Below are 54755 nucleotides of genomic sequence, written 5' to 3' on the forward strand. Positions count from 1 at the left end.
CGCCAGCACGCACTTGTCCGGGTTTCGGTGGTATTTGCAATGGAGGATAGTGGAGCGATCGCAAGGTATGATTTTGTTGATTATGTCTGATAGTAAAAAAATCTTTTGGCAATTCCAACGCCGATGCATAAGCTTGTAATATCGTGTTGGCAAGTTCTGTGCAACTATCATAAAAGGCGACAATAGAAACATCTATCCCTACAGCCGTTTGTTTGTTTAGATTAAGCGCCTCTTTCAAGTCGCCTGGTTTATTGGGATCAAGATGTTCTCTCTCCATTCCAACGTAACCCGTATTACTAAACTCATCACTCCAAGCTTGCTTTTGCTTAACTTCTAAAGGTAAATTGAAGAAAGATTTGCTGTGAGTGAATACTTCTTTGATTAGGTCTTTTGATATTCCCGAATTTTGCAAGTATATGAAACCAATTTCATGACAAGCTTGATAAATTTGTTTGACAACAGCTTGCCGAGTTGCTGCGTTGCCATTGATGAAAGCAGTTAAATCAATTACTGGAATGATGACCATTGATATTTGGAGATTTTTTATTTTGTTTAATTATTTAGCGTTGCTGATTGCGGTATGAAAAATAATTTTGCGTTATTTCAAAATCCTTGTAGAGACGTAGCAGTGCTACGTCTCTACATCCAAATTCATACCTCCATTCAGCAACACCAATTATTTAATGTGAGTTCGACGAACCTCTCCCTCCCAACCTGCCTCTGGAAAACGGAAAGGGAGAAGCAACGATAAATCAAGATTTTTGCTCCCCTCTCCGTGTCGGAGAGGGGTTGGGGGAGAGGTCAAATAAAACTTGTCGAATTCACGTTTATTTATCGGAGGCAAAAACTTTGCTTAAAATTATTCAGATAGAGACTGACGAACATAAATCTCATGTACAGGATGTGTTTTGGGAATATTTTAACGAGACTAAGTTGATAGCCAGCGAACAATTCGGCATCAATTTAGATGTTAATACATTCTTTGAGGAATATATGGCTCAAATTCACGAATTTTTCCCGCCTTCAGGACGCTTACTTCTGGGACAATACGAGGCAAAAATAGCTGGCTGTGCTTGCTTGCGAAAGATTGATGAAGATATTTGCGAAATTAAAAGAATGTATGTCAAACCAGAATTTCGCAGAAAAGGAATTGGTCGGTCTTTATTAGAAGCTATCATCAATGAAGCTGTCTATATTGGTTACTCAATGATCCGTTTAGACAGCGCCCCTCATGCCAAGGAAGCACAGACACTTTATCGGGTATTTGGCTTTCGAGATATCGAGCCGTACTTGGAAAAAATAGAGATTCCTCTAGAACATCGAGCCAACTGGGTTTTTATGGAATTAGTTTTAAAATGATCAATATTCGTTGTGAAACTCTGGCAGACTACACAGTAATAGCTGAGGTGAATATGTTAGCCTTTGGGCAGGAGAACGAGGCTAAACTTGTAGAGAAAATTCGCGGTTCTGACCGCTATATTTCAGAACTTTCTCTAGTTGCAGAGGTTGAAAATGTTGTAGTAGGTCATATTTTATTTAGCTATATTGACCTAGTGGGTGAAGAAAGATTACAGGTGCTTAGTTTAGCGCCTTTGGCAGTTCTTCCACAGTTTCAAAGACGAGGAATTGGTAGTGCATTAATCAAAGCAGGGTTAGAGATAGCAGAGACTAAGAAAGAAGCCATAGTAATTGTACTAGGTCATCCCGAATTTTATACTCGCTTTGGCTTTAAAAGTTCTGTTGTTTATGGAATCGAGTCTCCTTTTCCAGTACCAGAGCAATTCTTCATGGTTAAACCACTGCAAAGTTATCAAGAAAATTACAAAGGAAAAGTTCTTTATCCACCTGCTTTTGATGAAGTCTAATTTCTAAATCTCTCTCCTAAAAGGCTACGGTGTAAACACAAATGTTGGTGCAGTGTATCTATCCAGCCTCGGAATAAATTCCGAGTCTCATAACCAAAGTCCTCTAAAAGAGGACTAAACAAGAAATTTAGTTTAGTCCTCTTTTAGAGGACTTTGGCTTATCAGCCCGGAACTTTAGTTCTGGGCGGGATATTTGCTCAGTGTCGGACTTTCACTTGAACAGAAATATTGAGTGGGTAGGATTTTTAGAGATGTGTGTACACCGTAGTCTAAAAGGAGAGACTTTGAATTTACCCCTTCTCAATGCGGGAAGGGGGTTATATTATGTCCGCTTGATTACTTATTAAATCCGAAGAACTCCACCCCCAACCCCTCCCCGCACGCGGGGAACTCGGGGCCCCCTCTGGGGATTAGGGGCAGGGAGACAAAGCACAGCTTTGGCGGGGTGGGGTTCTTTTATTATGGGTAATTTGGTGGACATGATATTAGGGCTTTACAGAGGATTGGTATTAACTAGGAACTACCAATTAATTAAACGCCCTGATTTGATGCTTTTTTGGCAACAGTTCTTAGGCGAGTCGCTCTGCTTTTACGGAGACTCTCACTTCTACGAATTCCACCAGCCATCTCATATTCGCGGCTGTCTTTGCCGTATTTAAAAGCAATTCCTGTGAGCATTTTCTCAGAGAAAGCGCCCAAAGTTTTTTCTAGCTCTTCAAGTTCTAATTTGGAAGAGTCAACCATGCTGAGATTGGTATTATGACTTTCTAACTTGGTGCGTACCTGTTCAATTAATTGTGTCAGATTTGTTAAGTTGTAAGCATCCCCAAGATCCAAATTAGGATTTATTGTTTTGAGTCCAGTGAATCTCAACTCAGCATTTTCTAGAACGCGGGATGTGCGTTTTCTCTGAGGCATAAATTTACTTCCTTGTAAGGTTTATAAATTTACTATCTTCTATTGCAATTACATTTTGGTTCAGCAAAATCCACAAATTAATTCACCGGATATGATAAAAATTATTTGTTATTTTAAAATTACTTATACGTTTTTATACTTTTAAAGGATGCGATCGCCTGCGGACTAACTGAAAATTAAGGTTTTGAAACCTGCTCGCCCCTGGTGTTGTTGCAGGCTAAACAGCTTTTGTTTGTGTAGATGGGGTTTCTAGCCGCCTATTTGGCGTTGCTGATTCCATGTATGATGTAGGATTTTGCATAATACCAAAATCCTTGTAGAGACGTAACAGTGCTACGTCTCTACATCCAAATTCATACTTTAATTCAGCAACGCCCCCTATTTTCTTTTGTAAGAAGAAGCTGGAGTCACTAAAACTTGTTCATTAGTGAGTTCAGAAGAAGCTGGAGTCACTAAAACTCCTAGTTTACTTATTATTTAAGTACTATTTATAATTAACGAAGAAATTTATGACATACAAGTTTAGTTTTACTTATATAATAACAAACATTTGTAACTAAATTGTCTACATATATAAGTACAGCTTAAGTTGTATTAACTCTAGCTTGTAGTTAACTTATTAAAAGATAAATTTTTGTAACTGATTCTCTAAAAACTGGTAGACGGATACAGCGCAGGAAGCTTTGCTATCTTGTCGTGTTTGCAAATTTTGTCGAGCTAGCGCACCGACAAAGATTTTTAGTCAACTTCCAATGCAGTTCAGCTAACAAAGTTATCTGTTAAGGCGAGCAGTTCTTGAGCAGAGAGAGAAGAGAAGCGGGTTCCCACCTTCCCCTTTCCCCCTTAACCGAGCAGTATTGCTTCTGACTCCCTCTAATAGCATTTCACGAAATTCTTGATACAAATCACTTTTCCTGCTTCCCCTGCAAAAATCTATATCAACCTTAAGGCGAAACGGTATAACTCCTCCGATGCCTTGGGGGAGAATCGGACATTTATTCCCCCTTGGTAAATTCTTCTTTTTTTGCTTTTTGTTGTTGGTTAAATTCTGTAGCTAATTTCAGATAATAAAAATATTCATCATTCAGTTCAATATCTTGTGTCCAGTAAGGCTGGAATTGCGTAAAATTTGCCCCAACAAAACAAGCACGTTCTAAATTGGCAAGACCGTCTCAAATCACAATTGTAATGCGGATATCGCCTTTTGTGCGCGTCCAAAGTTCAGATATTCCGGGGATGTTAGTAAGGTCTAGTATAGTGCAGTATTGCTATAATGATGGATAGAAAAAACTAATTTTGAAGTGAATGCCTGCTAAAGATATTTTTCATTATGCCGTTAGGAAAGGATTAGAAAAGCAGGGTTGATTAATTACTAATGACCCTTTGAAGATTGAATTTGGTGATGTTGAAATGTATATTGATTTAGGCGCAGAAGAAATTTTGGCAGCCGAAAAATCCGGAGAAAAAATAGCAGTTGAAATTAAAAGTTTTATTGGTGCATCAAATATTTCTGAATTCCATACAGCAATTGGACAGTTTTTTAATTATCGTGTCGCCTTAGAAGAGCAAGAACCTGAAAGAGTTTTATATTTGGCTGTGCCTTTAGGAATATATAACGCTTTCTTTAAGTTGCAGTTTATTAAAATAGTTATTCAGCGTTCTCAACTAAAATTAATAATTTACGATCCGATTCAGGAGGTAATTGTAGAATGGAAAAACTAGAGCAATATCAAAACTATATTCAACAAGCCATAACAGAATATGCTAATTTAGGTTCATCAAAAGATGAAATAGAACAACAATTAATTTTTGATACAGTTCGCAACCACTATCAATTAATGTATGTTGGCTGGAAAAATAGACGGCGGCAGCATGGCTGTGTTTTGCATATCGATATCAAAAATGACAAGATTTGGATACAGCATGATGGAACTGAGATTGGCATTGCTAATGAGTTAGTAGATTTGGGAGTTCCTAAAGAAGATATTGTGTTAGCATTTCATGAACCTTTGGTGAGGCAATATACAGGTTTTGCAGTTGATTAAGTTCAACATGGATTTTATAGACTTATTGGAAAGAATTTAGGATGAATATCCATTTTTGCGTAAGTCCTAGCTTTGTTGGGTTGCGCTTTGCTTAACCCAACAAAGCCCCAAAAATGTTGGGTTTCGTTCCTCAACCCAACCTACACAACTTAAGATTTTTGACGCGAACTCAAGTGTATTGATTTAATCCTGGATTCTGAATTCTTGCTAAACTATTGGCGCTGCAACTACACCCTTTACCTCTAAAGCAGCTGCAACCCGTAAAATTAAAGCTTCATTATATGGTGCTGCTATTAATTGCACGCCGAGAGGTAAAGCATTTGGGCGTTGAACTGGCACTGATAAAACAGGTAAACCAATAAAAGATAATGGTTGAGTAAATAACCCCAAATGAGGACGGACAAGAATTTCGTCGCCATCTAAAATCATAGTTTGTTGACCAATTAGCGGCGCAGATATTGGTGTAGTTGGGGCCAGAATTACATCGACATTTTGAAAGACTTCTCGAATGCGATCGCGATACCAGCTTCTAAACCGTTGTGCTTGCAGATACCAACTACTAGGAATTAACGCGCCAGCCAAAAAGCGATCGCGTGTGGCTGGATCGAAATCTTCAGGACGATATCGCAACTTTTCCCAATGCAGATTTGCACCCTCGCTAGCTGTAATTACAAAAGCTGCTGCACGCGCGCGGTGTGTTTCTGGTATAGTTACATATTCACTGACTTCTATTGCATCAGCTACTTTTTGCACTGCTGCTAAAGCTTCCGGTTCTGCACCTTTGACAAAGTAATCAGCTGCAATGGCAATTCTGATATTAGAAATATCTTGTTTGAGTTGTGGTAAACATAATTCAGGCAGACGCTTTGTACAAATGGGATCGCGATCGTCTTCTCCTTGAAGCAGATCAAACACCGTAGCGATATCTTGAACCGAACGCGCAAAAGGGCCAATGTGGTCAAAACTGCTAGAAAATAAAGCTACCCCAGCACGAGATAACCTTCCGTAAGTCGGCTTGAAACCAAAAACGCCACATAACGCCGCCGGAACGCGAATTGAACCATTAGTATCAGAACCCAGCGTTAGCGGTACTAACCCAGCAGCAACAGCAGCAGCCGAACCACCCGATGAACCACCAGCAACTCGCTGTAAATCATGGGGGTTGTGAGTAGCACCATAATGAAAATTTTCCGTTACAAATCCATAAGCGTACTCATCCATATTCAAAGCGCCAATCAACACAGCACCCGCTTGTTTCAGCTTCGCCACTGCGGTTGCATCAAGGCTTGCGGCGGGATTTTCTGCATTGATTTTTGACCCCGCCAGAGTTGTTAAACCAGCGATATCAAAGAGATTTTTCACCGCAAAAGGAACACCAGCAAGGTTTCCAGGATTATTACCTTGGGCAATCTCTTTGTCAATGAGTGCTGCATCTGTTAAAGCTGTCTCAGCAGTTATAGTCGTAAAACAGTTGAATAGATGATTTTGCGTTGCGATTCGTGCTAAAGCAGCCTTGGTGACATCCACGGCGCTAACCTTGCCTTCACGCACAGCAGCAGCTATTGATACAGCATCATTCATGGTTCAAAAACTGGTGCAACTTCAATATCTTCTGGTAAAGGGAAATCATTTACAAGATTAGCGATCGCTCTAATTCTCTCAAAATTTGCCACCACACCATCACGATACTCATCTCTGATTTCCAAATCCAACAACAACCCCATTTGGTCAACATACTCACCGACATCAAACTCTTGTGTTCTCATCTCTCCTCCTCCGCTCCCTCTGCATTCAGTATATTCTCTGATGCACTTGAACAAGCAGGTAACTGATAGTAGAATTTTTAATTATTGCTATTTAAAAAACTAGTAAAAAGTATGACTTATATGGTTTGAGATATCCTTTGTAACCAACAACTAAATTACCTAAATACTATGAAAGCTGATGGCATTGATTGGAAAATTTCAGTATTAATTTTTATTGTTATGTTGTGTGGTCAAAATTTATTAAGAAGTTGTGGCAGAACTAAAGTACCAATAAATTACAGTCCTTACAATGCTATACGAGGAAGAGAATATTCTAATCGTTGCGAATGTCCTTATGATATAGCTGAAGATCACAGTATATGCGGAAATCGTTCATCTTATAGTAACTCCGGTGGCAGGGAACCGAACTGTTATGTAGGTGATATTTATGGCTATCCTCCTCAATAATTTATTCTGTTTCTCAATGCCTAATACCCACTGAAAAAGAAAAGCAAATTCCTGAAATTAAACCTTATAAAGCGATGCACTGTATCTAATGTTTGATTTAGGTTTAGGAGAAACGTTTTTCCTAAATTAATTTCAAGGTTTATCCTGTCGCAAGAAAGGCGAGAATCAGAATAGGTTAGTTCAGGAAATGTTACCTTGGTTTAGGGACTATCAGTTAGCCCCTGCCTTTCCTAGTTACAAAAATAGCGATAATATGTAGCTCCATTACTATCTATCACAATATTTGTAGGTATTGGATTTTGGTATGGGGAAGCTTCAATAAGTTCACCACTTAGATTAAAACTTCTTTTGTTAAGCAATGTAATAGTTCTTTCCCCACAACTAATAACAGCATTAGCTTGGCGGATAACTTGCCCATCTTTGTGCATCATCCAGAAATTATAATTGCCATTATTATCAGTAAGAATAGAGTCAGTATCTAACCCTACAACACGACTACCCCCTTCATTTAAATCAACCCAATTCTCGGCCGCAGCAGGTAACACAGTAGACATAGCCAAGACTAGACCTAATAGCAAACTTTTCATAACACACCTAAAAAATTCATCATCTCTTAGGCGTTAGCGCTTAGTCATCAGGAACTTTAGGGATATTATATGAAGTTCTTGTATGGCAACCGTAACTCACTCATAGTAAAAGTAACTGTCCTTGAATTACTGAACCTAAATGTTGTTATATTTTCTTCCACCTTTTAGCTTAAATATTTCAGAAAAACCTATATAAAACAAAAAGCTTTAAGATACCTTAAAGCTTTTTATCTCTTATTATTTATTTAATTTAAAATTTGTCTGTTGGACTAACATAGCGATGTAATTGAGTCCTTGTTCTTTGCTTTTGCAAAATTTACCGAATCCATTTGGTTTAGCACCAAAACAGAAAAAGCGTATAACATTGCGACATACAGCATAAACTCAAAAACAAGGAGTTCTATTTTGACAGAACTTATTTTGACCCTTTCTGCCTTTATCTCAGCATCCAATATATCCGTCCAATTTTCTAGCCACTCTCCATCAACGTCCTTAACAAATTGGTATATGGCATCAACTCCCATAAGCCTTTTAGAGCGTCTTAACTCTCTGGCGCTCTCTAGAGCAACTCTTGCTCTAGTAACTTTCTGTTCTTTGGGAATTTCAACTTGATAGGACATCATGGCTTTAACTCCTTATCTGTCTATATCAATTTTAGAATAACAGTTTTTCGGGATTTGGTCACTACACTGGAATACTTCTTGTCCAATTCTTGACTCAATTTGATGGACTGTTGGGTTATAACTTACAAACAAACCCCGATCAATTCCCCAATATTGTAAAGTATCTAACCATTTTTGCTGCTTTGGTTGAGAAAGTGTACCTTGAATAGTAGTTATTTGAACAGAAAGAGGTAAATTGGTTAGTCCAGAAGCAAATAAATCTGTTGCCATTGATAGATCCGCAATATAAGAATGAAATGTATCACCTCCAAAAAATTCTATTAATTGGCATATTTTCTCAACTAAAGAAGTATCATTTCCTTGGAATTTACCAGCCATTAATTCTTTTTTCCAAGTTTCTTTTTTTGGATCTCTCTCATTAATCCAAAGGGGGAATAAATATTCGTACCAATACATCTCTATTGGTGTCAGTGAGGACAGTTCAGCATCCTTGTCCTCTTTGGGTATTAATTGTAGTTCTAACCAAAATGTTGCATCTTCTATCAACTCTTCCAAAAGAAGCATTACGTGTTTTTTAGATACCAGTTGTCCAGATTTTTTATCAGCAATCCATCTACTCATTTCCCTTAGCCTTGATGCCAAATTTGGATAAGTATCTTGAGAATCTTGAATTAATCTTACTAAGTTAGACCTGATTTCATCTGGAGATTTTTGCACGCTAAATTTACTACCTAAATAATCGATTTGCCCTGGTGACAGCTATGCTAGTTGAGCGCCACTCGTAAGGATTCGGTTTTGATAACCATACCGTAATTGCACAAGCTTGAGCCGAGAATTTTTGCTTGTTCCCATTGTTCGCTTTTGGTGATATATGACTCATATTTGATTTTTGAAATATACGTAGGGTGCGTTATGCCTCTGACTAACGCACCATGCAAAGGCTTTGATACCGTACTCTCGGCGATAACACACTCTACACACACTTAGATTTTTTCATAAATCAAATCGGATTCCTATATGTAGAATAGTGTTCATGGTAATTAATTAACAAATGCGATTAATTTTATACAGTAAACCCGGCTGTCATTTATGTGAAGGCTTGCAAGAAAAGCTAGAACAAATCGAAAATATCAGTTTTGAGTTAGAAGTTAGGGATATTACGACTCGTGAAGATTGGTTCGGTGCATATCAGTATGAAGTGCCGGTACTTTTTTTATCGAACCGCCTTCGCGCAGAAGACGCAGAGGGGAGTGAGAAATTATTGCCACGCCCTTCTCCTCGTGCTAGTGTGCAGCAGTTAGAGCAAATGTTGCGTAAGTATTTAGCCAATTAGAAAAAAATAATGCAGAATAAGCGCAAGATTAAGAATGTGACGAGGTTCACAACATGAAATTGCGGGAATTACTAACGGCGGTAGACAGTGTTGAGCAATTGCCAAACCTTCCGATGGAGGATGTGGAAGTTAAGGGTTTGAAGACGAATTCCCATGCTTGTCGTGTGGGAGATTTGTTTATTGGGATGCCTGGTACGCGAGTCGATGGTGGAGAATTTTGGCAAAGTGCGATCGCATCGGGGGCTGTAGCTGCGATCGTTTCTCCCGAAGCTGCCCAAAAAAATCCTCCCACAAATCAGGCTGTGGTCATTAGTGCAAGTAACATAACTCAAGCTTGTGCCCAGATAGCCAGTGCTTTTTACGGTTATCCGGGGCGAAAACTCAAGCTAGTAGGCGTAACTGGTACAAATGGTAAAACTACAACTACTCATCTCATAGAATTTCTGCTCATCAAAGCTAATTTAGCTACAGCTTTGATGGGAACTCTCTACACTCGTTGGGCAGGTTTTGAGCAAACGGCTGCCCACACTACGCCCTTTGCAGTAGAACTACAACAACAGCTAGCGGAGGCTGTAAAGGCTGGTAGCGAGTTTGGGGTGATGGAAGTAAGTTCTCACGCTTTGGCCCAAGGTAGAGTGTTGGGTTGTGAATTTGAGGTGGCGGTATTTAGTAATCTTACCCAAGACCATCTCGACTATCACAGCGACATGGAAGACTACTTTGCTGCCAAAGCGTTGTTATTTAGCCCTAATTATCTCAAGGGACGGGCAATAATTAATGCTGATGATTCCTACGGAAAGCGGTTAATTGCCTCGTTAGATTCTGAGCGGGTTTGGAGTTACAGTGTCAACGACAACAGTGCCGATTTATGGATGAGCGATTTAAGTTACCAGCCAAATGGTGTTAGTGGGACATTACATACACCAAAAGGTGACGTAGCTTTTCGATCGCCCCTTGTCGGACAATATAATTTAGAAAATCTTCTTGCAGCCGTCGGAGCAGTTTTACACTTAGGGTTAGATTTGCAGTTAGTGGCATCTGTGATACCTGAGTTCCCCGGAGTTCCCGGACGAATGGAACGGGTACAAATTAATGCCGACCAAGATATTAGCGTGATTGTAGATTATGCACACACACCCGATAGCTTAGAAAATTTGCTGAAAGCCGCACGTCCGTTTATACCTGGCAAAGTGATTTGTGTATTTGGTTGTGGAGGCGATCGCGATCGCACCAAGCGCCCAAAAATGGGTAAAATCGCTGCTGAGTTAGCTGATGTGGCAGTGGTGACATCAGATAATCCCCGAACTGAAGACCCAGAAAGGATTTTGCAAGATATTTTAGCGGGAATAGCTGATACAGTGCAGCCAACAGTAATTTGCGATCGGGCGATCGCAATTCGTACCGCTATTTTACAAGCACAACCCGGTGATGGAGTCTTGCTAGCTGGTAAAGGTCACGAAGACTACCAAATTCTCGGCACTGAAAAAATCCATTTCGACGACCGAGAACACGCACGCGACGCTTTACACGAAAGATTCAAAATAGAACGTTAATTTATTTCGGCATCCCTTCTCTGCGAGATGCTTTCCACGTTCACGTAGCGTCCCGTAGGGAAGTGGTACGGCTTACCTCGGCACAAGTCCGCTCAGGGGAAGTGGACATGGGGCATTGGGCATTGGTAACTCTTCCCCATTCCCCATTCCCCATTCCCCATTCCCCATTCCCCAGTTTTTTATAATTCATGTTTATTTCCGTGGGGATTTTGTAAAAAATGCACATATAAAGGTGAAAATCGAAGACAGAATTATTTCTTGCTTCATCCTTTTTGTGCGTGACTCATGAATGTTTCTCTAGCTAAGGATCTGTCTGTTTATCAACTGGTAATGGGAGTGCAAGCGCCTCCCAAGCCATTGTCCCTCAGTCCTGCTACTCTGCTATCACTAGTGAGAGCGCAAATTGACTTACTAATTGAGGAGCAAATTGCAGCTACTTTATGGGTAAAGCTACCACCAGAAAAAATTTGGCAATCAGAATTAGGGCGTTATCAATCCTCGGTAGGTGCGTCTAGTCTCATTTATAGTTGCCAGATTGAAGAGAGCGAGAGAGATGAAGGAGAGGGAAAAGTAAATGCCTCTTCATCTCCTTCATCTCCCTCATCTTTGCATTATGTCCCCGTTCACCTACCACCAGATAGCCAATTGCGACGGGAAAATTTTCTGATGGTGTTATCGCCCCAGTTTTGCAGTTTAATTTTGGCTCATCGACCACTTAAAAAGCGCAAAAATCAAACATTAGGGAAGGTAAATACAAATAAAAACCAGCCGTTGTTGATTATAAATACTGTTGAAGGGAGAGTAATTCAGCAAGTATTAAATGGAATCAAACAAGCAATTACGCCAGAATCATCCCCAATATCTGCTGATTTTATTTGCCCGACTGTGCCCCAAGGCATACTCATGAATCAACTGTTTGCAAAACAACTCCTGCGACAAGATGAAATTAATCGTCAAATCATTAAAGTACGCAGTACTAAATTGCAGCAGCAAAATCAAGAACTGCACAACAAAGAGCAACTCAAAGATGAATACCTGAAGAATGTATGCCAGGAATTGCGTATACCGCTAACCCACATGAAGACAGCACTTTCGTTATTGAATTCTCCTAATCTCAAACCCCCCCAGCGACAACGTTATTTACAGATGTTAAATACCCAGTGCGCCCAGCAAAACTCCCTGATTACTGGTTTGTTGGAACTGGTGCAGCTAGAACGCAATTTGGAGGAGACTACTTTAGAGTCGGTGCGTCTCTCAGAGATTGTACCTGGAGTAGTTAGTACCTACCAACCTGTAGCCCAAGAAAAAGGGATTATGCTAGCCTACACCGTACCCACAGAACTCCCATCTGTTTGGTGCGTGAATGGTGGTCTGAGGCAAATTGTAATTAATTTGCTGCACAACAGCATTAAATTTACTCCTGATGGTGGTCAAGTATGGGTGCGTGCCCGTATTCAAGGCGATTATGTGCAATTAGAATTCCGCGATACAGGTATCGGTATTGCCGAAAGCGAGATTTCCAAAATCTTTGATCGGTTTTATCGTGTGCGTACAGCAGCAACTGAAGATTATGGTGGTGCTGGGTTAGGGTTAACAATAGTACAGCAATTGCTACTGCGCTGTGGCGGATCTATTTCTGTAAAAAGTAAATTATCTGAAGGTTCTACCTTTACAGTGCAACTGGCAAGTGTTGGCACTAACCCAAAAGCGATCGCTACAGAAAATGAGTTATGAGTGAAAAAAACTAAACAAGCCCCAAACCCTGCCTCCCCTGCTCCCCTGCCCCCCTGTCTTATCATTTAGCCATTCTACTTATTTAATGTGGCGAATTACTTCGGCAACTGACCAAGCTTGAGCGATCGCTCCTCTGGGTGTGTGAGGTGAATCACCATCAAAAATCTCAGAAATCGAACCAAAACAAGCGTCAAATTGGAAGTGATCTAGTAGAGGTTGCCAATCAAAAGGTAGCGATTGTTCGGGATAAAAACGTTGCCAAGCCCGAATATATGGCCCAATTAGCCAAGCCCAAACAGTGCCTTGGTGATAAGCGCGATCGCGTTGCTCTTGGTTGCCTTCGTATTTTCCTTTATATTCGGGATCGCCTGGATCGAGACTGCGAAGACCATAGGGGGTGAGCAAGCTAGTAGTTGCCAAATCTAATATCTGACACCCTTGCTGTTCAGAAAAACCGCAATGGTGCAGCGACAGCGCCAAAATTGCATTGGGACGAATTTGAGAATTCCGGCGATCGTCCGGTTCAATAGTATCGTACAGATAACCTAGCTGAGGATTCCAGAACTTTTGTAGCGAGGTTTTTACAAGTTGTGCTTGTTGAGCATAACGCTGTGCTTGTTTACTAAGACGTACTGGCGAGCCATACTCAAGCTGGCTCAAGCGCTCTGCCCACTGACTTAGCCAACACAAAGTAGAATACCACAGCGCATTGATTTCCACCGGCTTCCCGTGACGGGGAGTAACGGCAAGTGACCCAATTATCACATCCATCCAAGTTAGGGCGACACCACGAGTATCCCAACTAACTAGCCCATCAGTAGCATCGACTTGGATATTAAAATGTGTACCACCGACAAATGCTTTGTAAATTTGCTGTACTATCGGAAACTGCTCTGCCAAAAAATCCCAGTCTTGAGTAGCTTCTAAATAAAGTCCTAAAGTTTCAATCCACCACAACGCCGCATCAATACTGTTATAAATTGGTTCGCCATTGACATCAGGAAATGCATTAGGAATCAAACCGTGGCGACAATAATGCCCAAAAGTTCGCAATACTCCTTTAGCCAGGTCAAAGCGCTGGGGAACAAGTGCCAATCCCGGTAAGGCGATTAATGTATCGCGTCCCCAGTCATTAAACCAGTGATAACCAGCAATAATCGTGGGGCCTGCAATTGAAGCTCTATAAACGATAAACTGATCGCTTGCTTTGAGTAGTTTTTGCCAAATTAGGGATTGGGGAAGGTGGGGCCCCCTCTGGGGATAAGGGGTAATGGGGATTGGGGATTGAAAAGAGGCAGAGGGGAGGGGTGCAGGCGGCAGAGGGAAAACCTCTTCTTCCTTGCTCCCTGCTAAGAGCTCCCTTGCTTCTTCCCCAGTCCCCAGCGATGCACTGAGCTTGTCGAAGTGTTCCCAGCGATGTACTGAGCTTGTCGTTCGCGGAGCGTCTCGAAGAGAAGTCTCCCCAGCCTGTCCTTGACTCCATCCAAAAATCTTTGAGAGCCTTTCTTGCTCTGCTTCCACGGCTTCTGCAAAGCTTTTGGGGGTAAGAATACCTGATGCCGAGTCAGGAAAACCTACTCGCGCTTCTAAAGTCACTGTATCTCCTGGTTGCAGTCTGACTATCAAGTAACCAGGGCTGTAGAGGTCTTCCTTGTCGCCTAATCCTCGTTTCGTCTCTTCAGACAATCCATAATGCCAATACCAAACAGCATCTGGTTGATAATTTCCTTGTGTCCAGCGCAAGTGCCAAGGTATACCGAAATACCCAGAATTGATTGCTTGTAGACAGACTTGCTGTTGCCCTAGTAATTGTGAAAACTTTAATTCTTGACTAGCAGTCTGCTGGTGATGAAAGTCACGTTCTGCGATCAATAGTCGCAACCGTAAAATCGCTGCATGGCTTCCCTCGTAGCGATACTGAATTAAAATCCGATGACAAAATTGGGCAGGGGTATTGGGTATTGGGCATTGGGCATGGGGCATAGGGCAGGGGGCAGGGGGCAGAGGGGAAAACTCCTCTCCTTTTCTCCCTGCTAAGAGCTCCCTGCTAAGAGCTCCTTGCTCCCTTATCCCCAGCCCCCAGTCCCCAGTACCCACCAACCCATAGGGCATAACTAATTGTCTAGTTAACTGCCAGGTATCTTGACCCCAAGTCCATTTTGGAACTGGGTTAATATCAAAATGGCGTAGCAGTTCGTAGCCTGTCCGCTCAATCTGACCTTTACCCCAAAAATTTGTCCCCAGTGCGACAACGCTTCCTAATACTTCCAAACTAGCTTCTAGGTGCGAAAACAGCAGAGTCCGCCCAGAAGGTGGGTTGGTCGCGGCAAATAGCCAACCATGATAAGTGCGTGTACGGACATCAGAAACTGTACCACTGGCAAAACTTCCCAAGCCATTGGTAAGCAACCATTCTCTTGTATCTAAATCAGGCATTTGCTACTCAAAATCGTTATGAGTATGATATAGTCGTAACAGATCGTAATTAAACTGTGAGAGCGTGGATGGGTGAATTTTACTTGACCCAAATTCCAACGCTATTAAACCGATAAAGGAGAATTAGGTTAATGTCCCTTACTTACGGAACCGAAGGAAGCCTCCGCGTTGGTCAACAAGCTCCCGATTTCACAGCAACGGCTGTGGTAGATCAGGAATTTAAGACAATTAAACTTTCCGATTATCGCGGGAAGTATGTCGTCCTGTTTTTCTACCCACTAGACTTTACCTTTGTTTGTCCTACTGAAATCACAGCATTTAGCGATCGCTACGAAGAATTCAAAAAAATCAATACTGAAGTCCTTGGGGCTTCTGTTGACAGTGAATTCTCGCACCTCGCCTGGATTCAAACAGATCGTAAGTCTGGTGGCGTCGGCGACCTGAATTATCCTCTAGTCTCCGACATCAAGAAAGAGATTAGCGCCGCTTACAACGTTCTTGACCCAGCAGCAGGCATTGCCTTGCGTGGTCTGTTCATCATCGATAAAGATGGTATCATACAGCACGCCACTATTAACAATCTAGCTTTTGGTCGCAGCGTTGATGAAACCCTGCGGACATTACAAGCAATTCAGTATGTTCAGTCTCACCCAGACGAAGTTTGCCCAGCCGGTTGGCAACCTGGTGACAAGACAATGAATCCTGACCCAGTGAAGTCTAAAGTCTACTTCTCTGCTGTCTAAATTTAGCTAGCAAACTCTAATCCATCCTGCTGGAGTTGAGAGCAAAATAAATGAGAACCACAGATAAATAGAGATACACATTAAACAGTGTCAACCTCCGTTTCTATCTGTGGTTTTCTCATAAAATGGTATTTAAATAATCATCATGATTAATTATTTCTATACCTCACCCATAGAGGAACCGCTATATCCAATAACTCTTTGCCAATCTAAAATCCATAATACTATTAAGTAAAGTGGTGTAAATAATTCAAGGTTTGTAGTAGGGACTTTAGTCCTCTTATGAGGGCTGAAGCCCTCACTACGAACTGATATCAATATTTTTTACATTACTTAATCTAGTTTGATTTATTGCCACCGACTTACTTATGCTTACTTCAACTGATTTTCGTGGCTTATTAAATGAGCGATTCTTCCGCAATTTATTACCAGTTCCAGCTAGCAATAAACTAAGGTTGGCAGTAGGAACACCAGATTTTCAACTGCCAGATATTACCAACGGAAGATTAGTAAAATTGTCTGATTATAAAGGCAAACAACCCGTGTTAATTGCCTTTACTCGCATTTTCACCGAAAAGCAATATTGTCCCTTTTGTTTTCCTCACATCAAAGCTTTAAATGAAAATTACGAGCAATTCAAGAATCGCGGTATAGAAGTTTTAATGATTACTAGTACCGATGAAAGGCAGAGCCAAATAGTTGTGAGAGATTTAAAGTTACAAATGCCATTGTTGAGTGACCCAAGTTGTAGAATATTTCGTACCTATCAAGTAGGACAAGCACTGGGAGCGCCTTTACCAGCCCAGTTTGTATTAGATAAAGAAGGGAAACTCCGCTACTGGCATTTATTTTCTTTTTTGGATCACAATGCTAGTGTTGAGACATTATTAGAACAATTCAATTGAGTACTAAGATGTAAAATTAGCAATGTCCCCCCTACTTATGAAGCTGTGAGATTTTCTCATGCTGACACTTTTCCACGCGCCGATTTCTCCTAACTCGCGTCGCGTCTGGATTACTCTACTGGAAAAAGGACTTGAGTTTGAATTGGTAGAGGTAAAATTGGACGGGGAACAGTTTAAACCAGATTTTTTAGCAATTAGCCCCTTCCATCACATTCCGGCTTTAGTAGATGACGGCTTTAATGTAGTTGAATCTTTAGCAATTTTGGACTATTTAGAGGCAAAATATCCGACACCTGCGCTGCTGCCTAAAGATGCCAAAGATTTAGCGATCGCACGTATGGTACAACTGGTAACTGTAAATGAGCTTTTGCCAGCAACCATAACCTTTCTACCTCAGTATCTCGGCTTGCCTGGAGGAGATCCAGAAAAAATGCAGAAGGCGCAGCAGAAAATTGCCAAAGTGCTGAAATATTTTGAAAATTTATTAGACGATCGCCCTTACTTTGCTAGTGAAAATCTGACTCTTGCGGAAGTTGTGGCTGGAACCGTAGTCAATGCGCTACCAAATACAGGCATATCTTTGAGTGAATATCCAAAATTAAATGCTTGGTGCGATCGCTTGATAGCACGTCCATCCTGGCAAGCTACGCAAGCAACCCCAGAGACAATAGAAGCTTTTAAATCTGTGGTAGCGGCGAGAATGGCGCAGCAGAATCCAAGGTAAATTCATCAGCACCCCATTAGAGACGCGAGGCTTCACGTCTCTACAATCCAAAAGAATATATTCAAAGCCTGACTTGGTTCAAATGACTACGGGGATTGTAAGTACGTATAGCTCGGATTTTTTCATAATATTCCCGCTCTTGTTGGCTCAGGTCTTTTGGTGGAACGATCGCCACTTTCACCAACTGATCGCCGCGTCCACCCTTGGCAAGAGGCCAACCTTTGTTACGTAAACGCAGAGATTGACCAGAACGCACTCCTGCTGGTAGTTTGACATTAACTGAACCATCAGGAGTGGGTACATCAATGGATGCTCCCAGAGTCGCTTCATCTGGTGTGATTGCCACTTCGCACACCAAGTTATCGCCTTCCATTTGGAAGAACGAGTGTGGTTGAAGTTCAACTTTTAAGTATAAATCCCCGCGTTGTTGAGTCATGGGGTTGATTTGACCTTTGCCCCGCACCCGTAAGCGAGTACCAGTTTTAGCCCCAGATGGGATACGGACATCTATTGTTTCGTTGCCTAAACTAAAGCGCTTTTGCACACCATTAAATGCTTCCGCAAAAGTGAGAGTGATTGCAGCTTCACTATCTTGGGCAGTACCTGCACCTGCATCTTGAAACCCAAAATCGTTAAAACCGCCAAAACCACTTGGCGCACCTGTAGAAGTGCGGTAAGAGTAACTTTGTTGCCTACCGCGAGGAGGGGTAGCACCACCAAAGCGTCCTAGCAATTCATTGATAAACTCATCAAAATTGCCGTATTGGCTGAAGTCAAAGTTACCCATATCAGCACCGACACCGCCAGATGGGAAACCTTCACCAGCTTGTTTCCAATATTGACCGAATTGGTCGTACTTTTTGCGTTTATCTGGATCTGACACAACTTCGTAGGCTTCGCTAACTTCTTTGAAGCGTGCCTCTGCCTGTTTGTTGTTTGGGTTGACATCAGGGTGATATTTGCGAGCTAGTTTACGAAAGGCTTGTTTAATTTCGTCTGGACTGGCAGTCTTACTAACTCCCAAAATAGCGTAATAGTCTTTGAAGTCGGTTGCAGCCATCTACCAGCCTCCTATAGAATTTCCCGTTATGTTTTTTTTTAGATGAGAGATGTTTAATTTGCCTGGTATAGCGCCAAACAAAATGAATCTGATTTTAAATTAACAAAAAATATAGAAAATCAAGTGTGGTTCTCGCTCACCGAGCGATCGCAATTTCCGTACTCCGATTTTTCTGATAAGCGGATCAGGTTGTCTAGTCCTTCTTCCAGGCTGGGGGGAGCATCCCGCAGTTGACGGTGCATCCGCAAAATGACTTCTTCTGGAACCTGGCGCGATCGCCTTTTATTTCGTGCCAAACACAGCCAAACTGGCGTATCCGCCCAAATCCCCCTAATGTCAGTAAAACCCAAGTCACGGGCTAAAGCAATGACTTCACGACGATGGCGGCGCTGGGCATTGGTGGCATCGAAAATAGCTATATTAGTTGTGGAAATAGCTTGCTGAAATTGCCGCTCAATTTCGCGCCAAATCAGCAACCACGGCCCCTGAACGACTTGGGAACCAAACAATTGCCCCCGGATGGCATCTGTAGAAATCAGCACCATTTGGGGGCATTCTGCCAGTAATTGTTTTGCCAAAGTTGACTTACCGCTACCTGGAAGACCAATCAACAAAATTAGTTTAGTCATTAGTCCTTTGTCCTTTGTCCTTTGTTATTTGTAACTATTAACCAATGACTAATGACTAATGACCAATGACCAATGACTAATGACTAAATGATGGTTCCATCGGGAATTACAGCATTTTTCAGCACGACAACGATACCACTACGGATGTAGAAACCTTGACTTTCGCGGTCAGCTTCTTGCACGTTATCTTTATTGATGATTTTGACATCGTGACCGATACTGGCGTTTTTATCAATGATCGCACCGCGAATAATCGAGTCAGTACCAATACCTACAGGAATGTCACCTTTTTCTACGTTACATTGGCGTTCTACAAAAGCTTGATAAAAATCTGCACCCATGAGTAGGGACTCTTCGATGACACAACCAGATTCAATTCGCGATCGCACTCCTAACACTGAATGTTGAATGCGGCAATTTTTCAAAATACAACCTTCGCCGATAATTGATTCTGTAACCTGGCATTCTAAAAGTTTACTTGGAGGCAAGTAGCGAGCGCGGGTATAAATTGGTGCGTGTTCATCGTAGAAACTAAAGGGTGGCTGAGGCTGCTGAGTTAGGGCTAAATTCGCATGATAAAATGCTTCAATTGTTCCAATATCTTCCCAGTAGTCATCAAAAAGGTAAGCTTGAACGTTGTAATCTTTAGAGGCATCAGGAATAATTTCTTTGCCGAAATCAGTCCTTTCTGTACCTTCTCTCAACAACTTGAACAAAACCTCTTTTTTAAAGACATAAATCCCCATTGAAGCGATGTAAGGCTGTTGCTGGGCTTGTTCTTTTGATAATCCCAGTACACTTGTATCAACTTGCATTTGGTGTAACGCTTCACCTTTGGGTTTTTCGCTAAAATCGATTACCCTACCAGAATCGTCAATTTTCATCAAGCCAAAATCTGAGGCGCGACGCTCATCGATGGGGATGACTGAGAGAGTAATATCAGCCCCCGTTTCCTTATGGCGCTGGATAAACTGGCGATAATCCATGCGGTAGAGGTGATCGCCTGAGAGAATTAGATATTCTTCTACATCCCATTCTTCCATTAACCACAGGTACTGACGTACAGCATCGGCTGTACCTTGGAACCAGTTGGGGTTTTCTGGTGTTTGTTGTGCAGCGAGAACTTCTACAAACCCTTCATTGAAGCCAGTAAAGTTATAGGTACGGGCGATGTGACGATTCAGGGAAGCTGAGTTGAATTGTGTCAGGACGTAGATTTTGAATATTTCGGAATTTATGCAGTTACTAACAGGGATATCGATTAAGCGATACTTCCCCGCCACTGGTACTGCTGGTTTAGCGCGGAGTTTGGTTAGTGGGTAAAGCCGAGTACCCGCGCCACCACCAAGAATGATTGATAATACTTTCTTCACAAAATTTCTCCTGACTGCCTTTCAACTCTCACTCTCAGTTTAGGACTGTCTGCCACCACAGGTAAGGGGGATCGTCTGATTCTTTGGGATGAATTTTACAGAATCTTACTGGTGATGGATAGTGAGACTGATAAGGAGAAAATATAGAACATTTGTATTAATTGGGATGAAGAAGGGGGTGCGATCGCTAGACTACTCTGACAAACTGTCAACTTTCAAAGATTATAACACTGAACCTTAAATTAATTGAACCTCTAGCGATCGCTTCCCAACTTTTGCTTACATTTGCGTATTTACCTTTATGAGAAGGATTCTCACTTTCTATAGGGGCGCTATTTGTATCAGTCTTCTGAACTATTACCTTTATCTTAACTATCACCCTTAGTAGAAGAACTTGTACTCCCTATAAAACTATGGCTAGTAGTAACAGGTGGTGGACTCACATGACTTTAGTGACCAGGATTATTGCCTCCTTTGTCAGGGCTGTCTACAGGGTCGTTTTTTACTATGTGTTCTGAACTACTATCACCTTCAGTATGAGGATTATTGCTTTCCTCAATATCGTTGCTGGGTTTGGCTACTTTTATTGGAGCAAATTGAGTTTTTTCAGAGGTTGTATCATTGAGCAATTTATCTTTATTCACTTTTAATTTCTCCTTACAGTTAATTACTAGGGTATTGGTGAGTTGTAATCGTTAGAGGATGTTTTAAAAAAGTCTTTTGCTCTCATAAGGAGCACTGCAAAGCATCTTAATACATGACTTAAACCTTGATTTTTCGTCAGAGTTAACCTAAGTCTTTACTGCAAAACTATACTTTCCAGGACTTTTAAAACATTTTCTTACAATTATAAGCTGAAAATTTCTCTTATTAATTCTTGAAATATTAATATTATTTATGACATATTTGTTTGATATCTTGATATCGCTTATGACTATTTTGATTATTATTTAAATAATCAGCAACCCAAGTACAACCTCTCTTGATTAAATCAGAATTGCTACCTGTAGTATTATTTACCTTTTTTTCTAAAAAATCTAAACTCCATATCTTGATAGTTTTATCAGCACTAGCAGTAGCAATTTCTTTGCTATCAGGACTAAAGCTTAAATCAAAAATTTCGTTTGTATGCCGTTCTAAAGTAGCTATTTTATTCCCATTGTTAGCTTGCCAAATATTTATTGTTCCATCTGGATTTGCAGTAGCAAAAATTTTATAATTTGGGCTGAACTTTCCTATGTTAGATTTATCTGCTTTATCAGTAAAAGGTTTTGGTTGGATTTTTTGTGGATCGGTTTCAAACTTCCAAATTATAATAGTTCTATCTTCACTTGTAGAAATAATGGTTTTATTATCACGCCCAAAAGTCACATATCTTACTGCCGCAGTATGCCCTTTGCCACTAAGATTAGTAATCCAAGTACCATCTTTATTCCAAATCTCAATTCCATAATCAGCAGCAGAGGCAATTAACTGACCATTAGGACTAAATTCTGCATACCATATTGTCCTGTTATGTCCATAAAGAGTGATAGGTTTTATCTCTTTTTTTAGATTAACATTTACTATGTTCCAAAGTTTTATTGTTCCATCATCGCTAGCAGAGATAACAGTATTACTATCGGGACTAAAATTTACAGAATTGACTCCTTTTTTGTGACCTTTAAGAGTCCTAACATAAGTACCGTCTTTCTTCCAAAGCTTGATTGTTTTATCAGCACTTGCAGAGGCTATATACTCACCATTAGGACTAAAATTTACACTATAGACTGCATCATCATGTGTCATTGGCTCAGAAGTTTGCACTGGAGTTCCATCAAGTTTCCAAAGTCTTAAAGTTTTGTCTGCACTTGCAGAAACAATCAATGGATCTTTCGGACTATAACTTATACTGTAAACAGTTTTTGTATGTCCCTCTAAGCGATTGCGCTCTTTCACTGAGTCAATTACTACTTTCAGTTGATTGAGTGTTTGAGAATTGTCTCCACCTAAGTGCTGCAACTCCTTGAGTGCTTGGACACTTGCAATCATTGCCTCAAGCTGATTTCCTGTATCAAAAAGTAGCTTAGGTGTTGAAATTAAAGCTCCAGAAGCGATCGCATCCCCTTGTTTCTTCTCTACTGTCTTTTGTTGTAGCAGTAATCCCAATCCCAGAGATAAGACTATAAGTGTTGCAGAAGCGATCGCAAATCTAGTTCTTTGTGATTCCGCTTTGGCTTTGGCTTCTGCTTCGTGTTGGAGTTTTTTTGCTTGCTCTAATTCTGCTCGATTTTGCCGATCGCGTCTCTCCAAACTCTTGTGTAAAAATTCTGCTTCTAATAGCGTAAGTCTTGGCTGAGTCTTATTCACCCACTCAGAAATTACAGCCAAGTTTGCACCAGCCAACAGTGCATCATCCGATTTATTAAATCTTTGTACCCATTCCTGGCAATCTTCCTCTAAAGAACGACTGAGACGAATATTCTCTAGATTTTCAGCAATCCAAGTATTTAATAATTTCCACTCAGATAAAAGTGCTTCATGAGCAACTTCTACAGTATCTCGATCTGTGATAATTAAACGTTGTTGAGAACCTGCCAGTAATCCTACAACCCGTTGTAATTGTTGGGGAGAATCTGCAATTACTTCTAATCTTTCCCAGCTAGCACGCCGCCGCGTCACTTCTCCAGCTTCACCTAACTGCACCAATTCCATAAATAAGCAACGCGCAAAGGCTTGATCTACATCTGTTAAACTTTGATACAAAATTGTCGCTCGTTTGTCTAAAGCTCCTTTAACTCCACCAATTTCCTCATAGCCTTCATGAGTTAAAAGTGGTTTTGGCGATTCAGGTTCTTCAATACAAACTCGCCACAATTCTTTAAGCGCATATTGTAGTATGGGTAATGCACCTGGACGGTTGATTACATGAGCAAAAATTTGTGAAACTAAACCATGCTCAAATGTTACACCATGCAATTTTGCTGGTTTTTCAATTGCTTCTTCTAACTCAGCAAAAGACATTATTGGCACGATGAATGATGTCGGAGGGAAACTATTAATGAGAGTAATAATTTCTACATAGTCAGCACATTTGTTTAAAAAATCACCGCGAATAGTCAAAATTATGCGTGTTTGTCTCTCAGCCGTCTTAACTTCCTGTACTATTAAGCGAATAAAAGCTTTGCGTTCCTCATCGTCTTGGCAAAGGGTAAATATTTCTTCAAATTGATCGATAAACAATAATTGGGGTTGATTTTGCTGCTGTTGTCGATTCAAAATATCAACAAGTTTACCTAAAGGATACTCTCCTGGTGTAAAAGATGCGATCGCCCATTGACTGCTTCCAGGAAGGCGATCGCCTTTCAGTTGCGGTAACAAACCCGCTTTTACTAAGGAAGATTTACCACTACCTGAATAGCCAATTACAGCCAAAAATCGACTCTCTGCTAAACGCAAAATTAGTGTCCGAACTGCTTCATCTCGTCCACAAAAGTATTGCGCTTGTTCTGATTCAAAAGCATAAAGTCCCCGATAAGGATTTTCCTGATTGAAAGCAACTTTTTCGCCTGTGGGAATATCTAATTGAGGATAAGTCACTAAAGTAATCGAACGTCCCCAACCCATGCGAATCGGCTCCTGTACGGAACCTTTCAATTCGTTGCTGACAAAATCAAACAAGCGATCGCCACTAATTCGCCTACTCTTACCTACATTGTCAACCGCCAATCCTTTAACAACTGCACCTGTGAAAATACTATATTCTTCATTTTTAATTACTCCCGCACGTTCAAAGCCACGACAAGCTGTAATTAAGTAATAATCCTTTTGCGAACTGAAAGCGTTCAGACTTCTTTCTATTAACTGTCTTTCTAAAAAATAGCCGCTATGACAGCAATCGAGTAGCATCACTAAACTACTCAATTGCGACTCTTGAATTAAATCGTTGAGGCTATCCAGAGAAATACCATATTTTTGTTCAACATTTTCGTTTTCTTTAAATTCAATCTGACAATCTGAACTTGCCAAATATCCCTTTTGTTGCCCTAAATTGTCAGAAATAGTAAAACCGTGTCCGCTAAAATAAATCAGCGCTTCATTATTAGCAGCTTGCTCTAGTAAAAAAGTTTTTAAATCTTGCCCAAGTTGATCGCCGATAACTTTTTGCGCTGCCATTTCATAGCCATTTTTCTCTTTATTCCAGCGCTGAGGTAGTCTTTTGACAGACTGGAAATCACCATATTGTTCTAGGAGTTGCGCGATCGCCTCTGCATCATTTGTAGTCTTCGACAAACGCGGTAATGATGGGCTGACATACTCGGCGATGCCAATAACAAGCGCGTATCGTGCCATTTAACACACCTTATGTTGGTAAATGCGGGATAATCTTGACAGACACAATCAATGGCTGTGTTACTAGAAACAATACCATCTGTTATTTTTCTGCAAGCAAGCTGAAATTTATTCAGATACGTTACAAAACTTTAATTGAGGTAGCTTATGTCAGAAGTACAGCAATTATTTTTCCAAGCAGACGGGGAGATTGAGCAGATTGAGATTAACGTCACAGCTACCGAAATAACTTCGGAAATTGAGGAGGATGACGATGGCATAGAATACAAAGATGTCCGAACAGATGCGATCGCTCGGATGCAACAAGCTCGCCAAATGATTCGCTCTTATACTATTTATGCTCTTAGTGCTTTTAAAGACTTCAATACTGCGGATATTGAGGAGGTAAGTCTTAAATTTGGCATTAAACTGGGTGGTAAAGCAGGTATTCCTTACATTACCGAAGGCTCTGCTGAAAGTAATCTGGAAATTCAAGTGAAGTGTAAGTTTCCAGAAAAACCAAAACCTGATTCACAGTAACATTAAACGCCCAACTTACCTATATTGATTCTCTTATTAAGCAAACGTAACTGCTGCGATCGCTTCAAATACTTCACCCAAGGTTGCTCTGATAACTGTGAAATGGCATTTGGTGAAAGTGTTGCTGTGAAAATATCTTTGCCACTGGTAACACCACTAACGCCTAAACTTTCTAAAACAGCAGTTGCAGCCGAGTCTAAAATTGGTTCAGTATGGATAAAAACCGCCAAACTAGTTTCTTCTGAATCTTGAACATCACTTAGCGCTGTCGCCAGAGCGGCATCTAGTTTCTGATAATTCATCAGCAACTCCTTGGTAAACAGGGTAGGCAAAAATTGCCTAGCCTAACTTATCAAATTTATAAGTTGTTGTTACCTACCCTTGTACAGAAATAATATCCATTTTTCTCAGTCTAATTACAGATTAGCTGCGTTAATCACTCCATAACCCCATTTCTCATCAAATGTGCCTGCGGGTTTTCTGGGAATAGTACTATTTTTACGTAGCAAGTCTTTTACAGCCGCCGGATCGAGTTGAGGATCTCGTTGTAATAGCAGTGCCACTAATCCACTAACAAACGGTGTCGCCATACTCGTACCAGCCTGAACCACAAACTTGGAATTGATCATCGATGAGCGGTCAAAATTTGCATCGGCGGAAAGAGTGGAAATAATCATTGCTCCAGGTGCTGCTACATCCGGCTTGTGTCCATCATTGCGTAGAGGCCCTTCACTACTGAATTCCGAAATAGTATGTAATTCTAAGCCCATTTCTCGCACTTGGTTATCAATATCTATGTACGTGGCTTTAGTAGTATAAGAAGCAACTGTAATTGCAGAGCTGGCGGCTCCCGGCGAACCAATTTTTAACGTATCTTTGACACTTTTACCAGTGAAAAACACTGATGAACTGTCATCTAGCGTCCACACATCTAAACGGGTGTCAGTTGAAGAAGCATTGCGGACTCGCAGTTGCCAAATACCTCCCATTACTGGCGAGGGATCAAGACCGCGTATTTGCACAAAGAAATTATGGTCGCCGTTGGCTTTATCTGGCGCTGGTGTCGCTAATTGCACCCGTGCATCTGGTAACTGATAATCTTGGGCGGCATTACCGTCAGTAATTATTTTTTGAAAGGGTGTGACAAAACCGTTAGGACTCCGCACAGATACTTCTAATTCGCTATCTTTGGAATACCAAGCATTTAACCAAACTATGCCTACTTGATTCAAAGGAACATTAAAGCGCATACCACGAGTGCGTCCACTGGGTATTGTCGCTTGTCCATGAATGTTATCGTTTCCTTCGTTACCCGCAGCGCAGCAAACAATTCTTCCAGGGCCAGTTTCGGCATCGATCACTTTTGATAAAGAATCACTACCATCATGGGCATCAGCGTGCCCACCCAAGCTAAGATTTACCACTGCTGGGCGTCCCAACTCTTTAGCAACTCGGAAAATGTAACGCACACCATCAGCAATGTGGGCATCCTGTAAATCTGATCTGACGATAACTAATTCCGCTTCTGGTGCTATACCGCCATAGCTAGCATCCGCGCCGGCAGCAATTCCCGCAACGTGAGTACCATGACCGCCAGTATCCTGAGAAATTGTCAGTTGCGCTCCCGTCAATTCAGCCCCATAGCCGCCTTCCGTGACTCCTGGCCCTGGCAGTGTTTGATCCCAAATGTGTAAAATTCGTCCAGCAAAAGCAGGGTGTTTCGGATCGATGCCACTGTCTATAATGCCGATAATTACTCCTTTACCAGTCAGTCCGGTTCGGTTCTTGAACTCCGGTAGTTTGACTGTTTCCATTGCAGTGTCCATCCTCAAATGAAGTTTGCGTGATGGCTTAATCCGGTGAATCACATCTTCTTCAGATAAAACATCTAAACTCTCTATCGGTAAGAAAGCCGTCCGCACACTCCCAGAGTTTTGATTGACTTCAATATTATATTGTGATAAATAACTTAAGTCTGCATCAGGATCGCAGTAGATAAAAACGACGCTCTTAGTGGGTTTAACCGGGCTTTTGTGGGCAATAATACCAAGCGATCGCTTGTGTGTAACTAAAGCTTTATCTCCTTCATTTTGATAGTCTTGAAATGCCAAAAGTAGTCCGGGAGAAAGTTTTTCGTGTCTCATTTTTACCTCAAATTCAATCTATTTGCTGTCAACGAAGTAGTGATTCTGGCAGAATGAGTCGCTTTAGTATTAACGCAGACTATGTAGTTTTTTAGCCTTAATTATTTGATGCGACTATAGTTATCTACTCTTTTCATAGATAACATCAAATAAGCTTAGAATGCGGTAATTTCTTCCTAAGACAATTGCTAATTCATAACTTATATTCCTGAATTACATTTCCCTCATCGTGATTTTATGTGGTTCATGAGACATCTTTGATCAGTCGCATCTAAGAATTACCTAAGACTGGAGTAACAGGTAATTTTGATGAAGCTATAAAACTAATCCATTGTCTGCTTAAATGATTACGGACAAAGTAAAGAAAAGAAAATTAAGAATAATTAAGTAATAAATTTCTTAAAAAAAGAATTCAGGAGCAGAATGAGCTACGCCCCGCCGCGCTAACAGGAATCAGAATGCAGTCAATGGCGAGTTGATCTTGTTGATCTGTTAAAAACTAAAACAAATTATAGTCAAAATAGTCAAGACTGATAACATTTGCGTATAAAACAGCATGAAAAAGGCTAAATCACTAATGAATACTGAGAAATCACAGATTCTCTATCATAAGTAAGAGCCATAAAGAAGCTAATATTTGCAACGATCGCTTCTGAACATACAAAAAGTTATTCATGCAAATTCAAACACCAGACTGGGTGAAGCACGCTGTTTTCTACCAAATCTTCCCAGATCGCTTTGCCAGAAGCAAACAGCCACGCAAACGGTTATTGCAAGAGGCCCGTTGGGAAGATTGGGATTCTATGCCAACCCTCCAGGGCTATAAAGGCGGCGATTTATGGGGCATCATGGAGGGTTTAGACTACATTCAGAATTTGGGAATTAACGCAATTTACTTCACACCCATTTTTCAATCCGCCAGTAATCATCGCTATCATACCCACGATTATTACCAAGTTGACCCGATGTTAGGGGGCAACGAAGCTTTTAAAGAATTACTTGATGCAGCCCATCAACGGAATATCAAAGTTGTTCTGGATGGAGTATTTAACCATTCTAGCCGGGGCTTTTTCTTTTTCCACGACGTTTTAGAAAATGGTCCCCATTCGCCTTGGGTAAATTGGTTCAAAATAGAAGGCTGGCCCCTTTCAGCTTACAATGGCGAGTTTCCTGCCAACTACGTAGGTTGGGCGGGAAATCGTGCTTTGCCAGAATTTAACCACGATAATCCAGAAGTACGAGAATACATTATGGAAATTGCCGAATATTGGATTAAATTCGGCATCGACGGTTGGCGATTGGATGTACCATTTGAAATAAAAACTCCTGGTTTTTGGCAGGAATTTCGCGATCGCGTCAAAGCCATCAATCCCGAAGCTTATATTGTGGGCGAAATCTGGGGAGATTCCCGCGAGTGGTTGGATGGAACGCAATTTGACGGCGTGATGAATTATTTATTTGCCGGGCCGACAATTGCTTTTGCCGCAGGCGATCGCGTAGTCTTAGAACAAGTCCAAAGCCGCGACTATCAACCTTATCCACCCTTATTTGCCGCCGAGTACGCCACCAAAATCCAAGAAGTACTGCAACTTTACCCTTGGGAAATTCAGCTAACTCAACTCAATTTGCTTGCAAGTCACGATACAGCCCGATTGATGACCATTGCAGGCGGCGATCTAGCCAGTATAGAATTGTCAACTCTACTGTTACTCACCTTTCCCGGTGCGCCCAGCATCTACTATGGTGATGAAGTTGGTTTACCCGGTGCTATAGATCCCGACTCACGTCGTGGTTTTCCTTTAGAGAGTAACTGGAATCAAGAAATTTTTAATACTCACCGCCAGTTAATTGCTCTCCGCCACGCTTACCCAGCCTTGCGTACAGGTGATTATCAAGTTTTCTTTGCTCAAGGACAACTTTATATCTTTGCGCGAACTTTGGGGACAGAAGAATTAATAATTGTCATCAACGCTGGCACAAGTTCGGCAACAGCGAATGCAGATATCGCTACTTTGCGTACTCAACCCAACAAGCTTTTATATGGCACTGCTGAAGTTGAGTGGAATAGTAAAGGAGATCAGCAGTTGTCATTGACTATTCCCGCACGCAGTGGGTGCATTCTGGGGACTGGGGGCTAGGAACTGGGGATTGGGGGACAAGGGGCAGGGTAGCAGGGTAGCAGGGGAGCAGGGGAGCAAGAAAGAAGTTGCAGTAAGTCTTTCCCCTCTGCCCTTCTGCCCCTGTGCCCCTCTGCCCTTACTTCCCCGCCACCATTGCAGGCATCAACACTGCATCAATAATATGGATCACGCCATTGTCTGCCAGAATATCTGTTTTCAGGACATTGGCGTTATTTACCTTAAATTTACCGTCGGCAGATTCAATCGCTACAATTGACCCCTCAAGCGTCTCTGCCTCATTAATCTGTACCAAATCATCAGACCTGACATCTCCACTAGCGATATGATACGCCACAATTTTCTGGAGTTTAGGAATATCTTGTAATAACAAATCTAAAGTTCCCTCTGGCAGATTAGCAAAAGCTTCGTCAGTCGGTGCAAAAAGCGTGAAAGAACCAGGACTTTTCAAAGTTTCGATGAAATTTACAGCTTTAGCAGCTTTTATTAGGGTATTGAAATTACCTGCTGCGATCGCAGTTTCCACAAGGTCAGCCATGAGGTGCGTTACTTAATACTACAAGTTACTTATAAAGTGACTAAAATATCTTAGCCTCTATCAATAGAGAGGTTGCTGGCGATTAAACAGACAGCAGCAGACTGATTTACTACTGTTACACTGGAGAATGACCCCAAGAACCACTGATTATGCTAAAGCGTTCTAAGTTCGAGACAACTCAGTCTCAGATTATGCACCGTGCTGAGGATCTGATTAGTGCAGCCTCAAATCGTTACCGCATTACGGTTCAGGTGGCAAATCGTGCTAAACGTCGGCGTTACGAAGACTTTGAAAGTAACGAAGATGTGATGATGAAGCCAGTGCTAAGGGCAATTATCGAAATGTCCGATGAATTGACTCAGCCAGAAATTATCGGCGAACTATAAAAATAGTTCTGAGTTGAGAGTGCTCAGTACTGAGTAAAAATGCAGTCTAATAGCACTCTCATTTCCAAATATCGTTCTATGAAAAAGAAAAAACTTCTACCTAGATCAATCTTCTCAAAACTCGGAACTCAGCACTTACCACTACTGCTTACCTTAACGGTAGTGGGTATAATTATTTTGTCTTCAGGGGCAGATAAGTTAATCCAGAGAAATTTATTTAGTATCCAACCTGCTTCTGCTCAGAGAATCACTCCTAGTGATGTTTGGCAGATAGTATATCAGCAGTTGCCAAATTTCCCACGGGAAAATAAGTATATCAGCAAAGAAAACGGGAAAGTTGCCGAAAACAACACCTTAGCAAATCGCCTAATTAGATATCACATTTATACCAAAGGGCGGGCCCCAATTTATCGCTTGGATTGGAAGCTAACTTTAGCTGATTACTTGGGTGCAAACGAAATTATGTATGATACTACCTATCCAGGGAATGATTCATTACGGGAAAATCCCATAGAAGGCGATCGCAAAGCCATAACCCGTCTTACCCGTAGCCAGCGAAATGCCCTAGTGCAAGTCTTAGTCAATATATTTAATCCAACTTCCCAAAATACCCTATCCCCTAACCCCAACACTACACCCAGTCCAACTACATCAACTACCCCACAACCACCACAACGAGGAGGTGCAGAACTACTAAAATGACCAAACCCAAAGTCAAAATTACTTCTTTGCGTCCCTCTGCGTTACACCCCTGCGTACCTCTGCGTTTAAAAAACTAAACTATGGAACGCGTTGTCAAAACCGGCTTAGGTTGGCGTATTGGCTGGAACCCCGATGCAGATGAATTTAAAGGTTTAGTGGGTACAGATGATTGGGCAATTGAGTTAACCGAAACCGAGTTGAATGATTTTTGCCGTCTCTTAGCACAGCTAGCAGACACCATAAAGCAACTCGCAACAGAATTGATGGAAGAAGAAAAAATTACTTGTGAAGCTGAAAGCGATTTATTATGGATGGAGATAGAAGGCTATCCTCATGCTTACAGTCTGCGCTTCATCTTGAATACAGGGCGATGTGTAGAAGGTAAATGGAATGCTTCTGCTGTTCCAGATTTACTGCAAGCTACAGGGATGTTTAAGGTTTTTTAAACTTGTCTCTTGATTATCCAATAGTTTTGCTATATAATAGTAATTCTGACCGGGGCGTAGCGCAGCTTGGTAGCGCGCCACTTTGGGGTAGTGGAGGTCGTGGGTTCGAATCCCGCCGCTCCGATTGATGATAAGCCATGCCTGCTAGTCTTTTTAAAAAGACTAGCAGGTTTTTTCATGGCACTGACTATTAACCTTCTATCGGTGCAAAATTACAGCTATTTTCAGGTAAATGAACCACAAATAGACCTCTCTCGTTACGAGGCTACGGTGTACACACATCTTGGTAATGAAGCCTAAACCCTGGATTGACCCCCATAGACCAATACAGTTCAGTTAAGCTTTTCTCTCCCCCTGCTCCCGAAGCCTCACCTGCTCAAGAACAGCCTGCCTTAACAGATAAATTTGCTTAACCCAAGCGTATTGCCCCATAGACTTGGCTACGGATTACGATGTACTTTATTCTATTTCTTCCTTGCAAATCGGTATATTTTCATATAAGGCCAACTAGCCTCATTCTGCAAGTTATATAAATCACTCATTTCTGTTTTAAAAACATCTTTGAGTTTCCAATAAAATTCGCGATTAATTATCACAAAAACTGTATTTGCATTTTGGGTTATTGTGTTAACTTTTTCTGCCAAATTTTTACCATTTATTGTTTTTAAAACATATTCCGGTGCATAGAAAGTCGAGGAATCCCCATAATATTTGAATAATCTAGGCTGTCCATATAACAATACAGATTTTGCAGATTGATCTCGATGTTGTGAAATGTAACGAACAGCCGAACGGTAGTCATCTTTTGCATAGGCTGGATTTCCATAATATTGAAAATTTGAATAAACATTCATAATTACCAAAAAAACAGTAGTTAATTTGGCAATTTGAAGCATTCTATCAAGTTTATTCGGCTGCGGATATTTATGTAAAAACGCTGATGGAATTAAAATGACAACTGGAATACATAGATAAAAAGAGTGGCGCGGTAGCCAATTAATTTTAGTAGCCAAAGCAAACAAAAAAGCTAGTAAAAATGATGTGACTAAAAGGGATGCAAAGAAATAATTAGCCTGTTGATATATTTTTCTCTGGTCTTGCCTCAATAAGCTTTTTACTAAAGCTATAAAAATTACAGTAATGACAATAAATAATATTAAAAAATGGGGCCAGTAACCAAGTATAATACTTATCTTTTCTTCCCCCCTTAATTGCTCCAGTGGCGGTCCATAGGATGTACCAACTAATATACCGTAGATCACAAACATAATGTTTTGAATTATGGGTAATCCAGCACGAGTAACTATAGTAGCCGTCGGATCAGATACAGCAGGTGAAGACAAGTAGAACAAAACCATTGGAGAAGAAAAAATTACCGACGGTATCCACCATTTAATCCATTCTTTGAAGTTTCTATAAACAATAATATGAGAAAAACTAAGGGCTAAACTAAAGATTATTATCAAAATACTGCCAAAACTTCCTATAGCAGTCAAAATCCCAAAAAGCACTTGTGAAATAATCTTATTGCTCTTATCTTCTTGAATTGAATGACTAAAGAAATATATCTGAAGTGAGGCTAAAAATATGAGTAATGCGTAAGGTCTGGCATCTTGGCTGTAGAACACGCTGAAAGAACTAACTGCTAATAGCAAGGACGACCATAAAGCATGTTTTTTTCCATAAATACGTAGGGTAGTAAAGAATATGGCAATTACTGAGCCAACTCCCAGCAAAGCTGAGAGCGATCGAATGGCAAATTCATTATCTCCAAAAGCCGAACGCCAATAGAACAAAAGCAAATAATAAAGCGGTTGGTATTTGTCACCAGCTTCATTATTTATAATTTTAGAGAGATTTTCTTGAAAGGTTGAACCATCAGATAAAATTAGACTCCAGCCTTCATCGTACCAAAGACTTTGATTTGGCAACAAATAGAAACGTAAAAATATGCTAATTATGATAATAATAATGAAACTAAAATAGTATTTTGGCTGTCTCATATCAATCTCCAAAGCACTAATACACAAGATATGCAACTTTCTAAGCACGAAAATTCTACCCTATAGTTGAGTTAGAGATTATAGTTACCATCTCTATGGTGGAGTAGGAAGAATTTTATCTATGAAAGACCTTATCACAAAAAGGAGTATTTTGTTGTATGGATGATCTAGTCACTACAGTAAACCTTTAATCTCATATCAGTTTCAAAACTTATCATTTTAACGCCCAGAGTTGTCTAAGTGCCTACTTCCTGCATTGGTGTAGCTCGCCTTGATATGTTAGCGAAGCAAAAAAGTCACTTTTCAAGATAGGTATTAGAATTTGTGGAGACACGGAAAGATTTTAATAATCATTGATTAGCCGGACTTAATATAAAATCTCTAGCAGATGAGTAGGTAGATTAGCATGAGTGAAACTACAGAAACGATTTTCAGCAAAATAATTAGTCGGGAAATTCCCGCTGATATTGTTTATGAGGATAATTTGACCCTAGCATTCAAAGACATTCATCCCCAAGCGCCCGTTCACATCCTCGTCATTCCCAAAAAACCCATTACTACACTAGCTGATGCTGAATCTGAGGATCATGCTCTGTTGGGACATCTTTTGTTAACCACCAAACGTGTTGCAGAAGTTGCTGGACTGAAAAATGGTTATCGAGTGGTCATCAATACTGGTGATGACGGCGGTCAAACAGTCCATCACTTACATTTGCATATTTTGGGAGGACGGCAGTTGGACTGGCCTCCTGGTTAATCAAATCAAAGAATTGTGTCTCTAGAAGCGAATCAACACTGATGAATCGTGAAACCAATGAATTAGCTACTTGTTACTGCTGTGCCTCTAACTGCTCCTACTATCAATAGTTAATTCTGAAGTTTAACTAAATCAAAAAGCGCCCTCCCCATCTGGGAGAGCGCTTTTTAGTATCAACGATCATAGCGCTTAATTATGGCAGCGCGTTCTTAGTTGAGTGTGCGGTAGTGTAAAAATAACTCACTTCCAACCTGACGAGTTTCAACTAGTTGGAGATGAGGAGCAGCTTTGGGAACAAAACCTTCTCCCTCCACTGGGCTAGGGGCGTGCTTTCCTCCATAAATGACCGGCCAAATGGTCAGCCACCAATCGTCAATTCGCCCTGCTTGCACTAGAGCGGCGGTTAAAGAGCCGCCTCCCAAAGCAACGACTTTGTGAATACCCCGTTCTGCCATTAAGGTGTAGGCCCGATCCCAGTTTAAACTTGTATCTCCCAAATCAATTAATTCAGCGAGTTTTTGCAGCGTTGTTGCATCAGAACTGCGCTCCAAACCAGCCCGTGTTGTAAATATCCATCGCTCAATATCCTGGCTTAAAAAAGGCAAGTCCAGCGATAGGTCAAGGGAACCTGAGACAACGCAAGTTATGGGCTGGGGAGGCTGACCCCGAACCTCACGTGCTGCCAACAGTTCGGGATTGCGAATTGTAAAGGTTTCTCCCTCAGCCCTAATTGTCCCTGCTCCTACCAGAACAAGATCAGCAAGGGAAACTTGATATTCCAAGTGTGCTTGATCATCTGGATCAGAATCACGGGGTGCTTTAGGATCTACGGCGCTAATCTTTCCATCGGCCGTCATGGCAAGAACTACAGTTGTTTGAATAGCTGACATGATTACGTTTTGACAATTCTTTATAATTTTACCTTTTTGAATTCTTTGCCATTGGCGCATCGAAAATCCACTGCATTGGTTGAGAGATGTGACATCCAAAGAAGACTTTCCACTACGGTGTGGTGACAAGGTTAAGAAATTTATTGAGTGTTTTCTCTACAACGCTAGTAAAAAATGACAATTATAAATTACGAATTTTTGTAATAACCCTTACCATTGAGGATTTTGTATAATTAATGCCTCTGCTGCCGAGCTATTTAATGGAACTGAAAAAAAATGTCCCTGACCATATTCACAGTTCAACTTTCTTAGAAGTGCTAGTTGCTCTTTTGTCTCTACTCCTTCGGCAAGCACATCCACATCTAGCTTGTGTGCCAAGGTAACAATTATCTCAATAATTTCTAAATTTTTACTATTAGTGCTCATTAGGCTGATGAAAGAACGGTCAATCTTCAACACATTAATCGGGAAGTTATAAAGACCACCTAATGAAAAATAACCCGTACCAAAATCATCAATTGATAACTCAATGCCCATCTCTCGAAGTTGTAAGATTACGGCAGTTGCCTTATCGCCATTTTGCACAATTACGTTTTCAGTAATCTCTAGCACAAGACTGCTAGGATCAAGACCAGTTGAGTGCAAAATTTGCCCAATCTGCTCAATCAAATCCGGCTGAGAAAATTCCTTGACGGAGAGATTAACACTAATTTTCTCTAGCAAGTTGGAACGATGGTATACCCGCCAAGCTTGCATCTGTCGACAGGCTTCATGCAACGCCCATTTGCCAATGGACAAAATTAGTCCAGTTTCCTCTGCTATGGGAATAAAATCTGCTGGATTAAGCAAGCCACGCTCTGGATGCTGCCAGCGCAACAGAGCCTCAAAACCTAAAATAGAGCCACTAGTGAGCGAAACAATCGGTTGATAATAAACCCGAAATTCTTGGCGTTCAATTGCTCGGCGCAAATCGGTTTCTAACTGCAATCTCGCTAGAGCATTAGCATACATATCTGAGTTGAATAGCTCATAACGTGCTCTGCCTAGCATCTTGGCTCGGTACATTGCGGTATCAGCATCCCTCAAGAGTTCTTGTGGGTGTTGATAGTCTACTGTGGAACTCAACGCGATGCCAATACTTCCCGTGATGAACAGTTCTTGTCCTTCAAGATCAAAGGGTAACGCTAGTTCCTTCTGAATCCTTTCAGCTACTGTGATGGCATCTGCCACATCTTGGATTCCCTCAAGCAGGATTGTAAATTCGTCTCCCCCAAGCCGTGCCACTGTATCTATGGAGCGTACACATACTTCTAGCCTACTTGCAGTAGCAAGCAGTAATTGGTCTCCACTTAGGTGTCCAAGACTGTCATTGATCACCTTAAACCGATCTAGGTCAATAAATAGGACAGCAAATAGATAATCTGAATGCCGTTTTGAATAATTTATCGCATGTCTTAGGCGGTTCATAAATGCCGTGCGATTTGCCAGACCCGTCAGTGCGTCATGAAAAGCAAGGTGCAGCAGTTGTGACTCGACTCGTTTACGCTCTGTAATTTCATTTAGCAATTTCTGATTTGCTTTTACCAGTTCTGCTGTCCGTTCCGCCACCCGTATTTCTAACTCACCGTAAGCTTGGTGCAACATTTCTTCAGCTTTTTTGCGTTCACTGATATTGCACAGCAGCCAACGCCAGCCAAGCCGCTTTCCTTCAAGATCGTATACTACAGAAGCCTTTACACTAACAGGAAAAGGCTTTCTTCTGCGTGGCTGTAGGTTAATTTCCCAGTTCAGTATCTCCTGCAAATTGTTCATTTGACAGCTAAACGACTGGCGATCTTGTTGAGAAATAAAGATAATTAATGGTTTACCGATTAGATACTTTTGTTGGACACCGAGCAAAATTGCTGCTACATGGTTAGCCTCTTGGATTGTCCCGATCATATTAGTTACTAAGTAACCATCTGGAGCAAACTCAAACAAATCTTGGTAACGCTGGCGCTCTTTCTCTACTGCCGCTCGTGTTTCCTCTAATTCTTCGGAAGCTATCAATAGTTCTTCCATTGCGGTATTAAGTTCCTCTAAAGCGTCTTTTATGATCTCCTGTTGTGAGTTTGGCTTAATTTCATCGCATTGTAATAGTTCCTGTATCTGTGAGCATAATTTCTCTATTTTTTGGCTAAATCCATTCACATTCATGTTGCTCAACTCACAAAACTATGAAGGGTAGCTGTGAATCAAGAGACAAGGGGAAGCAAACCCCATGCTTTCCTCAAGGCTTCAGACCCTATTGAGTAGGCAAGGAGCGGGTTACTTACAAGCAAGAGCGAACACGTTATAAATAAATATGGCAGAATTTGTTTTCTTGATTTACTAACTTATCTATTTAATGATGAGGGAGCAATCAAGTTTGTGCACGCTCAAATTAGCTTTTTGCCCTATTCAGTGCCACAAACTTGTCTATTAATGACCAAAGTGCAGAGTGGCAGCAAACCCTACCTACAGAAATTTTTATTTTATTTTACTTTATTAAATACAATGTATCAAAATTATAGATTTATTTAATAACAGTATATTTGCTTTACCTATTTTTGAAAATACTTCCTAAGATACATTCCCTTTAGTGAGTTAATGAAAGAAGAAGGGTTTCTGTCAATGATTTTGGGCTGACAAGAGCGTTTGTTTTTTTCTTACGCTTTGCTAAAGTTAGGTATGAAAATGATTTTGCCTGATTTCAAAACCTTTGTAGAGACTAGCTATTGCTAGTCTCTACACCAAGATTTATAGATCTAATCAGCAACGTCCAACCCCGAAAAGATCTTTTTCTACTCCCTGCTCCCCATCCTCACCAAGCATTGTTGCCTTGCCAGACTACTAGTATGCCAACCCAAAAATGTGCTTGTGAGGGCTGGGGAAAGGGAAAAGGGGAAGGGATTTAAAACCTTTCCCCCTGCCCCTTTTCCCCAAAGGGGGCCCCACCTTCCCCCTTATACCAATTCACTAAAATAATGAGACAGATGCAAACCCCGAAAGCCTTACTAATTCTGACTTTCTTAATTTTGAATTTTTAATTTTGAATTGGTATTACCCTTTACCCCGCTTGCGTTCCCTTGGCGAACTACTAGTATTGTTACAATCGCTCAATTATTTTGGCATTATCTGGCAACTTGGCGTCTCTTTGCCCAGCAGTACGCGCCCTAGCTGTGAACAAACCAATGGGAGTATTTAATAAATCTACAATCCTAACTTGACCTGCGATGCCTACAGGGGGTTGCGTCAACGCCTTTTTGATATCTCTTGGTACTTCTTTCAATAACCAACGTGCCAAACGATAACCGTATTCTTTCGGTGTCATCTCTCGCATTAAATCTACACCGTGCAGCTCGTGCAGATAGCGATTTGAGCGTCCATAGCGCCGCCATTGACTTTGCAATTCTTTAAGTGTGGCGCGGTGGCGGTGCTGAACGATCGCATTTGGAGCAAATTCCAAACGCCCAATGTTTTCCTCCAAAATCCGCCAGCAAATATCGGCATCGCCACCACTAGTAAGATAGGGACGGAATAAACCTACTTTTTCTAAGGCAATGCGTCGAATCGCCAAATTAGCGGTTTGACCATAGGGACGAAAGGAATGGTTAAGGGTATGCTTTTGCGATAAAGTTTCTTCACGTTCTGCGTGTTGTTCTAGCAGAGTTGTGCCTGGTAATGCCAAAATTTCACCAGCGACAATTACTACTTCTTTGTTGACAAAAGGCTGAATTAATGCACTTAACCATTGCGGTTGTGGACGGCAATCAGCATCGGTAAAAACGATAATTTCACCTGTAGCGGCGCGAATACCAGTATTACGAGCAGCGTAGGAGCTTTGAATTTGGGTTTCGCTCAACGGGTGAATGGTAATTGGGCAATTTTCGGCAGATGTTTTGAGATTGGTGAGAGTGCGATCGCTACTATTATTGTCTACCAACAAGTATTCTACCCGGTCTTTTGGGTAAGTTTGAGATAATAGACAATTGATTAACTCTGCTAAATCCGCCTCACCGTTATAAATAGGAACAACCACCGACACCATTGGTAAAAAGCTAGTGGCGGTGGTTGCATCAACTGGCTGATGATTCATAAATCTAAGATTTTGGGGATGGGATTACTAGCTAGTATTCCCAATCCCAAATCTTGGAATGTATAGTATCAAGCAGTTTCCATAACTCCAAAAATCTGGATTTGGGAATATATGAACACTTGGTAACAAATCACTCACTTAAAATTTCAGGTTATCGGCGCGGCTCATGGGTCGAGTGGGCTGATTTGCCGGTGGCTGGGCAAAGTTGTTATTTGAGAGAATTGCGATCGCACGGGCATATTGCGGATCGCTCTTTGTTCCGATTAAATCTGGATTAGAAGCCAACTGCCGCTCTTGTGCTTCTGTCAAGTCTAGCTTGATATCTGGGGCAATCCCTTTATGGTTAATATCCGTTCCTGCCGGGGTGTAGTAATGGGCAATGGTGACAGCCAAGCCGGAACCATCTGCAAGTTCATGAACTGACTGCACCAAGGCTTTACCAAAGGTTTGACCACCAACGACTACTGCCCGCTTATTATCCTTGAGCGCCCCTGTGAGGATTTCGCTAGCACTAGCTGAATTACCATCGACTAAGACAGCTAAAGGACGATTTGTTAAAGCAGTGCGATTGGCTTTAGTTTCCTCAGTGCCGCCTACACGGTCTATTGTCTTGACAATTCCGCCGTCGTTATACCACATCCGAGCAATTTCAATGCTTGCCTGCAACAAACCGCCAGGATTTCCCCGCAAATCCAAGACATAAGAATCAACTTTCTTGGTGTTCAAATCACGGATGGCTCGTTGCATTTGCTCTGCGGCGTGGGCGCTAAATTCCCGCAAACGGATATAGCCAACGCGGCGATTTCCTTCTTGCTTGAGCGTATAACGTACCGTTGGCACTTCAATACTTGCCCTTGTCAGCTTCAAATCAAAGGCATTTTGACCCGCCCGTCCCAGTCGTAGCTTGATGGGACTACCTGCTTTACCACGGATTAGCTTAGAAGCATCATCCACTTTCATTTTGAGAGTAGATTTGCCGTCAATTGCCAAAATTTCATCGCCTGCTTTGATCCCAGCTTTGAGCGCCGGAGAATTTTCTATGGCTTCGACAACAGTGAGGCGCTGAGTTTTTTCGTTCACTTCCATCCGAACGCCGATACCAGAGACTTCCCCTGATGTTTGACTAGTCAGAGCTTCAAACTGTTGAGGGTCCATGAACCGAGTGTAAGGATCTCCCAACTTTTGTAAAGCTTCACGGATGGCAGCATAAGCTTCTTCCTTAGAAGAGTAGTCTTTGCTCAACAGGCTTTGTCTGGTTGCTTGCCAATCTTGTTGATTAAATTTACCATCAACATATTCATGATTCACCAGTTGCCAAACTTGGTCAACTATCACTTTGGGGCTGTCTTGTAGGGCTAGAGCAGCACGGACACCACGAGTCCAAGCGGGGCCGAATACAGACATCGTAGCAGTTGTGGCGATCGCTCCACCAATCAAGGCTACTTGGAGCGGTGAGTAACTTTTCGCAGATTGGTTCATGTATACTTAGCTGGAATAATTGTGTTGTTGACAGTTTAGCAATCAGGCTTTCCAGAAATTTTTAAGTTTTTATACCCCAGAATCAACTATGCTCCTTCATCATTTTTATCCTTAAATGATGCCAAAAATGCCGCATTAGTTATTAACAATCATTTCTCAGTTTGTTAGTCTACTCCGGAAGGCTATACTGAGCGTGTGACACTTTTATTAGCGTCATCTTTGCATTCTAGATTACTTTTATAAGATAGCACTTTGCTCACTGAATTGCAGTACTGTTATACAGCAATAAAATCAGTTTTTCTTACTTAAGTCATGAAACGCAAATTTACCATCAAATCATTAATTTCTATTAAAAAAAAATCTACTAATCTGTGGCAATTGTTACAAAAACTCAGTGGTGGATTGTACGTTGTCCTGGGTGTTTGGCTGATTTTTACTACTATAACCTTAGTTTTTGCTTCTTCACAGCCACTAGATGCCTTCTTTGTGCTTGGTGGCAGTATTCGTCGAGAAACTTATGTTGCTCAACTAGCAAAACAATACCCACAAACCCCAATTTTAATTTCTCATGGTTCCCCAAATCCCTGTATACGGTTAATTTTTGAGGCGGAATTAGCAGAGTTACAAAACGTTTGGTTAGAAAACTGCGCGAATTCTACCTTTGAAAATTTTTATTATGGTATTCCAATTCTGCGCCGTTGGGGAGTGCATAAAGTCATGTTGATTACCTCGCCAAGTCATTTACCCAGAGCTAAATGGATGGCACAGGTTCTTTTTGGCGCTCATGGTATTTGGGTAGAGACACAGATCGTTCATGAGTCGGGTGTTCCTGGTAATCAAGAATCTTGGACTAAAACTGGATTAGATGTAACGCGCAGCTTATTTTGGGCGATTTTAAGTCAAATTATTCAACCGCAATGCTCAAATGTCACAAAACTTACTGATGTAGATATGCAAGCTTGGGAGCATCGAGGTTTTCATTGCGAACACCAAGGAGGGTTGAGGAGATAACTTACTCGTAATGTGTCCACATCCGAATTATTTTGACTACTTGCTCGGATTCGATGACCTCATATACCAAACGATGCTGTATATTTATCCTCCGAGAATAAGCACCTGATAAGTCACCAACCAGCTTTTCATAAGGTGGAGGATTTTGAAAAGGATTTTCTTTAAGGACTGCGAGTAATTCTTCGGCCTTTTCCTTTAAGTTACTAGAAGCTAATTTCTTCGCGTCTTTTTGCGCTTGTTTTGTATAAATCAACCTCCAACTCGCTGCTTCGGGGTTTGCAAGTGGCTCCTCAGAAGCTTGCTGACTCACCAATCCAACTCCTCATCACATTCTTGGATCGAGGTTGCTAGTCCTTCTTTTATAGATTCTCGCATTCCAGGGACAGATAATAAGTAAAGAGTCTCTTGAATTGCAGACCAATCTTTTTCTGCAAGCAGAATCGCATTACCGCGATCGCCTCGAATGATCACAGGTTTACCCTGTGCAACTTGGTCGATGATCTCTTGCAAATTATTTTGAGCGTCGTTGACGGAAAGCGAAGACATCATAACTTTTTTAACTCACGATAACTTTAATTTAGTTTACTCATCCTACAAAAAAACAAAGTGATTTTTTGTAGGATGATAACCGTATCATCATGCTAATTTCACTTCACGTTCCTTATCAGCGAATAAATGAGCTTGTAAATCAAAAGCGAGGTGTTACACCTAGTACGGCAAGAAGGTTATCAAAATTCTTCGCAAATAGCTGAGAGTTTTGGTTAAATCTCCAACAAAATTGGGAACTTTACCACGTTCTCAAGGAAGAAGAAGAACTAAAAAGTATTTTGCAATTTGGAACCACGAAGTAGCGATAGCTTGAAAAATTAAGCGCTATATTTGCATAAAATAACCACAATTAGGCAAAGGTGAAGAAAATCTTACTCTCCCCTTCTGAGCTTGTTATTTCAATGAATAATCAATGCAAAAGTTCCCAATCTTGCAGCATCAAAATAGCATCTTTATACAAAGACAAATCCACCTGGTTAACTTCTATTCCCTCTCCGATTCCTTGTAGAAGGGTAATTGTCAATTTTCCTCCCAAATGTTCGCGGAACTCGGTAAGCCCCCGAAACAAACAATGCGGATGATCTAGTCGATCTAATTGCTCTGTCAGCGCCGATACGTACAAAGTAAAGCCTAATTTTTTGAGTGTAGTTAGAACTCTTTGCCACTCAGATTGTAAAAGTTGCCCTGTTAAATATGAATAGGTTGTATCTAAAGCAATGCCGATCGCAACAGCTTCACCATGACGTAGGCTGTAATTAGTTAAATGTTCCAGCTTGTGAGCAGCCCAGTGTCCAAAGTCTAAAGGACGCGATGAACCCATTTCAAAGGGATCGCCACTACCAGCAATATGCTCTAAGTGCAACTGAGAACAACGATAGATTAACCTTTCCATTATGTCCATGTCTCGATTAGCCAATTTCTCGGCATTAGTCATAATGAAATCGAAGAAATCTGCATCTTTAATCAACGCTACTTTTACCGCTTCTGCAATACCCGATCGCCAATCTCGATCGTCGAGGCTAGTAAGAAAATCGAAGTCATTCAAGACAGCATAAGGTGGCATGAATGTACCCAAAAAGTTTTTCTTACCAAAGGCGTTGATTCCGTTCTTCACTCCTACACCCGAATCATTTTGCCCTAATACTGTTGTAGGTACTCGTAGTAGCCGAATTCCTCGGTGAGCCGTTGTTGCTGCGTATCCTGCCATGTCTAGGACGGCTCCACCTCCAATTGCTAGGACGTAGGAGTGACGGCATAATCCAGCTGTATTGATCTGCTGATGAATTTGCTCTATAAATCTAGAATCGTTCTTGACTGCTTCTCCACCCGGAACTACTATCGGTTCACCGCTTAGTGTTAATACATTTTCATAACATTGGGCATAGGCTGATAATTTTTTTAACAGCCCATTTTGATACTGTAAAAATCCTGCATCTATCACTGGTAGCACTTGTTTTGGAGTTGTCTCTCCATGTGCGGCGATCGCTTGTGCAAGTAAAGGATTATCTAATTCAAATAAACCTCTAGTGAAGTGAACATCATAATTGAAGGTAACACGGACACATTGGTTAATTGGTTGTAGATTAAGAGCGCTTTTTTGTTGAATAGCCATTTGAATATTATTACTTTTTAAGTAACTGTAAATAGATACACTATTGCAATTAAAATCAATAGTAAATAGACAAAATAAATTTACTAATTCAAACTCTTAATGAACTACTAAACAAATCTATTTACTAAATTAATTATACTTTTCAACTGTCTTTAATTAACATATAAAGTTCCAAATAGTATTAATTTACAATTTATATTAATGCCTACACTTTATATCTGAGGTTAGTAATGGGGATCATGATTACATAAAATTCTAATTTTTTCAGTAAGATAATTTGAGGATTTATCTAATCAAAATGCTATCTTTACAGTATCTTCTTTAAAGTCAGGAGATTTTTATAGATTCAGTGAAGTTACGATCCTAGTAAGATATTATCTAACTGCTTCAAAGCCAAAGTACCAGGTTTAATGCTATATTTTATACTTAGTTGTCACAAAGAAGTTGGGCAACTTATCCTGAATTTATCATGAATAAAGTAAACAAATTACTGCATCACTGGCTGTTAAAGTCTGTTTCAGAGAAAGCTTTTACTTGGTTGGAACAGAAGCAGGCACAGATTGCTAGCGGCGCTGCTGAGAGAGTGTTTTTTACGGCTTTTAGTGCTGTGCCGCGTTATCTAGGTAAACAGGATTTGCAGCTAACATTCCAGGACTTGGAAGCAGCAGAGGATCTGATTCCCGGCTGGTATCCTGGTAATTGGAGTGTAGATCAAGCAGGTCGGACACTCTTGCTTTTAGCTTTGCCCCACGATGATGCTGAAGGCTATGTGCGATCGCTCGATCAAGTCTTCTCCACCGCCGATATGGGGGAGTTAGTTGCCCTTTATCAAAGTTTGCCGTTCCTACCACATCCAGAGTTACATCGGCATCGTACTGCTGAGGGAATTCGTAGCAATATGAGCAATGTATTTCAAGCCATAGCGCTACGTAATCCTTATCCAGCGAATTATTTAGATAATGCTGCTTGGAATCAGATGGTACTGAAGGCTATATTTGTCGGCAGTCCTTTACATCTAATTTGGGGTCTAGATCGGCGTGCTAATCCAGAATTGGCGAGAATGTTGGCAGACTACGCCCATGAACGTTGGGCAGCTAAACGCTCAGTTACGCCAGAACTTTGGCGATCTGTAGGACGGTTTGCCGATAGCGCCATCATCACAGATTTGGAAAAAGTACTAGCTAATGGGGATATACACGAGCAAGAAGCAGCAGCTTTAGCTTGTGCTGAGTCTCCTTTACCTCAAGCGCAAGCATTACTTTCTCATTACCCAGATTTACAGTCATCCATTCAACAAGGTAATCTGACTTGGAGCAGTTTTAGCCGCGATGCCTCTTTGTTTACAAATAAAAGGGAATAGGTTACAGGTTATAGGTTACAGATTATTCTCTATCACCTGTCACCTCTCCCCTAATCCCAATCCCCAATCATTAAAACCATGATGTATATCGATCCTCACATTCACATGTGTTCCCGTACTACTTACGATTACTTGGTAATGCGGGAATATGGAATTGTCGCCGTTATTGAACCAGCCTTTTGGTTAGGACAACCCCGAACTAACGCCGGCTCATTTAAAGACTATTTCAGTAGTCTTGTAGGCTGGGAACGGTTTCGTGCTAGTCAGTTTGGCATCCAACACTACTGCACAATCGGCCTAAATCCGAAAGAAGCTAATAACGAAGCGCTAGCAGCTGAAGTTATGGAACTGCTACCACTTTATGCCTGTAAAGAAGGAGTTGTTGCTATTGGTGAAATTGGCTATGACGATATGACAGAAGCAGAGGATAAGTACTTTTGTCAACAGTTAGAATTAGCCAAAGAGCTCGATATGTTGGTACTAATTCATACTCCTCACCGCAATAAAAAGGCGGGTGCTAGTCGGAGTATGGATCGCTGTATTGAATATGGCTTAGATCCTTCACAAGTAGTTATCGATCACAACAACGAAGAAACTGTTGAAGAAGTATTAGGACGAGGTTTTTGGGCGGCTTTCACGATTTACCCACAGACGAAGATGGGTAACGCCCGGATGGTTGAAGTTGTCCGTAAGTATGGATGCGATAGCGTAGCGGGACGTGATAACGTTCGTCGCATCATTGTAGATAGTAGTGCTGATTGGGGTATTAGCGATCCTTTGGCAGTCCCAAAAACGGCTCAATTGATGTTAGATAGGGGCATTCCTGAAGATCATGTACGAGCAGTTTGTTATGAAAATGCCCTAGCTGCTTACAGTCAAACTGGGCAAATGAAAGCATCAGACTGGCTCAATCCTCAATCTATCGATCAACGTCAAATGTTCAGTGGTAATTCTGTGCTACGGGGACAAGAACCAGGAATTAAATCAGTTTCAGATTTTGTGTTGATTGAGTAGAACATTGGCCGTGAGGAGTGTATAGACATCTGGTTCATCAATATACGGTTTGTTTTGAGTAATTATTAGGCAGGGGGGCAGCTAAGTGAATGTTGCAAGCTTAAATTTTCAAAGCTGGCGGGGTTATCTGGAATTGATGCGTCCTGCTAATATTGTTACTGCTTGGGCGGATATTCTTCTAGGTTTTGCTGCTTCTGGTTCTGGGATTATTTTTGTTCAATTAATGAATGGAGAAGCAAGTTTTTCCATACTAATTCCATTAGCTTGGTTGTTATTAGCTACAACTGGCTTATACGGTGGCGGTATAGTTTTTAATGACGTTTTCGATGCCGAATTAGATGCCAAAGAACGACCAAAGAGGGCAATTCCTAGTGGTCGCGTATCTCGCCAAAATGCTACTTTATTGGGGAGTATACTGTTTGCAATCGGGATTATAGCTGCTTTTCAAGTATCGTTGTTGAGTGCTGCGATCGCAACATTTATTACTCTTTCATGCCTCCTTTATAACTCACTTGCCAAACATCATCCTTTTTTCGGTCCTTTAAATATGGGTTTGTGTCGTGGCAGTAACTTATTATTAGGTGTAAGTGCTGTACCCGAAATCATCGGAGAACGTTGGTATTTAGCGCTGATTCCTGTTCTTTATATTGCTGCTATCACCGCAATTAGTCAGGGTGAAGTTCATGGAGGAAAGAAGATTACGGGAGTACTCGCGCTACTTCTAATTGCAATAGTTTTGACAGCAGTTTTAGCTTTAGGATTATTAGAAGAGTATAGAGCGATCGCAGCCCTACCATTCGCTATTTTCTTAGCTATCAGAATCTTGCCTAACTTTATCAAAGCGGCGCGCGAACCAATAGCTGAAAATATCAGAAATGCTGTGAGAATAGGCGTTTTATCTCTAATAGTATTAGATGCAACCGTTGCCTCTGGTTTTGCTGGTTTGTATTACGGTTTATTCGTTCTAATTTTGCTACCATTTTCGATGAAGTTAGCAAAAGTATTTGCTGTTACTTAACTTGAATGTATACACCCAGTAACACCATAAATTGGCTATAGGGGCGCATAGATGTGCGCCCCTAACCATGAATATGTAGCAGGTATTTTGTGAAATAGTTTAATCAAAGAAAACAAATTACATATACAAAGGATAAAGCTAGAAAATGAAAATTACAAAAAACAATAATTTTCACTTAACTTATTGCAGCAATATTCATCCTGGTGAAAGTTGGCTAGAGGTTTTCAATAATTTAAAAAAGTATATTCCCGAACTCAAATCACGTTTATCGCCTACCGAACCTTTTGGGATTGGCTTGAGGTTAGCAGATGTTGCTTCAAAAGAACTTTTAGAAAGTAATAACTTAGCTCAATTTCAAGCTTGGCTAACTCAACAAGATTTATATGTTTTCACCTTAAACGGATTCCCTTATGGTGGATTTCATCGACAAGTAGTAAAAGACCAAGTTTATGCACCAGATTGGTCTACACAAGAACGAGCTAATTATACATTAAACTTGGCACACATTTTAGCTAGTCTATTACCCCAAGGACTTGATGGCGGAATTTCTACACTACCATTATCCTATAAACCTTGGTGGATAAAAGACCAAGCAACTTTTGAAACGGTTCTAAAAAAGAGTTGTTTGAATATAGCATCAGTTGTTGTAGAAATGATTCGCATCCATGAAGAAACAGGCAAGATCCTTCATATTGATTTAGAACCTGAGCCTGATGGTTTAATTGAAAACACCTCAGAAGTAATTGATTTTTATCAAAATTGGTTATTGCCCATTGGTGCTAATTATTTATCAGAGAAGTTAAATATTGAGCAGGATTTAGCAGAGACTAAATTGCTAGAACACGTTCGGCTTTGTTATGATACCTGTCATTTTTCAGTTGAATATGAGGAACCACAATCTGTATTTACACGTTTGCAATCGGCAGGAATTAAGATTGGCAAAATTCAAATCAGCGCTGCAATTAAAGTAAAAATACCTGCTGAGGTTGATAAACGTAGTTTGATAGTTGAACGCTTACGTCCTTTTGCTGAATCTACTTATCTTCATCAGGTAATAGAACGTCGCAGCGATGGTACACTTCATCACTATCCTGACTTAATAACTGCATTACCACATTTAGAGCAATCTTTAGCTGAAGAATGGCGCACTCACTTCCATGTCCCAATTTTTATTCATGATTATCAAATTTTGCAATCTACCCAAGATGATATTGCTACTGTTTTACAGCTACTTCAGACAAATAATGCTTGTTCACATTTAGAAATTGAGACTTACACTTGGGATGTATTGCCATCAGAAATGAAGATAGATTTACTGACTTCTATTCAGCGAGAATATGAGTGGGTATTAAGAGGTTGTTTGAAAAGTGGTTGGCTGTGATTTTAGGCACTAACCGATCCCCCCTAGCCCCCCTTAAAAAGGGGGGAACCAGAATCAAAGTCCCCCTTTTTAAGGGGGATTTAGGGGGATCTAGAACGTTTTGTTACCGAGAAGAAAACTTTTCAAACATCCTCTAAAGGAATTCGCTGCAAATTAAGAAGAAACTAAGTTTATGAAAAAAACAGTTGTTTTAAATGTCGTGGGATTAACGCCCAGCTTACTAGGAGAAAATACGCCGTTTTTATCTTCTTGGGCTGATAAAGGGCAAGTGGCTCCCATTAAAAAAGTTCTACCTGCTGTAACTTGTTCGGTTCAAGCTACTTATTTAACAGGAAAATTGCCTAATGAACATGGAATTGTCGCTAATGGTTGGTACTTCCGTGATGAATGTGAAGTAAAGTTTTGGCGGCAGTCTAATAAACTAGTGCAAGCTCCCAAAATTTGGGAAATAGCTAAATCAATCGATCCAAACTTTACTTGCGCCAACCTTTTTTGGTGGTACAACATGTATTCTTCAGTAGATTATGCAATTACGCCGCGCCCGATGTATCCCGCAGATGGGAGAAAATTCCCTGATATTTATACCCATCCTAGTGATGTGCGATCGCAAATTCAATCTGATTTAGGAAATTTCCCTCTGTTCGATTTCTGGGGGCCAAAAACTACCATTAGTTCTAGTCAATGGATTGCCAATTCCGCCAAATGGATTGAGGAACGCTACAGCCCGACATTATCACTAGTTTATCTACCACATTTAGATTACTGTCTGCAAAAATTTGGTAACAATCAAACACAGATTCAAGCAGATTTACGAGAAATTGATGCTGTTTGTGGGGATTTAATTGAATATTTTGAAGCACGCAATACTCAGGTAATTATTCTTTCTGAGTATGGCATTACTCCAGTTTCTAAAGCTGTGGATTTAAACCGCGTACTACGGGAAAACGGTTTAATTGCTGTGCGAGAAGAATTAGGGCGAGAACTGCTCGATTTTGGTGCTAGCATTGCCTTTGCTGTTGCCGATCATCAAATTGCTCATGTATATGTGAACGATCCGGCGTATATCCCGAAAGTGCGATCGCTTTTAGAAGCGACTGAAGGCGTAGCGCAGGTATTGGATGAAGAGGGTAAACAAGCCTACCACCTCGATCATCCTAGATCGGGAGAGTTAGTGGCGATCGCACAATCTGACGCTTGGTTTACCTATTATTATTGGCTCGATGATGCGAAAGCACCTGATTTTGCTAGAACTGTAGATATCCACCGCAAACCTGGTTACGATCCTGTAGAACTTTTCCTCGATCCGCAAATAAAATTTCCTCAAGGAAAAATTGCTCTCAAGTTACTCAAGAAACAACTAGGTTTTCGCTACTTAATGGATGTGATCCCTCTGGATGCTTCCCTGGTGCGTGGCTCTCACGGTAACATTACCACTTCTCCAGACGAAGGGCCTCTATTTATCACCCATCAAACTCACCTCGTTAATGAACATCAAATTGAAGCGACAGATGTTTGCTCGTTGATTCTCAAACATTTAAATACCTAAAAGGCAGTATAGAGGCGATATATCGTTTCTACATCTTACCAAAATACCAAAAAATTCCTTGTAATTCATAATTATATCGAGTATGTAAGTAGAAGGACTAAATTAAACCTAACTTGAGCTTGCCGGGTTTCGACTTCGCGGAAGTTGAGTTTCGACTACGCGGAAGTTGAGCGTAGTCGAAACTCAACCCTCGTCTTCTCAAGGATCGAGCATTGAGCGCAGTGGTCACTGAGCTTGTCGAAGTGTCGAAATGCGTCTTCTAAATAATTGTGTCCACTTACTTACCACTGGCGGATGTAATCTGAAATAGTAAGGCTCATTAATGGAGTTCAGAAGCTCATTAATGGAGTTCAGAGACTCATTAATGAGTATCAAAGACTCTTTAATGGAGTTCAGAGGCTCATTAATGAGTATCAAACACTCATTAATGAGTATCAAAGACTCATTAATGAAGTTCAGAGGCTCTTTAATGAGTATCAAAGACTCATTAATGAAGTTCAGAGGCTCATTAATGAGTATCAAAGACTCTTTAATGGAGTTTAGAGGCTCATTAAGTAGATAAACAAAAATATTAACAGCCATTGCGATCGCACCATTCGTAAAGCATATCCTAGAGAAGTAGTTTTAGGCATTGCGATCGCATTATTTTACTTCACTGCATTTGCAATGACATTGTGTAATTAATTATCTTGCTTACTTATTAGACTAGGATTTGAATCTCAGGCGGGTAATACAGTCGGTGCAGATTACCTAAATTACTGAAACCAACGGGAGACAAAAGCAACCATTCTCCTGAACCAAGACTGACGATCCCGACGCAAGTCTTCCAAATTCTCACGGCAGGTTATTGTATTGGGATGATTTGCTCCCAACCGTTGTTCAGCGATCTCTAAAGCTTCGATATACAAAGGTTCGGCTTCGCTATACCTTCCCTGTAAATTGTAAAGTACTGCCAAATTGTTCAGGCTGTTTGCTATATCGGGGTGTTCATCCCCCAGCAGACGTTTTCTCATAGACAAAGCTTCGATGTACAAAGGTTCGGCTTCGCTGTACCTTCCCTGTTATTTGTAGAGTTCTGCTAAATTGTTCAGGCTTTGTGCTACATCGTGGTGTTCATCACCCAGCAGGCTTTTTGTCATGGACAAAGCTTCGGCGTACAAAAGTTCGGCATCGCTGTACCTTCCCTGTGAATAATAGAGTACTGCCAAATTGTTCAGGCTATTTGCTACATCAGGGTGTTCATCCCCCAGCAGGCGTTTTCTCATGGACAAAGCTTCGATGTGCAAAGGTTTCGCATCGCTGTACCTTCCCTGTAATTTGTAGAGTACAGCCAAATTGTTCAAACTCTCTGCTACATCGGGGTGTTCATTCCCCAGCAGGTGTTTTCTCATGGACAAAGCTTGAATTAACAAAGGTTCGGCATCGTTGTACCTTCCCTGCAAATAGAAGAGTTCTGCCAAATTGTTCAGGCTCGATGCCACATTCAAGTGTGATTCTCCTAAACGCTCTCTAGTAGCTGATAAACTTTCTTCACCCCAAGGTAAAGCTTGCTCATAGGCTCCTTGACCTTTGTAAAATCTACTTAAGCCCAAAAAAGGCGAGATTAAATCATCATCACTTAACCAAGGTTGGTAAACTGTAGCAGTTTCTTCAATGTGGGGGATAGCTAGAGTTGCTTCAGCAAATTCTATCAATGTGGGTGTCTGAGGAATATCTTTTGCTACGGCTACCATTGCTTGACAATAGCCACGCTTAAGTTCATCTGCTTGGGCTAACTCTTCTAACTTCTGCTGCAATAATTCCCGAATGCGTTCGTGAACTTGGTAGGTGTCCTCTGCCAATTCTTGCAGGAGATAACGCTCAACTAAAACAGTGCGGTTAGCTTTTAAGTCAAATTCCAAATCGCTAACACTTGCTGCTGATTCTACCAAAGACCAAGGGATAGGAGCCAAAGCAAACAAACTCAAAAGACTTGCCAATTTTTGCGCTTCTGGTTCCAAGCTTTGCCAATTCAACTCAAAAGCTGCTGCGACACCAGACTCGCCACCTGTTGCTTGCTTTTGTAGCTGTGCGAGAATATCTGCTAGCATGATTTGCTCCCTGGCTCTTGCCGCAGTCCTGCTATTAGGTAAAGTCCAACAGGTACATAATTCACAAATTGGCAAAGTCCCTTAGCAAATTCTAATTCTTTCTCAACCCTATCTTTTCCCAGCAAGGTTGTTAATAATTCTAAGGCTGCATCTGCTGACAATTTACCTAACGGCAGTGATGGATATGCTAACCCTGTATTTAGACGAGTGGTAATTAACACCTTAAACCGAGAACCTTTAGGTGGTAGATAAGGTTTAATTTGCATCCAGTCTTTGACATCATCAAATATTAATAGAACTTTACCAGTTTGCCAATTCTTCCAACAATAACCAACTTGGCCTGCTAGGCTTAAACCATCCGGCGGATTAAAGTTGGGTAAATTCACAACTCCAAACTCTACTAACTGGGTTCCCAAATCAATACCTTGGGGATTTAACCAACAACACCCACCAGAATAATCTTCCAAATATTGCCATGAGTATTGAATAGCTAACTCTGTTTTACCCACGCCACCTTGTCCAATCACATCGCTAATTACTACAACATCATTGACTTGCAATAGCTGATGCAATTGTTCTATTTGCTCATCCCTGCCAACAAACTTACGAGCTTGACTCTGTGGGATATTATGCGGGATATCAAACGGGTTGAAATGAGATTTTTCAATATCTCCATCCCAACTTCGGGAATAAAAATAAGTCGGCAGTTGTTTTTTTTCTAAACTGGTAAATCGTTGCTTAACTGCCTCAGTGACTTCCTTCATGTTCGGGGGAAAAGTCCCATTAGCTGCGGCAAAAGCGTCTCTCACAGCTTGAGAAAAGTATCCTGTTTTATTTTCAGAATTTACCTTAGCTTGCTCTCCTTCTCGCGTAGCCAGTAACACAAATTGTTGACTATCTTGCTTTGGTTGACCACTTAAAAAAGCTTTGCCACCTAAATTCGTTGGTCTTCCCTTCGACTCTAAAACATAATTGGCACAGGCATCAATAATACAAATATGATTCCGAATCTGAAATTTATCGGAACCTAACAAAACTAATAAAGAATTTAAATCTAAATTCTGCCAATTCTGTATATTTGCATCAGCACAAAGCAACCGACGCTCTCGTTCTGAGGTAATCAAACCATGTCCCGCCCAAAAAATGTAGAGTAAATCCCCCGACTTTGGGGATAAAAAGTTAGTCACAATGTCGGAGATATTTTGCTCTGTTGCTAACTCTACAGTTAACCCACATTCCCCAATTAACTGCTGATTTTCTTCCAGCGCTGATAAACATAACCGAATATTCTCCTTCGGTACACCGCGCCGATGCAGCCAATGAGCAAATTTCAGCGCATCATCGGCTGGCCCTCCACCTGGCACATTCCAAGCAGTTTCGTGGTACTTTTCAATACCCACAATTAACCCAAAAGTGCGATCGGGTTTAGCCATCAACTGCATGATGACCTAGCCTCTCACGTGATGGGGAAAATTACCTAACCCACTAGGGCGTGTTTTCAAACCTTTCTTGAAGCACCTGAGTCTTTGGAGATCCCCCCAACCCCCCTTAAAAAGGGGGGCTTTTAGAGTTTCTTTTTCCTTCTTAAAAAGGGGAGCTTTTAGAGTTTCTTTTCCCTTCTTAAAAAGGAGAGCTTTTAAAGTTTCTTTTCCCCCCTTAAAAAGGAGAGCTTTTAAAGTTTCTTTTCTCCCCTTTTTAAGGGGGGTTAGGGGGGATCTTCGACTTTTAAAAAAGTCCCTAACTCCTTTCCCTCAGGACTTACGCAACTGGCACAGCGTGATCGCTATTTTATAGTATTTATGTACTATATAAAGTGGCTGACCCATAGGCCATTGCTGAAATTAGTAACAGTAATCGGCTGTGTCAAATATTCTTTAAATCATGAGAAAATTAGTTGAGGATACATAAAATAAATCTTGTAGTTTATGAGATTTACTAAACTTAACTATTGCCAATACTTGTTAAGTAGTCAGATTAATTAT

General features: G+C 41.0%; 52 protein-coding genes and 1 tRNA gene (1 of these 53 cut by a window edge). 25 read left to right on the forward strand and 28 right to left on the reverse strand.

Annotated elements, in window-relative coordinates:
* Positions 1-526, reverse strand: the 5' portion of a protein-coding gene (locus RMX98_RS03760; protein ID WP_322681477.1) for an isopenicillin N synthase family dioxygenase. 368 nt of this gene lie to the left of the window's left edge; 526 of the gene's 894 nt are visible here — the first part of the coding sequence; its start codon is at positions 524-526; the stop codon falls past the left edge of the window.
* 323 nt (positions 527-849) lie between these two features.
* Between RMX98_RS03760 and RMX98_RS03765 the strand changes: the two genes are divergently transcribed.
* Positions 850-1359 (forward strand): GNAT family N-acetyltransferase, encoded by a 510-nt coding sequence (locus RMX98_RS03765; RefSeq protein WP_322681476.1) that lies wholly within the window; start codon positions 850-852, stop codon positions 1357-1359.
* Positions 1356-1865 (forward strand): N-acetyltransferase, encoded by a 510-nt coding sequence (locus RMX98_RS03770; RefSeq protein WP_322681475.1) that lies wholly within the window; start codon positions 1356-1358, stop codon positions 1863-1865. The genes RMX98_RS03765 and RMX98_RS03770 overlap by 4 nt, the downstream gene beginning before the upstream one ends.
* Before the next feature lie 531 nt (positions 1866-2396).
* On the opposite strand, the gene RMX98_RS03775 is transcribed toward RMX98_RS03770, so the two are convergent.
* On the reverse strand, positions 2397-2783 hold the full coding sequence (locus tag RMX98_RS03775) for a hypothetical protein (RefSeq protein WP_322681474.1): 387 nt from the start codon (positions 2781-2783) through the stop codon (positions 2397-2399).
* Between the two features lie 1368 nt (positions 2784-4151).
* On the opposite strand from RMX98_RS03775, the gene RMX98_RS03780 reads away from it, so the two are divergent.
* Together RMX98_RS03780 and RMX98_RS03785 are read left to right on the forward strand one after the other, a co-directional pair.
* Entirely contained in the window at positions 4152-4505 is a 354-nt protein-coding gene (locus tag RMX98_RS03780; protein WP_322681500.1) for a XisH family protein, read from the forward strand.
* Positions 4493-4828, forward strand: coding sequence for a XisI protein (locus RMX98_RS03785; RefSeq protein WP_322681473.1), 336 nt, complete (start codon positions 4493-4495; stop codon positions 4826-4828). The genes RMX98_RS03780 and RMX98_RS03785 overlap by 13 nt, the downstream gene beginning before the upstream one ends.
* 207 nt (positions 4829-5035) lie before the next feature.
* Here the strand turns inward: RMX98_RS03785 and RMX98_RS03790 are convergent, their stop codons facing one another.
* Both RMX98_RS03790 and RMX98_RS03795 read right to left on the reverse strand, forming a co-directional pair.
* Positions 5036-6409, reverse strand: coding sequence for an AtzE family amidohydrolase (locus RMX98_RS03790; RefSeq protein ID WP_322681472.1), 1374 nt, complete (start codon positions 6407-6409; stop codon positions 5036-5038).
* Positions 6406-6594, reverse strand: coding sequence for a DUF4089 domain-containing protein (locus tag RMX98_RS03795; protein ID WP_322681471.1), 189 nt, complete (start codon positions 6592-6594; stop codon positions 6406-6408). The genes RMX98_RS03790 and RMX98_RS03795 overlap by 4 nt, the downstream gene beginning before the upstream one ends.
* Before the next feature lie 168 nt (positions 6595-6762).
* On the opposite strand from RMX98_RS03795, the gene RMX98_RS03800 reads away from it, so the two are divergent.
* Positions 6763-7041 (forward strand): hypothetical protein, encoded by a 279-nt coding sequence (locus tag RMX98_RS03800; RefSeq protein WP_322681470.1) that lies wholly within the window; start codon positions 6763-6765, stop codon positions 7039-7041.
* A 230-nt stretch (positions 7042-7271) separates the two neighbouring features.
* Here RMX98_RS03800 and RMX98_RS03805 read toward each other — a convergent pair whose 3' ends face one another.
* The 3 genes from RMX98_RS03805 to RMX98_RS03815 all read right to left on the reverse strand — a co-directional run bounded on the left by RMX98_RS03805 (position 7272) and on the right by RMX98_RS03815 (position 8968).
* Complete coding sequence (locus tag RMX98_RS03805) at positions 7272-7628, reverse strand: hypothetical protein (RefSeq protein WP_322681469.1); 357 nt, start codon at positions 7626-7628, stop codon at positions 7272-7274.
* Positions 7629-7897: 269 nt separating this feature from the next.
* Positions 7898-8251, reverse strand: coding sequence for a hypothetical protein (locus RMX98_RS03810; RefSeq protein ID WP_322681468.1), 354 nt, complete (start codon positions 8249-8251; stop codon positions 7898-7900).
* A 12-nt stretch (positions 8252-8263) separates the two neighbouring features.
* On the reverse strand, positions 8264-8968 hold the full coding sequence (locus RMX98_RS03815; protein ID WP_322681467.1) for a hypothetical protein: 705 nt from the start codon (positions 8966-8968) through the stop codon (positions 8264-8266).
* A gap of 334 nt (positions 8969-9302) precedes the next feature.
* Between RMX98_RS03815 and RMX98_RS03820 the strand changes: the two genes are divergently transcribed.
* Together RMX98_RS03820 and RMX98_RS03825 are read left to right on the forward strand one after the other, a co-directional pair.
* Complete coding sequence (locus RMX98_RS03820; protein ID WP_322681466.1) at positions 9303-9584, forward strand: glutaredoxin family protein; 282 nt, start codon at positions 9303-9305, stop codon at positions 9582-9584.
* 53 nt (positions 9585-9637) lie between these two features.
* Entirely contained in the window at positions 9638-11137 is a 1500-nt protein-coding gene (locus RMX98_RS03825; protein WP_322681465.1) for a UDP-N-acetylmuramoyl-L-alanyl-D-glutamate--2,6-diaminopimelate ligase, read from the forward strand.
* 40 nt (positions 11138-11177) lie between these two features.
* Here RMX98_RS03825 and RMX98_RS03830 read toward each other — a convergent pair whose 3' ends face one another.
* Positions 11178-11327 carry a hypothetical protein gene (locus RMX98_RS03830; RefSeq protein ID WP_409881056.1) on the reverse strand — a complete coding sequence of 50 codons (150 nt, stop codon included), beginning with the start codon at positions 11325-11327 and terminating at the stop codon, positions 11178-11180.
* Positions 11328-11422: 95 nt separating this feature from the next.
* On the opposite strand from RMX98_RS03830, the gene RMX98_RS03835 reads away from it, so the two are divergent.
* Positions 11423-12871: a DICT sensory domain-containing protein gene (locus tag RMX98_RS03835; protein WP_322681464.1), complete on the forward strand. Its 1449-nt coding sequence runs from the start codon at positions 11423-11425 to the stop codon at positions 12869-12871.
* A gap of 78 nt (positions 12872-12949) precedes the next feature.
* On the opposite strand, the gene RMX98_RS03840 is transcribed toward RMX98_RS03835, so the two are convergent.
* The gene (locus RMX98_RS03840) at positions 12950-15307 is read right to left on the reverse strand and encodes an amylo-alpha-1,6-glucosidase (protein ID WP_322681463.1); all 2358 of its coding nucleotides are present in this window, start codon (positions 15305-15307) and stop codon (positions 12950-12952) included.
* A gap of 131 nt (positions 15308-15438) precedes the next feature.
* On the opposite strand from RMX98_RS03840, the gene RMX98_RS03845 reads away from it, so the two are divergent.
* The 3 genes from RMX98_RS03845 (at position 15439) to RMX98_RS03855 (ending at position 17679) form a co-directional block, all read left to right on the forward strand.
* Complete coding sequence (locus RMX98_RS03845; RefSeq protein ID WP_069068387.1) at positions 15439-16050, forward strand: peroxiredoxin; 612 nt, start codon at positions 15439-15441, stop codon at positions 16048-16050.
* Between the two features lie 368 nt (positions 16051-16418).
* Positions 16419-16955, forward strand: coding sequence for a peroxiredoxin family protein (locus tag RMX98_RS03850; RefSeq protein ID WP_322681462.1), 537 nt, complete (start codon positions 16419-16421; stop codon positions 16953-16955).
* A gap of 58 nt (positions 16956-17013) precedes the next feature.
* Entirely contained in the window at positions 17014-17679 is a 666-nt protein-coding gene (locus RMX98_RS03855; RefSeq protein WP_322681461.1) for a glutathione S-transferase family protein, read from the forward strand.
* A gap of 61 nt (positions 17680-17740) precedes the next feature.
* On the opposite strand, the gene RMX98_RS03860 is transcribed toward RMX98_RS03855, so the two are convergent.
* The 5 genes from RMX98_RS03860 to RMX98_RS03880 all read right to left on the reverse strand — a co-directional run bounded on the left by RMX98_RS03860 (position 17741) and on the right by RMX98_RS03880 (position 25073).
* Complete coding sequence (locus RMX98_RS03860; RefSeq protein ID WP_322681460.1) at positions 17741-18739, reverse strand: DnaJ C-terminal domain-containing protein; 999 nt, start codon at positions 18737-18739, stop codon at positions 17741-17743.
* A gap of 119 nt (positions 18740-18858) precedes the next feature.
* Positions 18859-19368 (reverse strand): AAA family ATPase, encoded by a 510-nt coding sequence (locus RMX98_RS03865; RefSeq protein ID WP_322681459.1) that lies wholly within the window; start codon positions 19366-19368, stop codon positions 18859-18861.
* An 83-nt stretch (positions 19369-19451) separates the two neighbouring features.
* Positions 19452-20741 carry a glucose-1-phosphate adenylyltransferase gene (locus tag RMX98_RS03870; RefSeq protein ID WP_322681458.1) on the reverse strand — a complete coding sequence of 430 codons (1290 nt, stop codon included), beginning with the start codon at positions 20739-20741 and terminating at the stop codon, positions 19452-19454.
* 449 nt (positions 20742-21190) lie between these two features.
* Positions 21191-21385, reverse strand: a complete 195-nt coding sequence (locus tag RMX98_RS03875) for a hypothetical protein (protein ID WP_322681457.1) — start codon at positions 21383-21385, stop codon at positions 21191-21193.
* Between the two features lie 247 nt (positions 21386-21632).
* Complete coding sequence (locus RMX98_RS03880) at positions 21633-25073, reverse strand: caspase family protein (protein ID WP_322681456.1); 3441 nt, start codon at positions 25071-25073, stop codon at positions 21633-21635.
* Positions 25074-25220: 147 nt separating this feature from the next.
* On the opposite strand from RMX98_RS03880, the gene RMX98_RS03885 reads away from it, so the two are divergent.
* Positions 25221-25592 (forward strand): CU044_2847 family protein, encoded by a 372-nt coding sequence (locus tag RMX98_RS03885; protein ID WP_322681455.1) that lies wholly within the window; start codon positions 25221-25223, stop codon positions 25590-25592.
* Between the two features lie 2 nt (positions 25593-25594).
* Here the strand turns inward: RMX98_RS03885 and RMX98_RS03890 are convergent, their stop codons facing one another.
* Both RMX98_RS03890 and RMX98_RS03895 read right to left on the reverse strand, forming a co-directional pair.
* Complete coding sequence (locus RMX98_RS03890; RefSeq protein ID WP_322681454.1) at positions 25595-25894, reverse strand: hypothetical protein; 300 nt, start codon at positions 25892-25894, stop codon at positions 25595-25597.
* A 114-nt stretch (positions 25895-26008) separates the two neighbouring features.
* Positions 26009-27736, reverse strand: coding sequence for a S8 family peptidase (locus RMX98_RS03895; RefSeq protein ID WP_322681453.1), 1728 nt, complete (start codon positions 27734-27736; stop codon positions 26009-26011).
* 674 nt (positions 27737-28410) lie between these two features.
* Between RMX98_RS03895 and RMX98_RS03900 the strand changes: the two genes are divergently transcribed.
* Positions 28411-29874, forward strand: a complete 1464-nt coding sequence (locus RMX98_RS03900; protein ID WP_322681452.1) for a glycoside hydrolase family 13 protein — start codon at positions 28411-28413, stop codon at positions 29872-29874.
* 118 nt (positions 29875-29992) lie between these two features.
* On the opposite strand, the gene RMX98_RS03905 is transcribed toward RMX98_RS03900, so the two are convergent.
* Positions 29993-30412 (reverse strand): fasciclin domain-containing protein, encoded by a 420-nt coding sequence (locus RMX98_RS03905; RefSeq protein WP_322681451.1) that lies wholly within the window; start codon positions 30410-30412, stop codon positions 29993-29995.
* Between the two features lie 149 nt (positions 30413-30561).
* On the opposite strand from RMX98_RS03905, the gene RMX98_RS03910 reads away from it, so the two are divergent.
* From RMX98_RS03910 to RMX98_RS03930, 5 genes are all read left to right on the forward strand, one after another.
* Positions 30562-30798, forward strand: a complete 237-nt coding sequence (locus tag RMX98_RS03910) for a DNA-directed RNA polymerase subunit omega (RefSeq protein WP_229550577.1) — start codon at positions 30562-30564, stop codon at positions 30796-30798.
* A 78-nt stretch (positions 30799-30876) separates the two neighbouring features.
* Complete coding sequence (locus tag RMX98_RS03915; protein ID WP_322681450.1) at positions 30877-31500, forward strand: hypothetical protein; 624 nt, start codon at positions 30877-30879, stop codon at positions 31498-31500.
* A gap of 80 nt (positions 31501-31580) precedes the next feature.
* Positions 31581-31946, forward strand: coding sequence for a DUF1818 family protein (locus tag RMX98_RS03920; protein ID WP_322681449.1), 366 nt, complete (start codon positions 31581-31583; stop codon positions 31944-31946).
* A 50-nt stretch (positions 31947-31996) separates the two neighbouring features.
* A tRNA-Pro gene (locus RMX98_RS03925) sits at positions 31997-32070 on the forward strand.
* A gap of 53 nt (positions 32071-32123) precedes the next feature.
* Entirely contained in the window at positions 32124-32246 is a 123-nt protein-coding gene (locus RMX98_RS03930) for a hypothetical protein (RefSeq protein ID WP_409881059.1), read from the forward strand.
* A 164-nt stretch (positions 32247-32410) separates the two neighbouring features.
* Here the strand turns inward: RMX98_RS03930 and RMX98_RS03935 are convergent, their stop codons facing one another.
* On the reverse strand, positions 32411-33949 hold the full coding sequence (locus RMX98_RS03935) for a glycosyltransferase family 39 protein (RefSeq protein WP_322681447.1): 1539 nt from the start codon (positions 33947-33949) through the stop codon (positions 32411-32413).
* A gap of 406 nt (positions 33950-34355) precedes the next feature.
* Between RMX98_RS03935 and RMX98_RS03940 the strand changes: the two genes are divergently transcribed.
* The gene (locus RMX98_RS03940) at positions 34356-34706 is read left to right on the forward strand and encodes a histidine triad nucleotide-binding protein (protein WP_322681446.1); all 351 of its coding nucleotides are present in this window, start codon (positions 34356-34358) and stop codon (positions 34704-34706) included.
* A 209-nt stretch (positions 34707-34915) separates the two neighbouring features.
* Here RMX98_RS03940 and RMX98_RS03945 read toward each other — a convergent pair whose 3' ends face one another.
* The 4 genes from RMX98_RS03945 to ctpB form a co-directional block, all read right to left on the reverse strand.
* On the reverse strand, positions 34916-35596 hold the full coding sequence (locus tag RMX98_RS03945; protein ID WP_322681445.1) for a RibD family protein: 681 nt from the start codon (positions 35594-35596) through the stop codon (positions 34916-34918).
* Positions 35597-35806: 210 nt separating this feature from the next.
* Positions 35807-37792 carry a putative bifunctional diguanylate cyclase/phosphodiesterase gene (locus tag RMX98_RS03950; protein ID WP_322681444.1) on the reverse strand — a complete coding sequence of 662 codons (1986 nt, stop codon included), beginning with the start codon at positions 37790-37792 and terminating at the stop codon, positions 35807-35809.
* A gap of 931 nt (positions 37793-38723) precedes the next feature.
* Entirely contained in the window at positions 38724-39713 is a 990-nt protein-coding gene (locus RMX98_RS03955; RefSeq protein WP_322681443.1) for a glycosyltransferase, read from the reverse strand.
* A gap of 138 nt (positions 39714-39851) precedes the next feature.
* Complete coding sequence (ctpB, locus tag RMX98_RS03960) at positions 39852-41192, reverse strand: carboxyl-terminal processing protease CtpB (protein ID WP_322681442.1); 1341 nt, start codon at positions 41190-41192, stop codon at positions 39852-39854.
* 312 nt (positions 41193-41504) lie between these two features.
* Between ctpB and RMX98_RS03965 the strand changes: the two genes are divergently transcribed.
* Positions 41505-42203, forward strand: coding sequence for a YdcF family protein (locus RMX98_RS03965; RefSeq protein ID WP_322681441.1), 699 nt, complete (start codon positions 41505-41507; stop codon positions 42201-42203).
* A 1-nt stretch (position 42204) separates the two neighbouring features.
* On the opposite strand, the gene RMX98_RS03970 is transcribed toward RMX98_RS03965, so the two are convergent.
* The 3 genes from RMX98_RS03970 to RMX98_RS03980 form a co-directional block, all read right to left on the reverse strand.
* Complete coding sequence (locus RMX98_RS03970) at positions 42205-42513, reverse strand: Txe/YoeB family addiction module toxin (RefSeq protein ID WP_322681440.1); 309 nt, start codon at positions 42511-42513, stop codon at positions 42205-42207.
* Positions 42510-42749: a type II toxin-antitoxin system Phd/YefM family antitoxin gene (locus RMX98_RS03975; protein WP_409881078.1), complete on the reverse strand. Its 240-nt coding sequence runs from the start codon at positions 42747-42749 to the stop codon at positions 42510-42512. Before RMX98_RS03975 ends, RMX98_RS03970 begins: the two co-directional genes overlap by 4 nt.
* A 412-nt stretch (positions 42750-43161) precedes the next feature.
* Positions 43162-44364 carry a 3-dehydroquinate synthase gene (locus RMX98_RS03980; protein WP_322681438.1) on the reverse strand — a complete coding sequence of 401 codons (1203 nt, stop codon included), beginning with the start codon at positions 44362-44364 and terminating at the stop codon, positions 43162-43164.
* 469 nt (positions 44365-44833) lie between these two features.
* On the opposite strand from RMX98_RS03980, the gene RMX98_RS03985 reads away from it, so the two are divergent.
* The 5 genes from RMX98_RS03985 (at position 44834) to RMX98_RS04005 (ending at position 50683) form a co-directional block, all read left to right on the forward strand.
* Positions 44834-45724 (forward strand): EboA family metabolite traffic protein, encoded by an 891-nt coding sequence (locus RMX98_RS03985; protein ID WP_322681437.1) that lies wholly within the window; start codon positions 44834-44836, stop codon positions 45722-45724.
* Positions 45725-45802: 78 nt separating this feature from the next.
* Positions 45803-46738 carry a TatD family hydrolase gene (locus tag RMX98_RS03990; RefSeq protein ID WP_322681436.1) on the forward strand — a complete coding sequence of 312 codons (936 nt, stop codon included), beginning with the start codon at positions 45803-45805 and terminating at the stop codon, positions 46736-46738.
* Between the two features lie 85 nt (positions 46739-46823).
* Positions 46824-47756: a UbiA-like protein EboC gene (eboC, locus tag RMX98_RS03995; protein ID WP_409881065.1), complete on the forward strand. Its 933-nt coding sequence runs from the start codon at positions 46824-46826 to the stop codon at positions 47754-47756.
* A 145-nt stretch (positions 47757-47901) separates the two neighbouring features.
* Positions 47902-49137: a metabolite traffic protein EboE gene (eboE, locus tag RMX98_RS04000; RefSeq protein ID WP_322681435.1), complete on the forward strand. Its 1236-nt coding sequence runs from the start codon at positions 47902-47904 to the stop codon at positions 49135-49137.
* A gap of 172 nt (positions 49138-49309) precedes the next feature.
* A complete protein-coding gene (locus tag RMX98_RS04005) occupies positions 49310-50683 on the forward strand; it encodes an alkaline phosphatase family protein (RefSeq protein ID WP_322681434.1) in 1374 nt (457 codons plus the stop codon).
* 755 nt (positions 50684-51438) lie between these two features.
* On the opposite strand, the gene RMX98_RS04010 is transcribed toward RMX98_RS04005, so the two are convergent.
* Genes RMX98_RS04010 through RMX98_RS04020 form a run of 3 tightly spaced genes read right to left on the reverse strand, consistent with a single transcriptional unit; the run spans position 51439 to position 54215 of the window.
* The gene (locus RMX98_RS04010) at positions 51439-51696 is read right to left on the reverse strand and encodes a tetratricopeptide repeat protein (RefSeq protein ID WP_409881081.1); all 258 of its coding nucleotides are present in this window, start codon (positions 51694-51696) and stop codon (positions 51439-51441) included.
* A 48-nt stretch (positions 51697-51744) separates the two neighbouring features.
* A complete protein-coding gene (locus RMX98_RS04015; protein ID WP_409881068.1) occupies positions 51745-52773 on the reverse strand; it encodes a tetratricopeptide repeat protein in 1029 nt (342 codons plus the stop codon).
* Positions 52767-54215, reverse strand: coding sequence for an NB-ARC domain-containing protein,Caspase domain-containing protein (locus tag RMX98_RS04020; RefSeq protein WP_409881071.1), 1449 nt, complete (start codon positions 54213-54215; stop codon positions 52767-52769). Before RMX98_RS04020 ends, RMX98_RS04015 begins: the two co-directional genes overlap by 7 nt.
* Positions 54216-54755: the final 540 nt, after the last annotated feature.

It is taken from the genome of Nostoc sp. DedQUE02 (assembly GCF_034531035.1).
Taxonomy (GTDB): Bacteria; Cyanobacteriota; Cyanobacteriia; order Cyanobacteriales; family Nostocaceae; genus Nostoc.

Excerpts from the sequence above, each read along its gene's own strand:
- RMX98_RS03770 (WP_322681475.1), top strand. The coding sequence starts at position 1,356 with ATGATCAATATTCGTTGTGAAACTCTGGCAGACTACACAGTAATAGCT.
- RMX98_RS03775 (WP_322681474.1), bottom strand. The coding sequence starts at position 2,783 with ATGCCTCAGAGAAAACGCACATCCCGCGTTCTAGAAAATGCTGAGTTG.
- RMX98_RS03785 (WP_322681473.1), top strand. The coding sequence starts at position 4,493 with ATGGAAAAACTAGAGCAATATCAAAACTATATTCAACAAGCCATAACA.
- RMX98_RS03790 (WP_322681472.1), bottom strand. The coding sequence starts at position 6,409 with ATGAATGATGCTGTATCAATAGCTGCTGCTGTGCGTGAAGGCAAGGTT.
- RMX98_RS03795 (WP_322681471.1), bottom strand. The coding sequence starts at position 6,594 with ATGAGAACACAAGAGTTTGATGTCGGTGAGTATGTTGACCAAATGGGG.
- RMX98_RS03800 (WP_322681470.1), top strand. The coding sequence starts at position 6,763 with ATGAAAGCTGATGGCATTGATTGGAAAATTTCAGTATTAATTTTTATT.
- RMX98_RS03805 (WP_322681469.1), bottom strand. The coding sequence starts at position 7,628 with ATGAAAAGTTTGCTATTAGGTCTAGTCTTGGCTATGTCTACTGTGTTA.
- RMX98_RS03810 (WP_322681468.1), bottom strand. The coding sequence starts at position 8,251 with ATGATGTCCTATCAAGTTGAAATTCCCAAAGAACAGAAAGTTACTAGA.
- RMX98_RS03820 (WP_322681466.1), top strand. The coding sequence starts at position 9,303 with ATGCGATTAATTTTATACAGTAAACCCGGCTGTCATTTATGTGAAGGC.
- RMX98_RS03825 (WP_322681465.1), top strand. The coding sequence starts at position 9,638 with ATGAAATTGCGGGAATTACTAACGGCGGTAGACAGTGTTGAGCAATTG.
- RMX98_RS03830 (WP_409881056.1), bottom strand. The coding sequence starts at position 11,327 with ATGAATTATAAAAAACTGGGGAATGGGGAATGGGGAATGGGGAATGGG.
- RMX98_RS03835 (WP_322681464.1), top strand. The coding sequence starts at position 11,423 with ATGAATGTTTCTCTAGCTAAGGATCTGTCTGTTTATCAACTGGTAATG.
- RMX98_RS03840 (WP_322681463.1), bottom strand. The coding sequence starts at position 15,307 with ATGCCTGATTTAGATACAAGAGAATGGTTGCTTACCAATGGCTTGGGA.
- RMX98_RS03845 (WP_069068387.1), top strand. The coding sequence starts at position 15,439 with ATGTCCCTTACTTACGGAACCGAAGGAAGCCTCCGCGTTGGTCAACAA.
- RMX98_RS03850 (WP_322681462.1), top strand. The coding sequence starts at position 16,419 with ATGCTTACTTCAACTGATTTTCGTGGCTTATTAAATGAGCGATTCTTC.
- RMX98_RS03855 (WP_322681461.1), top strand. The coding sequence starts at position 17,014 with ATGCTGACACTTTTCCACGCGCCGATTTCTCCTAACTCGCGTCGCGTC.
- RMX98_RS03860 (WP_322681460.1), bottom strand. The coding sequence starts at position 18,739 with ATGGCTGCAACCGACTTCAAAGACTATTACGCTATTTTGGGAGTTAGT.
- RMX98_RS03865 (WP_322681459.1), bottom strand. The coding sequence starts at position 19,368 with ATGACTAAACTAATTTTGTTGATTGGTCTTCCAGGTAGCGGTAAGTCA.
- RMX98_RS03880 (WP_322681456.1), bottom strand. The coding sequence starts at position 25,073 with ATGGCACGATACGCGCTTGTTATTGGCATCGCCGAGTATGTCAGCCCA.
- RMX98_RS03885 (WP_322681455.1), top strand. The coding sequence starts at position 25,221 with ATGTCAGAAGTACAGCAATTATTTTTCCAAGCAGACGGGGAGATTGAG.
- RMX98_RS03890 (WP_322681454.1), bottom strand. The coding sequence starts at position 25,894 with ATGAATTATCAGAAACTAGATGCCGCTCTGGCGACAGCGCTAAGTGAT.
- RMX98_RS03895 (WP_322681453.1), bottom strand. The coding sequence starts at position 27,736 with ATGAGACACGAAAAACTTTCTCCCGGACTACTTTTGGCATTTCAAGAC.
- RMX98_RS03900 (WP_322681452.1), top strand. The coding sequence starts at position 28,411 with ATGCAAATTCAAACACCAGACTGGGTGAAGCACGCTGTTTTCTACCAA.
- RMX98_RS03905 (WP_322681451.1), bottom strand. The coding sequence starts at position 30,412 with ATGGCTGACCTTGTGGAAACTGCGATCGCAGCAGGTAATTTCAATACC.
- RMX98_RS03910 (WP_229550577.1), top strand. The coding sequence starts at position 30,562 with ATGCTAAAGCGTTCTAAGTTCGAGACAACTCAGTCTCAGATTATGCAC.
- RMX98_RS03915 (WP_322681450.1), top strand. The coding sequence starts at position 30,877 with ATGAAAAAGAAAAAACTTCTACCTAGATCAATCTTCTCAAAACTCGGA.
- RMX98_RS03920 (WP_322681449.1), top strand. The coding sequence starts at position 31,581 with ATGGAACGCGTTGTCAAAACCGGCTTAGGTTGGCGTATTGGCTGGAAC.
- RMX98_RS03930 (WP_409881059.1), top strand. The coding sequence starts at position 32,124 with ATGGCACTGACTATTAACCTTCTATCGGTGCAAAATTACAGCTATTTT.
- RMX98_RS03935 (WP_322681447.1), bottom strand. The coding sequence starts at position 33,949 with ATGAGACAGCCAAAATACTATTTTAGTTTCATTATTATTATCATAATT.
- RMX98_RS03940 (WP_322681446.1), top strand. The coding sequence starts at position 34,356 with ATGAGTGAAACTACAGAAACGATTTTCAGCAAAATAATTAGTCGGGAA.
- RMX98_RS03945 (WP_322681445.1), bottom strand. The coding sequence starts at position 35,596 with ATGTCAGCTATTCAAACAACTGTAGTTCTTGCCATGACGGCCGATGGA.
- RMX98_RS03950 (WP_322681444.1), bottom strand. The coding sequence starts at position 37,792 with ATGAATGTGAATGGATTTAGCCAAAAAATAGAGAAATTATGCTCACAG.
- RMX98_RS03955 (WP_322681443.1), bottom strand. The coding sequence starts at position 39,713 with ATGAATCATCAGCCAGTTGATGCAACCACCGCCACTAGCTTTTTACCA.
- ctpB (WP_322681442.1), bottom strand. The coding sequence starts at position 41,192 with ATGAACCAATCTGCGAAAAGTTACTCACCGCTCCAAGTAGCCTTGATT.
- RMX98_RS03965 (WP_322681441.1), top strand. The coding sequence starts at position 41,505 with ATGAAACGCAAATTTACCATCAAATCATTAATTTCTATTAAAAAAAAA.
- RMX98_RS03975 (WP_409881078.1), bottom strand. The coding sequence starts at position 42,749 with ATGTCTTCGCTTTCCGTCAACGACGCTCAAAATAATTTGCAAGAGATC.
- RMX98_RS03980 (WP_322681438.1), bottom strand. The coding sequence starts at position 44,364 with ATGGCTATTCAACAAAAAAGCGCTCTTAATCTACAACCAATTAACCAA.
- RMX98_RS03985 (WP_322681437.1), top strand. The coding sequence starts at position 44,834 with ATGAATAAAGTAAACAAATTACTGCATCACTGGCTGTTAAAGTCTGTT.
- RMX98_RS03990 (WP_322681436.1), top strand. The coding sequence starts at position 45,803 with ATGATGTATATCGATCCTCACATTCACATGTGTTCCCGTACTACTTAC.
- eboE (WP_322681435.1), top strand. The coding sequence starts at position 47,902 with ATGAAAATTACAAAAAACAATAATTTTCACTTAACTTATTGCAGCAAT.
- RMX98_RS04005 (WP_322681434.1), top strand. The coding sequence starts at position 49,310 with ATGAAAAAAACAGTTGTTTTAAATGTCGTGGGATTAACGCCCAGCTTA.
- RMX98_RS04010 (WP_409881081.1), bottom strand. The coding sequence starts at position 51,696 with ATGAGAAAACGTCTGCTGGGGGATGAACACCCCGATATAGCAAACAGC.
- RMX98_RS04015 (WP_409881068.1), bottom strand. The coding sequence starts at position 52,773 with ATGCTAGCAGATATTCTCGCACAGCTACAAAAGCAAGCAACAGGTGGC.
- RMX98_RS04020 (WP_409881071.1), bottom strand. The coding sequence starts at position 54,215 with ATGCAGTTGATGGCTAAACCCGATCGCACTTTTGGGTTAATTGTGGGT.